This is a genomic window from Bradyrhizobium sp. Ken64, assembly GCF_055807555.1.
In genome coordinates, this window is sequence record NZ_JBVVPA010000023.1 from 51492 (window position 1) to 92348 (window position 40857).

26 protein-coding genes and 1 tRNA gene are annotated in these 40857 nt (G+C 64.6%); 21 read left to right on the forward strand and 6 right to left on the reverse strand.

Annotation, left to right across the window (positions count from 1 at the left end; all coding sequences use genetic code 11):
- Window positions 1-204 precede the first annotated feature (204 nt).
- The gene (locus AC0L2F_RS29510; protein ID WP_473250796.1) at window positions 205-423 is read left to right on the forward strand and encodes a hypothetical protein; all 219 of its coding nucleotides are present in this window, start codon (window positions 205-207) and stop codon (window positions 421-423) included.
- Between the two features lie 126 nt (window positions 424-549).
- On the opposite strand, the gene AC0L2F_RS29515 is transcribed toward AC0L2F_RS29510, so the two are convergent.
- Window positions 550-768 (reverse strand): DUF2171 domain-containing protein, encoded by a 219-nt coding sequence (locus AC0L2F_RS29515; protein ID WP_473250797.1) that lies wholly within the window; start codon window positions 766-768, stop codon window positions 550-552.
- A gap of 140 nt (window positions 769-908) precedes the next feature.
- On the opposite strand from AC0L2F_RS29515, the gene AC0L2F_RS29520 reads away from it, so the two are divergent.
- Window positions 909-2192, forward strand: a complete 1284-nt coding sequence (locus AC0L2F_RS29520; RefSeq protein WP_473250798.1) for a hypothetical protein — start codon at window positions 909-911, stop codon at window positions 2190-2192.
- A 63-nt stretch (window positions 2193-2255) separates the two neighbouring features.
- Window positions 2256-2573: a hypothetical protein gene (locus AC0L2F_RS29525; protein ID WP_231170941.1), complete on the forward strand. Its 318-nt coding sequence runs from the start codon at window positions 2256-2258 to the stop codon at window positions 2571-2573.
- A gap of 63 nt (window positions 2574-2636) precedes the next feature.
- On the opposite strand, the gene AC0L2F_RS29530 is transcribed toward AC0L2F_RS29525, so the two are convergent.
- Together AC0L2F_RS29530 and AC0L2F_RS29535 are read right to left on the reverse strand one after the other, a co-directional pair.
- Entirely contained in the window at window positions 2637-2879 is a 243-nt protein-coding gene (locus AC0L2F_RS29530) for a hypothetical protein (RefSeq protein WP_473250799.1), read from the reverse strand.
- A 158-nt stretch (window positions 2880-3037) separates the two neighbouring features.
- A tRNA-Arg gene (locus tag AC0L2F_RS29535) sits at window positions 3038-3114 on the reverse strand.
- A 403-nt stretch (window positions 3115-3517) separates the two neighbouring features.
- Here AC0L2F_RS29535 and AC0L2F_RS29540 point away from each other — a divergent pair.
- The 6 genes from AC0L2F_RS29540 to AC0L2F_RS29565 all read left to right on the forward strand — a co-directional run bounded on the left by AC0L2F_RS29540 (window position 3518) and on the right by AC0L2F_RS29565 (window position 14738).
- Complete coding sequence (locus tag AC0L2F_RS29540) at window positions 3518-8722, forward strand: alpha-2-macroglobulin family protein (protein ID WP_473250800.1); 5205 nt, start codon at window positions 3518-3520, stop codon at window positions 8720-8722.
- A gap of 122 nt (window positions 8723-8844) precedes the next feature.
- Window positions 8845-10953 (forward strand): penicillin-binding protein 1C, encoded by a 2109-nt coding sequence (gene pbpC, locus AC0L2F_RS29545; RefSeq protein WP_473250801.1) that lies wholly within the window; start codon window positions 8845-8847, stop codon window positions 10951-10953.
- 50 nt (window positions 10954-11003) lie between these two features.
- Window positions 11004-12746: an ArnT family glycosyltransferase gene (locus AC0L2F_RS29550; RefSeq protein ID WP_473250802.1), complete on the forward strand. Its 1743-nt coding sequence runs from the start codon at window positions 11004-11006 to the stop codon at window positions 12744-12746.
- A 1-nt stretch (window position 12747) separates the two neighbouring features.
- Window positions 12748-13593, forward strand: a complete 846-nt coding sequence (locus AC0L2F_RS29555; protein WP_473250803.1) for a phosphatase PAP2 family protein — start codon at window positions 12748-12750, stop codon at window positions 13591-13593.
- Window positions 13594-13656: 63 nt separating this feature from the next.
- Window positions 13657-14403: a glycosyltransferase family 2 protein gene (locus tag AC0L2F_RS29560; protein ID WP_473250804.1), complete on the forward strand. Its 747-nt coding sequence runs from the start codon at window positions 13657-13659 to the stop codon at window positions 14401-14403.
- Window positions 14400-14738, forward strand: coding sequence for a lipid-A-disaccharide synthase N-terminal domain-containing protein (locus AC0L2F_RS29565; protein ID WP_007591223.1), 339 nt, complete (start codon window positions 14400-14402; stop codon window positions 14736-14738). The genes AC0L2F_RS29560 and AC0L2F_RS29565 overlap by 4 nt, the downstream gene beginning before the upstream one ends.
- 10 nt (window positions 14739-14748) lie before the next feature.
- On the opposite strand, the gene AC0L2F_RS29570 is transcribed toward AC0L2F_RS29565, so the two are convergent.
- Both AC0L2F_RS29570 and metC read right to left on the reverse strand, forming a co-directional pair.
- On the reverse strand, window positions 14749-16440 hold the full coding sequence (locus AC0L2F_RS29570) for a Na/Pi cotransporter family protein (protein ID WP_473250805.1): 1692 nt from the start codon (window positions 16438-16440) through the stop codon (window positions 14749-14751).
- Window positions 16441-16595: 155 nt separating this feature from the next.
- Entirely contained in the window at window positions 16596-17780 is a 1185-nt protein-coding gene (metC, locus tag AC0L2F_RS29575; RefSeq protein WP_473250806.1) for a cystathionine beta-lyase, read from the reverse strand.
- A gap of 394 nt (window positions 17781-18174) precedes the next feature.
- Between metC and AC0L2F_RS29580 the strand changes: the two genes are divergently transcribed.
- The 8 genes from AC0L2F_RS29580 (at window position 18175) to AC0L2F_RS29615 (ending at window position 30419) form a co-directional block, all read left to right on the forward strand.
- Window positions 18175-19191, forward strand: a complete 1017-nt coding sequence (locus tag AC0L2F_RS29580; protein ID WP_473250807.1) for an amino acid ABC transporter substrate-binding protein — start codon at window positions 18175-18177, stop codon at window positions 19189-19191.
- 25 nt (window positions 19192-19216) lie between these two features.
- The gene (locus AC0L2F_RS29585) at window positions 19217-20422 is read left to right on the forward strand and encodes an amino acid ABC transporter permease (protein ID WP_007610213.1); all 1206 of its coding nucleotides are present in this window, start codon (window positions 19217-19219) and stop codon (window positions 20420-20422) included.
- Window positions 20419-21939 carry an amino acid ABC transporter permease gene (locus AC0L2F_RS29590; RefSeq protein ID WP_473250808.1) on the forward strand — a complete coding sequence of 507 codons (1521 nt, stop codon included), beginning with the start codon at window positions 20419-20421 and terminating at the stop codon, window positions 21937-21939. Before AC0L2F_RS29585 ends, AC0L2F_RS29590 begins: the two co-directional genes overlap by 4 nt.
- Before the next feature lie 11 nt (window positions 21940-21950).
- Window positions 21951-22688, forward strand: coding sequence for an amino acid ABC transporter ATP-binding protein (locus AC0L2F_RS29595; RefSeq protein WP_007610215.1), 738 nt, complete (start codon window positions 21951-21953; stop codon window positions 22686-22688).
- Between the two features lie 100 nt (window positions 22689-22788).
- Entirely contained in the window at window positions 22789-25029 is a 2241-nt protein-coding gene (locus AC0L2F_RS29600; RefSeq protein WP_473250809.1) for a tetratricopeptide repeat protein, read from the forward strand.
- 124 nt (window positions 25030-25153) lie between these two features.
- A complete protein-coding gene (locus tag AC0L2F_RS29605) occupies window positions 25154-27397 on the forward strand; it encodes an O-linked N-acetylglucosamine transferase, SPINDLY family protein (RefSeq protein WP_473250810.1) in 2244 nt (747 codons plus the stop codon).
- Window positions 27398-27509: 112 nt separating this feature from the next.
- Window positions 27510-29750, forward strand: coding sequence for a tetratricopeptide repeat protein (locus AC0L2F_RS29610; RefSeq protein ID WP_473250811.1), 2241 nt, complete (start codon window positions 27510-27512; stop codon window positions 29748-29750).
- 135 nt (window positions 29751-29885) lie between these two features.
- Entirely contained in the window at window positions 29886-30419 is a 534-nt protein-coding gene (locus AC0L2F_RS29615) for a DUF805 domain-containing protein (RefSeq protein ID WP_473250812.1), read from the forward strand.
- On the opposite strand, the gene AC0L2F_RS29620 is transcribed toward AC0L2F_RS29615, so the two are convergent.
- A complete protein-coding gene (locus AC0L2F_RS29620; protein WP_473250813.1) occupies window positions 30416-31450 on the reverse strand; it encodes a cysteine synthase A in 1035 nt (344 codons plus the stop codon). The genes AC0L2F_RS29615 and AC0L2F_RS29620 overlap by 4 nt on opposite strands.
- Window positions 31451-32173: 723 nt before the next feature.
- On the opposite strand from AC0L2F_RS29620, the gene AC0L2F_RS29625 reads away from it, so the two are divergent.
- The 4 genes from AC0L2F_RS29625 to AC0L2F_RS29640 all read left to right on the forward strand — a co-directional run.
- Entirely contained in the window at window positions 32174-33658 is a 1485-nt protein-coding gene (locus tag AC0L2F_RS29625; protein ID WP_156527190.1) for an efflux transporter outer membrane subunit, read from the forward strand.
- Window positions 33648-35045 (forward strand): efflux RND transporter periplasmic adaptor subunit, encoded by a 1398-nt coding sequence (locus AC0L2F_RS29630; RefSeq protein ID WP_473250814.1) that lies wholly within the window; start codon window positions 33648-33650, stop codon window positions 35043-35045. The genes AC0L2F_RS29625 and AC0L2F_RS29630 overlap by 11 nt, the downstream gene beginning before the upstream one ends.
- A gap of 36 nt (window positions 35046-35081) precedes the next feature.
- Complete coding sequence (locus AC0L2F_RS29635; protein ID WP_473250815.1) at window positions 35082-38231, forward strand: efflux RND transporter permease subunit; 3150 nt, start codon at window positions 35082-35084, stop codon at window positions 38229-38231.
- Window positions 38231-40857: efflux RND transporter permease subunit (locus tag AC0L2F_RS29640; RefSeq protein ID WP_473250816.1), on the forward strand; the 2627-nt coding region annotated here is incomplete at its 3' end. The genes AC0L2F_RS29635 and AC0L2F_RS29640, both read left to right, overlap by 1 nt.

Below are 40857 nucleotides of genomic sequence, written 5' to 3' on the forward strand. Positions count from 1 at the left end.
AGAAAAACCCCGTGCTCGGGGGACGAGCACGGGGTTCTCGAGAGCCGATCGGGGCTGGCAAATCGGCACCACTTGACAGCGAACGCGCTGATCGCAGGCTCGTTCCGCACTCCTCAATTCTTTTCGCGCAAGCTCAATGAAGGGCGGTCAGGCGAGGGCCGTCGTGCTGATGGAACGTCGGTTCCCCGCCGGCGTTGAGCTGCTATGACCGATCCCGAGTTGCGCGCAGAGTCCTTCGAGATTGCCTGGAAATATCTCGACCAATCCGGCCAGCTTACCGGCGAGCGCAGGGACGCGGCGCGATTCATCCTGAACAGGATCGACCGCATGATGCGGGGTGGCGAAAGGCGACAATTGCTGCTGTCCAACGCTGCAATCGACGCCTACCGGTTGAGGCCCGTGCTCGTGACGCTCGACGCCTGACGCGAGCCGCCGAAATGCTACGTTAAGACTCGTTCGGACGACGATCTTCCGATCGCGATTCGTTTCGGGGAACGAAGCGGAGCAGGACCGTGAACAAACAAAAAGTCCCCGAGGCGACTTGCTGGCTCAGGCTGCTTCCGACCTCGGCACCGCGTCGGCATTGACCGAAAGCTTCACGACGTCGCCTTCGACGGCACCCACATATTTCGTATCAATGTAATGATGATGGTCCTTGTGACCTTCCGGGCTGTCCTTCCGCGTCAGCTTGATGCGGTTGCGGTCGACAGTGCCGACAGGTGCGCCGTCCTTGCCGATGATCTTCATGTGCTCTCTGATCTCGCTCATGATGTTCTCCCTGTGAAGTGTCAACGGCGAGGACCGGTCTTCGTTGCAAGGATGAGCGCGGCCGATTGTTTGGAGCCAATGCGTTCGCCGAACGTTGAAGGGCAGTCGCAATTGCCAAGACCATCCTCATCAAGATTCGCATGGAGACCTCCGAGGCCTATCTCGAACGAAAGCACAGGGAAATCGGGCTGCTGAACGATTGCCTGAGGAGCCCGCTGCATTTGGCTCGGCCGCAATCGGTCGACGAGGTTGTAGACTGCAAATTTCAGCTCGCCGCCGCGCTACGTGCTGAGCATGCGCTGCAGGACTGGAAGGCGACGGAAACGGCCTGGTCGCACGCGGCGTCTCCCACCAGCGGTCCCTTCGCGTTCAGCTACGATTATCAGCGCGCGGACCTCAAGGTGCGCGGTCCCTCGTTCTATGAACTCGAGCCCAGCTGCAGGAGCGAGGCGATCTATACCGCCTCCGGCATGGCCGCGATCTCCGCGCTGCTGCTCGCGTCCGCACGGATCATCGGCAAGGCAGACGTCGTGGTGCTGCCGGGCACCTACGGCGAGACACTGGAGCTGATCGAGAGCCTCGTTGCCGATTTGCGGCTTGTCACCGCCGCTCTACAGCTGGACGAAGCGTTTGCTGAGGCAGCCTCGCCACGGCTTCTCCTGCTGGATTCATGCGCTCCTGCCGGGGCGTTCGAGGCGGCTTTGCGTTGCGACGGTTCGGGGCTCGACCTGTTGATTTTCGACACGACATGTTTCGCCGGCAGATCGGGGCGCATCCGGCGCGTCCTGAGATGGGCCGCGCAATGGGACATTCCCGTCGTGTTGGTGCGAAGCCACAACAAGCTGGATTCGCTCGGGGTGGAATACGGCCGGCTCGGCTCTGCCGTGTTCGTGCATTGGGGCCGGAAGGATCTCAAGGCAGGCCAGTTGCTGTCCGAAAGCCTGGCGGGGGAAACCCGCAATGCCGTCCGGCTTCTGGGTGGCGCGGCGTTGCCGGCGCACTTCCCGCCATTCGTGGGCTCAGAGGTCTATTGGGCCCTGACGAAAAGGCGCGTCGCGGCGATCCTGCGCAACGGTCGCCACACGGCGCGATATTTTGCCTCCGAACTCGCTTCGCTCTCGGCCGAGCTGCATTTCACCCACGGCCTCTATGTCACGCTTCGCGGCAGGCGCGCCCTCGATGAGGCGACCGCGCGGCAGGCCGCCGAAGACATGAGCCGCGACCTGAACGCCAAAGGCTTCCCCATTCGCCACGCCGGCAGTTTTGGTTTCGATTTCGCGGCGACCGAGTGGTTTCACGACGCGACTACTGATCGGTACAGCGTCCGGGTGGCGGTGCCGGATCTGCCGACCGAGTCGTGGAAGGATCTCGCGGCGGCGATTGCCGGGTGGTGGGCGCGACATCAGGGCGACACTGAAGGGTGAGTACGGTGCAAGGCCATGACAGAGCGACCGAAAGCGTTTCCTTACAGGGAATGCACGTGGCATGTGTCAGACGAACAGTCCCAGCAATGGCTTGCGGTGCTTGAAAAGACGGGTGCAGCCAACGTCCGAGCGCGCCTAGCCCAGACCGACGCGGCATCCGCAGGAGCGATTGCGATCGGAACCGCGCCCGTCATGACGATCGGGTTCGCCCAGGAATGGCTGAACTGGAAAGATAATCAAAAATCCGAGGCGGATATCGAACGGCACGAGCGGCAGATCTGGTGGACTCGGACCGCGGCAATCGCCGCATCGGTCGCCGCATTGAGCGCACTGTTCGGCTGGATTTGGACGATCTTCATCCGGGGGAATAATGGCCTGTAACAAACATGATTGCTACGTTGCGCACACATCCGCGAGACGAGAGCGGCGACAAACTGCGCTGGTTCAATCGATCGCCAGGCATTCTTCCAGGGCCGGCTTCTGGTGGCCGCGACGCGTCCATGCCTGAACGGCGAAGGCGAGTTGATGCTGGCTGGCCGCCGCCTCCGCGATGGAAGCCCGCGCCGTCGCGATGGGCTTAGCGATGACGCCGGAGTTCACGATTCCCGCGTCAACTGCCAGGAACGATATTGCCACAATCGCCACCGCAGATGCGATAGCCATTCTCGTCAAGTCGGATAGTGGCATCGAAGTCCTTATCGGGCGCACGTCGCTCGGCGGATAGATAGGGCTCGCTTGCCCGGATCAAAGCCCGGACCGAGGCGACCCACGCGTTCGTGAAGGACGGTGGATTCTGCAGGCGCGCATCGTAGACTGGACCCACGATCAACGCTTTAGACTGAAAATGGCGATCCCGGCAGGAATCGAACCTGCAACCCTCAGAGTAGAAATCTGATGCTCTATCCAGTTGAGCTACGGGACCGTCTTGAGCCGCCTTGGTTGGGGGCCGGCTGTTCATCTACCATGCCATTATGAAAAATATCGTCTTTCGCCAAGCCTGAACCGAACCGTTTTCCCCGGAGCCGCGACAAAGCGGAACGGTGGGGTGTCAGGGTGCCGGGTTGAGCGGCAGCGGACTGGACGATGGATCACATCGCCGGGAACGCTGGAAAGCTTCCGGGACACGGCCGCCGGACGACTGGTCGGGTATTGCTGCGCCATCAGGACGGCGTGCGCGGCAATAGCTTGATCGGTCTCCTCTGGGCCTGCCTTGTCATGGCGAATGCGACGATTTGCACCTTTGGTTCCATCGCCTTGAGTCCGTCACCTTTCCGCGCATTTCATGCGAGAAGCGGCGTTCGTCCGCGATTTCCGGGAGTCCATCCATGATCGGTCTTGTTCGCGCCGTCGCACTCTGCGCCACGCTGGCGTTCGGCCTTAGCGTAGCGCAGGCCGCCGACAAAGCCTTCAAGCGCGACGATCTCGCCGATTCCGCGATCAAGCTGGAGGCGCAGATCAAGGGCGAGGCGGGGCCGGTCGCCAAGACCGGCGCGAGCTTGCGCACCGATGCTGACGCCGCCTTCCGGCGCAACGACTATCGCACCGGCCTGTCGGTGCTCGGCCAGATCGCGGCGACCGCACCGGAGGACGCCGGCAACTGGCTGCGCTTGGCGAAAGTCATCTTCCAGATATCGCCGAAGAGCTCGAGCGAGCAGACGTTCCTGCTGGAGCGCGCCTCGACCGCCGCCTACATCGCCTACCAGCGCGCCGGCAACGCGGGCGAGGAGGCCGACGCGCTCGCGGTGCTCGGCAAATCGCTGTCCGAACGCAAGCTGTGGCGGCCGGCGCTGGATGCGCTGCGGCTGTCCCTCGACATGCGCGAGGTCGCCGATGTCCGCGGCCAATATGAGAAGATGCGCGACGAGCACGGTTTTCGACTGCTCGACTACACCGTGGACTCGGACTCCGCCAGTCCACGCGCCTGCTTCCAGTTCTCGGAGGAGCTGGCAAAACGCACCGATTTCGCGCCGTACCTCGCGCTGGCGGGCCAGGACAAGCCGGCTTTGTCGGCCGAGGGCAAGCAGCTCTGCGTCGATGGGCTGAAGCACGGCGAGCGCTACAACATCAATCTGCGCGCCGGCCTGCCGTCCACCGTGAAGGAAGGCCTGCCGAAATCGGCCGAGTTCAACGTCTATGTGCGCGACCGCAAGCCATTCGTGCGCTTCACCAGTCGCGCCTATGTGCTGCCGAGGACGGGCCAGCGCGGCATTCCCGTCGTCAGCGTCAACACGCCAGCCGTCAACATCAACGTCTTCCGGATCGGCGACCGCAATCTGATCAACACGGTGGTCGACAGCGATTTCCAGAAGACGCTGTCGAAATACCAGCTCAGCGATCTCGGCGGCGAGCGCGGCGTCAAAGTTTGGACCGGCGAGCTTGCGACCGCGATGACGTTGAACCAGGACGTCACCACGGCGTTCCCGGTCGACCAGGCGCTGGGCGAGCTCCAGCCCGGCGTCTATGTCATGACGGCCGCGGCCAAGGGGCCGGGCTCGGACGACGACTACCAGCTTGCCACCCAATGGTTCATCGTCTCCGATCTCGGCGTCACGGCCTATTCCGGCAATGACGGCATCCATGTCTTCGTGAATTCGCTGGCCTCGACCGATCCGGTCGGCAAGGCCGAGGTGCGGCTGGTCGCGCGCAACAACGAGATTTTGGCCACCCGCAAGACCGATGAGAGCGGCCACTTGCTGTTCGAGGCGGGGCTTGCGCGCGGCGAGGGCGGCCTGTCGCCGGCGATGCTCACCGTGACCGGCGAGAAGGCCGACTATGCCTTCCTCAGCCTCAAATCCTCCGCCTTCGACCTGTCGGACCGTGGCGTTTCGGGCAGGGCCGTGCCTGCGGGCGCCGATGCCTTCGTCTATGCCGAGCGCGGCGTCTACCGCTCCAGCGAGACCGTCTATCTGACCGCGCTGTTGCGCGACGGGCAGGGCAATGCCGTCACCGGCGGGCCGATGACGCTGGTGATCGAGCGCCCCGATGGCGTCGAATACCGCCGCGCCGTGCTGGCCGACCAGGGCGCCGGCGGGCGCACCTTGTCCGTGCCGCTCAACTCGGCCGTCCCGACCGGGACCTGGCGGGTGCGCGCCTTCACCGATCCGAAGGGCTCTTCGGTCGGCGAGACCACCTTCATGGTCGAGGACTACGTCCCTGATCGGATCGAATTCGACTTGTCCGCCAAGGACAAGCTGATCAAAGCTAACGCTCCAGTGGAGCTTAAGGCGGACGGCCATTTCCTCTATGGCGCGCCGGCCTCGGGGCTGGCGCTCGAAGGCGACATGCTGGTCGCGCCCGCGTCCGAGCGACCGGGTTTCGCCGGTTACCAGTTCGGCGTCGCCGACGAGGAGACCACCTCAAACGAGCGCACGCCGCTGGAAAACCTGCCGGAAGCTGACGCCAATGGCGTTGCGACCTTCCCGGTCACGCTCGACAAGCAGCCGGCCTCGACGCGGCCGCAGGAGGCGCAAATCTTCGTCCGCATGGTCGAGACTGGCGGCCGCGCCGTGGAGCGTAAGATCGTGCTGCCGGTCGCGCCTGCTGCCGCCATGATCGGTATCAAGCCGCTGTTCGGCGACAAGAACGTCGCCGAGGGTGACAAGGCCGAGTTCGATGTCGTGTTCGTCTCGCCCGAGGGTGAGAGGCTTCGCCGCGACGGCCTGCGCTACGAGCTCCTGAAGATGGAGTCGCGCTACCAATGGTATCGCCAGAGCAATTACTGGGAGTACGAGCCGGTCAAATCGACCTCGCGCGTCTCTGACGGCGACGTGACCGTCGCCGCGGACAAGCCGTCGCGGATTTCGTTGACCCCAAAGCCCGGCCGCTACCGGTTGGACGTGAAGTCGAACGACGCCGACGGACCCGTGACCTCGGTACAGTTCGACGTCGGCTGGTATTCCGACGGCAGCGCCGACACGCCGGACCTTCTGGAGACATCGATCGACAAGCCGCAATACGCCTCGGGCGACACCATGACCGTGTCGGTCAACGTCCGCAGCGCCGGCAAGCTGACCGTCAACGTGCTCGGCGATCGCCTGCTGACGACGCAGACCATCGACGTCAAGGAAGGCACCGCGCAGGTGAAGTTCCCGGTCGGCAAGGACTGGGGCACCGGCGCCTATGTGGTGGCGACGCTGCGCCGGCCGCTCGATGCGACCGCGCAACGCATGCCGGGCCGGGCCATCGGACTCAAATGGTTCGGTATCGACAAGCAGACCCGCACGCTCCAGGTGAAGCTGACGCCGCCGGCACTGATCCGGCCGAATGCAATGTTGAAGATCCCGGTCAAGCTCGACGGGCTCAATCCGGGCGAAGACGCCAAGATCGTGATCGCCGCGGTCGACGTCGGCATCCTCAACCTCACCAATTATAAGCCGCCGGCACCGGACGACTATTATCTCGGCCAGCGCCGCCTGAGCGCGGAGATCCGCGATCTCTATGGGCAACTCATCGACGGCATGTCGGGCACGCGCGGGCAGATCAAGTCCGGCGGCGACGCCGGTGCCGCCGAGCTCCAGGGCTCGCCGCCCGCGCAAAAGCCGCTCGCGCTCTATTCGGGCATCGTCACCGTTGCCGCCGACGGCACAGCGGAAGTGAGCTTCGACATTCCGGAGTTCGCCGGCACCGCGCGCGTCATGGCGGTGGCGTGGACCGCGACCAAGCTCGGCCGCGCCAACACCGACGTCGTGATCCGCGATCCCGTGGTCCTGACCACAACCCTGCCGCGCTTCCTGCTCAATGGGGACCACGGCACGGTCAATCTCGAGATCGACAATGTCGAGGGCCAGGCCGGCGATTACGTCATCAATGTGAAGACGGGCGGGCCGGTGAAGATGTCCGGCAATCCCGCGACCACGGTCAAGCTCGCCGCCAAGCAGCGCAATTCGTTCACGCTCGCCATCGACGCGACGGCGGCGGGGCAGGCGACGCTCGACGTCGACATCAGGGGGCCGAACGGCCTGGCGCTGGCGCGCCATTATGCGCTCGACGTCAAGGCGGCGACGCAAGTCCTGGCGCGACGCTCGATCCGGACGCTCGCGAAGGGTGAGAGCCTGACGTTGACCTCGGATATGTTCGCCGATCTCGTGCCGGGCACCGGTAGCGTCTCGGTCTCGGCCAGCCTGTCGACTGCGCTCGATGCGGCGACGATCCTCAAAGCGCTCGACCGCTATCCCTATGGCTGCTCGGAGCAGATCACCAGCCGCGCCATGCCGCTGCTCTATGTCAACGATCTCGCGGCCGGCGCGCATCTGGCCATGGACACCGAGGTCGACCAGCGCATCCGCGACGCCATCGAGCGGCTCTTGGCGCGCCAGGGCTCGAACGGCTCGTTCGGCCTGTGGTCGGCAGGCGGTGACGACGCCTGGCTCGACGCGTATGTGACGGACTTCCTGACCCGCGCCCGCGAAAAGGGATTTGTGGTGCCGGATGTGCTGTTCAAGACCGCGCTGGATCGTATCCGCAACTCCGTCGTCAACGGCAACGAGCCGGAGAAGGACGGCGGCCGCGATCTTGCTTACGGCCTCTACGTGCTCGCGCGGAACGGCGCGGCGCCGATCGGCGACCTCCGCTATCTCGCCGACACCAAGCTCTCCAACCTCGCAACTCCCATCGCGAAGTCGCAGCTCGCGGCCGCGCTCGCGCTGGTCGGTGACCGCAACCGCGCGGAGCGGGTCTACGGCGCAGCGCTCGACAGCCTTGCGCCAAAACCCGTGCTGGAGTTCGGCCGCACCGACTACGGCTCGCAGCTCCGCGATGCCGCAGCGCTGGTATCGCTTGCCAGCGAAGGCAATGCGCCGAAGGCGACGCTGACGCAGGCGGTGTCGCGGGTCGAGACCGCGCGCGGGCTGACGCCCTACACCTCCACGCAGGAGAATGCCTGGCTGGTGCTGGCGGCGCGCGCGCTCGCCAAGGAGAACCTGTCGATGGAGGTCGACGGCCAGCCGGTCAAGACCGCGCTGTACCGCAGCTACAAGGCCGCGACCCTGGAGGGCAAGCCGTTGAAGATCACCAACACCGGCGATGCGCCGGTGCAGGCGGTGGTCTCGGTGTCGGGCTCGCCGGTGACGCCGGAGCCCGCGGCATCGAACGGCTTCAAGATCGAGCGCAATTTCTTCACGCTCGACGGCAAGCCCGCCGATATCAGCAAGGTCAAGCAGAACGACCGGTTCGCCGTGGTGCTGAAGATCACCGAGGCCAAGCCGGAGTACGGCCACATCATGGTGTCCGACTATCTGCCGGCCGGCCTGGAGATCGACAATCCAAAACTGGTGTCGTCGGGCGACAGCGGCACGCTGGGCTGGATCGAGGATGGCGAAGAGCCTGAAGATACCGAGTTCCGCGACGACCGCTTCACGGCGGCCGTCGACCGGGCCTCGGATTCCAAGGCGGTCTTCACGGTGGCCTATGTCGTGCGTGTGGTCTCGCCCGGCAAATACGTGCTGCCGCAGGCCTATGTCGAGGACATGTACAATCCCTCGCGCTACGGCCGCACGGGGACGGGCACGGTTGAGGTGCGGGCGGCGAAGTGAGTAGTGATGGGATGAGCGACAAGGAGCCACATGCTCCGCCGTCATGCCCGGGCAAAAGCGCGAAGCGCGTCTTCGCTCAGATGTCCCGGGCATCCACGGACTTTGGTGCGAGAGGCAAGAACGTGGATGGCCGGGACAAGCCGGGCCATGACGGAGCAAGGGGCGGGGGCCTGCATGTCCTCCGCGCGCTCGCACTCTCGCTCATCCTCGCTATCGTCGGCTTCGTCGGCTGGGTTTACTCCCTCGGTCCGTTGCCTTTCGACGAAGCCCGCCAGGTCTCCACCACCGTCGTCGATCGCAACGGCAAGCTGCTGCGCGCCTATGCGATGGCGGATGGACGCTGGCGGCTGCCGGTGGAGACAAAAGCGAACGTCGATCCGACCTATCTGAAGCTGCTGCTCGCCTATGAGGACCAGCGCTTTTACGCACACGACGGCATCGACCCGCTGGCGCTGGGGCGCGCTGCGTTTCAGCTTGGGACGCGGGGCCACATCGTCTCGGGCGGCTCGACCATCTCGATGCAGCTCGCGCGGCTGATGGAGCCGCGGCGGCAGCGCTCGCTCTATGCAAAGTTACGGCAGATGGTGCGTGCGATCGAGATCGAGCGCAGCTTGAGCAAGGAGCAGATCCTCGATCTCTATCTGGCGCTCGCGCCTTACGGAGGCAACCTCGAAGGCATTCGCGCCGCCTCGATCGCCTATCTCGGCAAGGAGCCGAAGCGGTTGTCGCTGGCTGAAGCCGCGTTGCTGGTCGCGCTGCCGCAATCCCCGGAGACCCGCAGGCTCGATCGCCATCCCGATGCGGCGCGCAAAGCGCGTGATCGCGTGCTCGACCGCATGGTCGAGGAGCAACAGATCAGCCTCGATGATGCCAAGCAGGCCAAAGCCGTTCCCGTGCCGAAACTGCGCAAGCCGATGCCGATCCTGGCGCCGCACGCCTCCGATGCGGCGCTTGCGACGGTCAAGGACGCGCCCGTCATCAAGCTGACGCTCGATGCCAACCTGCAGAAGGTGCTGGAGCCGCTGGCGCGCGACCGTGCCATTGCGCTGGGACCGAACATCTCGGTCGGCATCATCGTCGTCGACAATGAGAGCGGCGACGTGCTCGCGCGCGTCGGCTCGGCGGATTATTTCGACGAGCGCCGGGCAGGGCAGGTCGACATGACCCGCGCGGTCCGCTCGCCGGGCTCGACGCTGAAACCGTTCATCTACGGGCTCGCCTTCGAGGACGGCTTCGTTCACCCCGACAGTCTGATCGACGATCGGCCCGTGCGCTTCGGCTCCTACGCGCCGGAAAATTTCGACATGACGTTCCAGGGCACGGTGCCGGTGAAGAAGGCGCTGCAGCTGTCGCTGAACGTGCCCGCGATCGTCCTGCTCGACCGCGTCGGCGCGAGCCGGCTGGCCTCGCGGCTGCGCCAGGCTGGTGGCAATCTGGTGCTGCCCAAGGACGAGGCGCCCGGACTTGCCATGGGCCTTGGCGGCGTCGGCGTGACGCTGCAGGACCTCGCCCAGCTCTATGCGGGCTTCGCCCGGCTCGGCACCACCATGCCGTTGCGCGAGATCATGAGCGACAGGGACGACCGCGAGCCGCTGCGGCTGCTCGATCAGGTCGCGGCCTGGCAGGTCGGCAATGTGCTGCTCGGCACCCCGCCGCCGGAGAACGCGGCCCACAACCGCATCGCCTTCAAGACCGGCACCTCCTATGGCTACCGCGACGCCTGGTCGATGGGCTTTGACGGGCGCATGACTATCGGCGTCTGGGTCGGCCGGCCCGATGGCGCGCCGGTTCCGGGCCTGATCGGGCGTGTCGCCGCCGCGCCGATCCTGTTCGACGCCTTCGCCCGCACCGGCAAGACGCTCCTGCCGTTGCCGAAGCCGCCGAAAGGAACTCTCGTTGCCAGCAACGCCAAGCTGCCATTGCCCTTGAGGCGGTTCCGCCCGGTCGGGGATCTGGTGCGGACCGGGGGCGAGCAGGCTCTGCACATTCAGTTTCCGCTGAACGGCTCGCGGATCGACGTCGATCGCTCAGGTGGCGAAGGGGGCGCAGCCATGCCGGTCAAAGTCGCCGGCGGCGTCCTGCCCATGACGGTCATGGTTAACGGAACGGCGCAGGGTGAGATCGACGGACGACGCCAGCGGCTGATCGATCCGCCCGGTCCCGGCTTTGCGCGGCTGACCGTCATCGACGCCACGGGCGCCGCGGACACAGTTGTCATTCGAATTCAGTGACCCTGCCTCAAGCGGTTGTGGCGATGGCGGTTTCAGCGTAAGCGGAACCGATGGCCGAGACCTACCCAACACCCCGTTTTGGAGCTCCCCGCGAGCCGAAATCCCCGGTGAATCCGGGCAGCCGGCTCGTGTCCATGTTCGACATCGCCACGGCCAACGACGTCCGCGCGGTCGCCTTCCTGCTGCTGTGCGCGCTGCTGCTATTCCTGCCGGGCTTCTTCACGATTCCGCCGGTCGATCGCGACGAGGCGCGCTTTGCGCAGGCCACCAAGCAGATGGTCGAGAGCGGCGATTATGTCGACATCCGCTTCCAGGAAGACGTCCGCTACAAGAAGCCGGTCGGCATCTACTGGCTGCAATCGGCCGCGGTCGAGACGGCATCGGCGCTCGGTCTGCCGCGGACCGAACTGCGCATCTGGGTCTACCGGCTCCCGTCGCTGATCGGCGCGATCGGCGCAGTGCTCATGACCTATTGGACGGCGCTCGGCTTCGTCACGCGGCGCGCCGCGGTGCTTGCGGCACTTCTGTTGTGCGCCTCCGTGCTGCTCGGCGTCGAGGCGCGGCTTGCCAAGACCGACGCCATGCTGCTGTTCTGCGTGGTCGCCGCGATGGGCGCGATGGCGCGGGCTTATCTGTCCTGGCAGCGCGCCGAGGACGAGACGCATCCGCCCTGGAGCTGGCCCGCGATCTTCTGGACGGCTCTCGCTGTCGGCATCCTGATCAAGGGCCCGCTGATCCTGATGTTCGCAGGCCTGACCATCGTCGCGCTCGCGATCCAGGACCGCGATGCCTCCTGGCTATGGAAGCTGCGACCGCTCTGGGGCCTGATGTGGATGCTGGTGCTGGTGCTGCCCTGGTTCGTCGCGATCTTCTGGCGCGCGGGCGATGCGTTCTTCGCCGATTCCGTCGGCGGCGACATGCTGAGCAAGTTGGGCGCTCAGGAATCTCACGGCGCGCCGCCCGGACTGTACCTGGTGCTGTTCTGGATCACGTTCTGGCCCGGCGCGCCGCTCGCGGCGATGGCCGCGCCGGCGGTCTGGCGCGCGCGGCGCGAGCCCGGCGCGCAATTCCTGCTGGCGTGGCTGGTCCCATCCTGGATCGTGTTCGAGGTGGTGCTGACCAAGCTGCCGCATTACGTGCTGCCGCTGTACCCTGCGATCGCGATCCTCACCGCGGGCGCGCTCGAGCGGCGGGTGCTGTCCTGGTCTTGGCTGATGCGCGGCTCGGCTTGGTGGTTCGCGATCCCCGTTGGCGGCTCGATCATCGCGGTCGTCGGCGCGGTGATGCTGACGCGGCAGCCTGCTTTCGTGGCCTGGCCGTTCATTGCGGCCTCGCTGATTTTCGGCCTGTTCGCCTGGTGGCTTCACGACAACAATCACGCCGAGCGCTCGCTGCTCAACGCGCTGGTCGCAGCCCTGATGCTTGCGGTGACGGTCTACGGCATCCTGCTGCCGTCGCTGACGCCGCTGTTTCCGAGCATCGAGATCGCACGCGCGCTTCGCAACGTCACCTGCGTCGGCCCGAAGGCGGCCGCGGCCGGCTATCACGAGCCGAGCCTCGTCTTCCTGACGGGTACGCAGACAGTGCTCACCGACGGTTCGGGTGCCGCGGATTTCCTGCGGCAAGGGAGCTGCCGTTTCGCGCTGATCGAGCAGCGTTCGGAGCGTGGCTTCGTGCAGCGCGCCGAGGCGATCGGGCTGCGCTACAAGGTTGGTACCCGCATCGACGGCTACAATTTCTCGCAAGGGCGTGCGATCTCGATCTCGATCTTCCGCTCGGAAGGCACCGAGTAGGATGTCGGCACCATCCGACATCGCGCCGCGCGCGAGCTATCCCGCGCAATTGCTCACGTTGTCGGGGCGCGCCCTGGCACAGATCGTGCGCTCGCCCTCGCATTCGCGCCGCGCCGAGGCCGCGCGAAAGCTGGCGCGGCATTCGCTGTGGCTCAGTGCGGCAGGTGCAGCCCTGGTCATCGCGCTGATGGTCGTGTTCGACCTGACCGAGATCCAGCTGATGCCGGCGCGTGGCACGCCGGGCCTGTGGCCGATCCGCATCCTCACCGATTTCGGCAAGGACGAGTATGTGCTCTCGGTGCTCGGGGGCGTGCTGGTGGTGCTGGCGCTGGTTGCGGCGGGACTGCACGGCACAAGCCGCGCGTTGCTGCTCGGCCTCGGCACGCGGCTGCAGTTCATGTTTCTGTCTGTTGCCGTGCCCGTAATCGTCGCCGAGATCCTGAAATATCTCATCGGCCGAGGACGTCCGTTCGTCGGCGGCAAGGCCAATCCCTTCAACTTCATCCCGTTCGAGGGGACCGGGGCCTATGCCAGCCTGCCGTCGGGGCATGCGGTGACGGCGTTCGCGCTGGCGTTTGCGGTCTCGGCGCTGTGGCCGCGCCTGCGTGTGTTCATGTTCACTTACGCGATCGTGATCCTGCTGACGCGCCTGGTGCTGCTTGCGCACCACCCGAGTGACGTGGTGGCCGGCGCCCTGGTCGGCATGGTCGGAGCCATGGCGGTACGCTACTGGTTCGCGGCCCGCAGGCTCGGCTTTGCCATCCGTGCCGACGGCACCATTGTGCCTCTTGCGGGGGCGGTCTCGGGCCGCCTCAAAAGGGTTGCCCACGGGGCATCCGCCCCATAAAAGCGGCTGCCTGCCGGGACCGCCGGTTCCCGAGCCAAGCCCATTCCAACCACGAGCTTCGATTTGTCGTCCCAGCCTTCGGTTTTCCAGCCCTCGGTTTCCATCGTCGTTCCCGTGCGCAACGAAGCCGACAACATCGTGCCGCTGATCGAGGAGATCGGCGCGGCGCTCGACGGCCGCTGGGCCTATGAGATCATCTACGTCAATGACGGTTCGACGGACGCGACCGGCGAGCGGCTCGGCGCGGTCTTGAAGCAGCGGGACAATCTGCGCCAGCTGCGCCACGCCAAATCAGGCGGCCAATCCGCGGCCGTGCGCAGCGGCGTGCGTGCGGCACGCGGCGCGATCGTGGCGACGCTCGACGGCGACGGCCAGAACAATCCGGCTTTCCTGCCGGACTTGATTTCGGCCGTCGAGAACGGAAGCAAGGTCGGACTTGCGGCCGGACAACGCGTCGGCCGCAAGGATACCGGCTTCAAGAAATTCCAGTCGCGCGTGGCCAACGGCGTCCGCAACGCGATCCTGAAGGACGGTACGCGCGACACCGGCTGCGGTCTGAAGGCGTTCCGGCGCGAGGTATTCCTGATGATGCCCTATTTCGACGGGCTGCATCGCTTCCTGCCGGCACTGGTGCGCCGCGAGGGCTACGAGATCGCCTATGTCGACGTGATCGACCGGCCGCGCCGCTCCGGCGTCTCAAACTACGGCTTCTTCGACCGGCTGTGGATCGGCATCATGGATCTCGTCGGCGTGTGGTGGCTGATCCGCCGCAAGAAGCCGACGCCGGATGTGACTGAGGTGACGGCATGATCATCCAATACGGTCAGGCGCTGAGCAATTATTTCTACGACGTCTTCGTGGCCAAGTTCGACTTCTGGCTCGCGTTCGGCCTCGTCGCGCAGCTGTTCTTCACGGCGCGCTTCCTGGTGCAGTGGATCGCGAGCGAGCGCGCCGGCAACAGCGTGGTGCCGATGGCGTTCTGGTTCTGCTCGATGGGCGGCGGGCTGATGACGCTGGTCTACGGCGTCGTCAAGCGCGAGCCTGTCATCATCCTCGGCCAGGCGCTCGCGACCATCATCTATATCCGCAACATCATGCTGATCGTGAAGAACCGCGGCCGCGCGTCAAAGACGCTGGAGCGCTGATCCAAGGCGACTAGCGCGGCAGCGCTGACGCCGCGCCTGTTGCGGGCAGGGCGGCGGTCTCCGCTTCGTGCCTGCGATGGGGCTCGCCGACCGCGTCGAGCACGGGATAGGCGACGGAGCAGATATGCGAGTGGATGCGGCGCAGGTCCCGCAGCACGTCCAGATGCAGCGACGTGGTTTCGATGGTCTCGGGGCGGCCCTCGCGCAGGCGATCGAGGTGGCGCTCGACGGCGGCAAGCTCGGTGTTGCGCAGCGCCGTCTTCTCGACCAGCAGCTTGCGCGCCTCGTTGGCGTCGCCCGACATGAAGACACCGAAGGCGATGCGCAGCGAATCCATCGTGCGCTTGTGGAAGGCGGCGAGCTCCTCGGCACCCTCGGGCGAGAACTGAAAGCGGCGCTTGATCTTCTTGGTCGCCAGCTCGCTCAGACTCTTGTCGATGATGTCGCCGATATGTTCCAGATTGATGGCGAAGGAGATGATCTCCATGGCGCGCCGGCCCTCGCTTTCGTCGAGGCTGCCCCGCATGAGTTTGGTCACGTAGAGCTTGATGGCTTCGTCGAGGCCGTCGACGATGTTGTCCATCTTCGAGACCTGGTCGACCAGCGCACGGTCGCCGCTCATCATCGCCGCCATCACCTTGCGCAGCATGATCTCGACGAGATCGCCCATGCGCAGGGTTTCGCGGCCGGCATCGGCCAGCGCGAGCGACGGCGATTCCAGCGCGGTCTCGTCGAGATAGCGCGGCCGGGCCGGATCGGCCTCCTGAACACGATCGGGCAGGAGCCGGGTCAACAGGCGCGACATGGTGTCGAGCAGGCCGATGAAGATAATGGCCGTGCCGACGTTGAAGGCGATATGAAACGCCGCCGTCATCCTGGCCAGATCAGGCTGCCAGGCGTGCATGTGTTCGGCGATCGAGCCCAGGAAGGGCAGGACCAGGGCGATCCCGATCACGCGGTTGACGAGATTGCCCACCGGCAGGCGATAGCTGGCGGGATCGTCACGCTTGGCGCCTTCGAATACGGGATTGATGGCGCTGCCGAGATTGGCGCCAAGCACCAATGCGAGCGCCGCGTAAGGCGAGATGAACTGCGAATAGGCGAGCGACATGATCAGCAGCACGCTGGCAACGCTCGAATGCACCGCCCAGGTGACGAGCGCTGCGATCACGATGCACAGAATGGGATCGCCCGTGATGGAGGACATCATGACTCGGACGCCCGGTGCGTTCTCGGCCGGCGCCAGCGTGTCGAGCAGGATGTGCAGGGACAGCAGCATCAGTCCGAGGCCGATCAAGACGCGGCCGACATCCTTGATCCGCGAGCGCGGACCGGCGCGGAAGGCGACCAGTCCGAGCACGAACAGGACCGGCGCCACAGCGGCGATGTTGAACGACAGCAGCTGCACGATCAACGTCGTGCCGACATTGGCGCCGAGCATGATGGCGAGCGCGGTGACCAGGCTGAGCAGGCCCTCGGCTGCGAACGAGCTCGTGAGCAGCGCGGTCGCGGTGCTGCTCTGGAGCAGCGCCGTCAGCCCGAGACCGGCGGCGAACGCGTTGAAGCGGTTTCCAAGCGCCTTGCCGAGCAGCCGTCGCAGGTCCGGGCCAAAGGCACGCAGAATCCCGCTGTGGACCATGTGCAGGCCCCACAGCAACAGCGCCACGCCGCCCATCAGATCGAGCAGTACCAACGTTCCCATGCTCCGTGTCCGGATTGGAGTCGATTGGTGAGGCTAGCGCCAAATGCTTGAGGTTCAAACCATTTGTTGGCGCAGCCGCGTCAACGTTTGCAGCGGCCACGCGTTCCTGCGGCGCGCGTTGGCGCGTCCGCAGGCGCGGTGCCTTGCGAGTAGGCTCACATTGCTGCCTTGAGGGCAGCGAAGCCGCGATCGAGGTCGGCCTTGAGGTCGTCGACGCTTTCGAGCCCGATATGCAGACGCAGCGTCGGGCCGCCCGGCGCCCACTTGGTCGCGGTGCGATAGCCGTCGCAGTCGAAAGGAATCGCAAGGCTCTCGAAGCCACCCCAGGAGAAGCCCATGCCGAACAGTTTGAGCGTGTCGAGCATGGTGTCGACCGCCTTCTGCGGCGCCGGCTTCAAGACGATGCTGAACAGGCCCGACGCGCCCGTGAAGTCGCGCTTCCAGATCGCATGACCCGGATCGGTCTCGAGCCCCGGATGCAGCACGCGCGCGACCTCGGGCCGGCCGGCGAGCCAGAGCGCCATGTCGAGGCCAGAACGATGATGCTGCGCGAGGCGCACCGACAGCGTGCGCAGGCCGCGCAGCGCGAGGAAGACGTCATCGGGACCGGCGCAGACGCCGAGCAGGCGGATACCTTCGGCGATCTGCGGCCAGGCCTTGGCATTGGCCGAGATGGTGCCGAACATGATGTCGGAATGGCCGCCGATATATTTAGTAGCGGCCTGCATGCTGATGTCGACGCCCTGTTCGAGCGAGCGGTGATAGAGCGGCGTCGCCCAGGTGTTGTCGTCGATGACGAGCGCGCCGCGCGCATGCGCGACCTTGGCAATGGCGCGGATGTCGGGCATCTCGAACGACTGCGAGCCGGGCGCCTCGACCAGTACGGCGCTCGTGTTGGGCCTGAACAGCTTGTCGATGCCGGCGCCGATCATCGGATCGAAGTAGGTGGTCTCGACGCCGTAGCGGGTGAGCATGCCGTTGCAGAAATTGCGCGAGGGCCGATAGACGTTGTCGCAGACCAGGATGTGGTCGCCGGCCTTCAGCACCGAGAGCAGGGTGGTGGAGATCGCCGACAGCCCCGACGGTACGATCCCGACGCCGGCGCATTGCGGCCCCTCGAGCGCCATCAGGGTCTCCTGGAAGGCCTTGGTGGTGGGGGAACCGTGGCGGCCATAGGTGAACTCGCCGCGATGGGCGTGCAGGGCCTCGGCGGTCGGATAGAGCACGGTCGAGCCGTGGAAGACGGGCGGGTTGACGAACCCCTTCTGCGCCTTGGTGTCGCGGCCGGAGGTGACCAGCCGGGTCTCGGCGTGCTGCTCGGAGGGGTCTGAGGAATCCATGCGTCTGCTTTCAAAAGCGCGTTTCCATCAGGCGCGCTGCGCCCGCGGGCTGGCCGAAAGGCCGCTGTCGTTAATAACAGAACACAGAAGAGTCCCGTCAACCCCTTGACCCGGCACGCCAGTCGTTCTGTTATCGCAGGTGCTATTTAGTCGCCGCATGTTGAGGGGCCTGCCGCGACCTTCGATCCATCGCTTGACCGGACCATGCGCCACAGCCGTAACGGCGGGCGCTTTCGGCGGGGATTAAGGTAGGGCCTCCCGGGATCGGCGGGTGATCGGCAAGGTTTTCCAGCATGACTCTTGCAAGGCTGGCCTTGATACGGCTAGCCCCGGCAGAGACGATCGCAAAGACAACGTTCCTGACCTTGAGACGACTTTGAAAGGCCCAAAGCCCATGAAACGCATAACCCTGGCTCTCACTCTCGCTCTCGCCGCCGGCCTGACTGCCCAAGCCGCCGATGCGCAAACGCTCAAGACCGTTAAGGACCGGGGCATGCTGTCCTGCGGTGTCAGTCAGGGCCTGCCCGGCTTCTCCTCGCCCGACGACAAGGGCAACTGGACCGGACTTGACGTCGACGTCTGCCGCGCGATCGCCGGGGCGATCTTCAACGATCCGACCAAGGTCAAGTTCGTGCCGCTCTCCGCCAAGGACCGCTTCACGGCGCTGCAATCCGGCGAAGTCGACGTGCTGTCGCGCAACACCACCTGGACCATCTCACGCGACACCTCGCTCGGCGCCAACTTCACCGGCGTGACCTATTATGACGGGCAGGGCTTCATGGTGAAGAAGTCGCTCAAGGTGAACTCCGCGCTCGAGCTCAACAGCGCCTCGGTCTGCGTCCAGACCGGCACCACCACCGAGCAGAATCTCGCCGACTACTTCAAGGCCAACAACATGAAGTACGAGGTGATCGCGTTCGGCACCAACGACGAAACGGTCAAGGCCTACGAGGCCGGGCGCTGCGACGTCTTCACCACCGACCAGTCGGGCCTGTACGCCAACCGCCTGAAGCTTGCCAATCCCGGCGATCACATGGTGCTCCCGGAAATCATCTCGAAGGAGCCGCTCGGACCGATGGTGCGCCACGGCGACGACCAATGGTTCGACATCGTGAAATGGACGCTGTTTGCCCTGATCACCACCGAAGAGCTCGGCGTGACCGCGAAGAACGTCGACGAGAAGACGAAACAGGAAAATCCGGAGCTGAAGCGCGTCCTGGGTACCGACGGCAATTTCGGTGAACAGCTCGGCCTGAGCAAGGATTGGGTGGCGCGTATCGTGAAGGCCGTCGGCAATTACGGCGAAGTGTTCGACCGCAACGTCGGCGCGGGCTCGCCGCTCGGCATCAGTCGAGGTCTCAACAATCTCTGGAACAAGGGCGGTCTCCAATACGCGCCGCCGATCCGCTGACCCCGCCTGACCCGCGCTCGCGGCGATGAGCATCGAGGCCCGCAAACCCCCGCCCCAGATCGCGCTGAAGATCAGGCGCGTTCTGGGTGGCAAGACAGGCTGGAACGGCATCGCCGTCCAGTTTGCCTTCGCGGCGATCCTGGGCTGGATTGCCTATGAAATCGTCTCCAACGCCCGCGCCAACCTCGAGAACCAGCACATTGCCGCCGGCTTCGGCTTCCTCGCGAACAACGCCGGTTTTGACGTCAACCAGACGCTGATCTCTTATACCGGCTCGGACACGTTCCTGCGCGTGTTTCTGGTCGGGCTCCTCAACACGCTCGTGGTCTCGGTGGTGGGCATCGTCTTTGCCACGGTGATCGGCTTCATTGTCGCGCTGTGCCGGCTGTCACCCAACTGGCTGCTCGCGCGCATTGGCGAAATCTATGTCGAGATCATCCGCAACCTGCCGGTGCTGTTCCAGATCCTGTTCTGGTACTTGGCGGTGCTTGCGGCCTTACCCAATCCACGACAGAGCATTTCGCTGCTCGGCATCGCCTTCGTCAGCAATCGCGGTCTCGTCATTCCCCGCCCGATCGGCGAGAGCGGCTTCGAGGCGTTCCTTGCGGTGCTGGCGTTCGGCATCGTGGCTTCGGTCGCATTGCGCATCCATGCGCGCCGGGCGCTGTTCCAGCGGGGTCACATGATCCGGATCTGGCCCTATGTGCTGGGCCTGCTGTTCGGACTGCCCCTTATCACCATGCTGGTAGCGGGTCTGCCCTTCAGCTTCGAGCTGCCGCAGCTCAAGGGCTTCAATTTCGCCGGTGGGTCGCGGATAATCCCGGAGTTCGTGGCGCTCACGTTGGCCTTGTCGACCTATACGGCTGCCTTCATCGCCGAGATCGTGCGCGCGGGCATCCTCTCCGTCCATAGCGGGCAGATGGAGGCGGGGGCGTCACTGGGCCTGAGCCGCGGCACCACGCTCCGCCTGGTGGTCGTGCCGCAGGCGATGCGCGTCATCGTTCCGCCACTGACCAATCAGTACCTCAATCTCACCAAGAATTCGTCGCTGGCCGTGGCGATCGGCTATCCTGACCTCGTATCCGTGTTCGCCGGCACGTCGCTGAGCCAGACCGGGCAGGCCATCGAGATCATCGCCATGACGATGGGCGTTTATCTCCTGATCTCGCTGATCACCAGCGCCGTCATGAGCGTCTACGGTTGGCGCATCAGCCGGAGTCTCGGCGCATGAGCGATATCACCTCGTCCAGCTTCGTCCGCCAGGATCTTCTCGATGAGCGTCCCGCGCCGGTGAAGACCACGGGCTTCATCGGCCTGGTGCGGACGCGCCTGTTCAACTCGCCGACCAACATCCTGCTCACGATCGTTGGCGCCTTGCTGCTGTGGTTCACCATCATTCCTTCCGTCAGATTCCTGATGGTCGATGCAGTCTGGACCGGCAAGGATCGCACGGCCTGTCTCGCCGAGAACGCCGGCTTTGCGGTCGGCGCCTGCTGGCCCTACATCCAGGCCAAGCTGCCGCAGCTGATCTACGGCTTCTACCCGGAAGCCGAACGCTGGCGGGTCAACCTCACGCTCGTCCTGTCAGTGGTCCTGTTGGTGCCATTGCTGATTCCACGGCTGCCGTCGAAAGGCTTGAACGCAGGCCTGTTCTTCTTTGCGTTTCCAGTGGTTGCATTCTTCCTGCTGCATGGCGGCGGCATCAAGGGATTTGGCCTGAGCTGGACCGCTGACCTGCTGCAATTGTTCGACGACAGCATCATCGGCGCCGGGCAGGCTCTGCTAAGTCTCGGCAAGACGTCCGCTGCCGCACCGCTGTTGTGGGCCGTCGGCAATGTCATCGTGCTCGTGGGGACCGCGATTTACTGGCTGATCTTTCCGCTGACCTGGCTGCGTGACCAGCTGCAGGGGACGGGCCAGTCGGTCTGGGCCGATTTCGTCATCACCGCCGCGGTCGTCTCGCTGATCGCCTTCGTTCTCGGCGGCGGCCTCCGCACCGGCGGGCGGGCCCTGACGTCCAGCATCGCCACCTTCGTCGCCATCGCAATTGTGATCAAGCTGATGGGGCTCGATCACGGCGGACTGCCGATCGTGCAGACGAACCTTTGGGGCGGACTTCTGGTGACGCTGGTGGTCTCCGTTACCGGCATCGTCACCTCGCTGCCGATCGGCATTGCGCTGGCGCTTGGCCGCCGCTCGACCATTCCGCTGATCCGGATCTTCTCGATCGCCTTCATCGAGTTCTGGCGCGGCGTGCCGCTGATCACCGTGCTGTTCTTCGCCACCTACATGCTGCCGCTGTTTCTGCCGGGCAATTTCACGGTCGACGGGTTGGTGCGTGCGCTGATTGGAATCTCGTTGTTCACGGGCGCCTATCAGGCCGAGAACGTCCGCGGCGGGCTGGCTGCGATCCCGCGCGGGCAGGGCGAGGCGGCCGCGGCGTTGGGGTTGTCCTGGTGGAAGACGACCTCGCTGATCGTGCTGCCGCAGGCCCTGCGCCACGTCATTCCGAACCTCGTCAACAGCTTCATCTCGCTGTTCAAGGACACTTCGCTGGTCTCGATCGTGGCGCTGTTCGATCTGCTGGGCTCGCTGCGGGCGTCGTTCTCGGATCCGAAATGGTCGTCGCCGTCGACCGCGTTTACCGGGTTCGCGTTCGCCGGGATCATCTACTTCATGTTCTGCTTTGGAATGTCACGCTACTCGCTCTTCGTCGAGCACCGCCTCAACGCTCACCGCCGCAATTGATCGAGGTCACCATGTCCGACCCCATCGTCAAGATTTCCGGCCTGAACAAATGGTACGGCGAGTTTCACGTGCTGCGCGACATTGACCTTACGGTCGAGAAGGGCGAGCGCATCGTGATCTGCGGCCCCTCCGGGTCGGGCAAGTCGACGCTGATCCGCTGTATCAATGCGCTCGAGGAGTTTCAGGAAGGCGAGATCGTCGTTGACGGCATCGAGCTCGGGCCGAACCTGAAGCAGGTCGATGCGGTGCGGCGCGAAGTCGGCATGGTGTTCCAGAGCTTCAACCTGTTTCCGCATCTGTCGGTGCTGGACAATTGCACGCTGGCGCCGATCTGGGTGCGCAACATCCCCAAGAAGGACGCCGAGGCGGCGGCGATGAAGTTTCTGGAGCGGGTCAAGATTCCGCACCAGGCCAACAAGTTTCCGGGACAGATGTCCGGCGGTCAGCAGCAGCGCGTCGCGATCGCCCGCGCGCTGACGATGAACCCGAAGGTGATGCTGTTCGACGAGCCGACCTCGGCGCTCGACCCTGAAATGGTCAAGGAGGTGCTGGACACCATGGTCGACCTCGCCGAGGAGGGCATGACGATGCTGGTCGTCACCCACGAGATGGGCTTTGCCCGCGAGGTCGCCAACCGCGTGGTTTTCATGGACGCGGGCCAGATCATCGAAGCCAACACGCCCAACGAGTTCTTCGCGGCCCCGCAGCACGCCCGCACAAAACTATTCCTGAGCCAGATCCTGCGCTGAGCACCTGCAATCCTGTGGCGTCGCTGGTCTAACCGACCCGCCAGCTTGGCACCATGCGAATCGGCCAGTCTCTTTTCGGGCCATAGTCCGGAGAGAGACTTTGCAGAGCAGCGCCGGCGCGCGCGCATTCCAGAACGCGCGATTGCAAAAGAAATTGAAGAAGCAGGCGGACGCGCTCATGTCCGTCGCGGTTCAGGCACTCGGCCAGGGCAGATACGCGGAGGTCGAGACCCTCTGCCGCCGGATTCTGACGGAGGTTCCGGATCATTTCGACGCCGCGCACCTGCTCGGCTTGCGCGCGTATGATGGCGGGCGGCTCGAGGAGGCGCAACAATTGCTCGAGCGCGCGACCGCGCTCGATCCGCGTTCGCCCGATGCTCATGGTAATCTCGGGGCAGTGTATTTCAATCTCCAGAAGTTTCAGGACGCTCGCGCATGCCAGGAGAAGGCGATTGCGCTGAAGCCGAATTCTCCAATCGCCTTGACCAATCTCGGCAATACGCTGCTGCACATGGGCCTCGCCGAGCAGGCTATCGAACTGCACGAACGCGCTATCAGGCTGAAGCCGGACTATGCCGATGCATTTTGCAATCGCGGCATGGCGGAGCTGATCGAAGGCCAGTTCCAGCGCGCCAAGGAGAGTTTCGATCGCGCCCTCGCGTTTCAGCCGCGTCACGCGGAAGCGATCGCCGGCAAGGGCATGGTGTGCATCGAGCTCCGGCACTATGAAGAAGCGGCCGCAGCTATCGCGGCAGGGCTCTCGATCAAGCCGGATTCGCCGAAGATTATGGCGCAGCGCGGACGGCTCAATCTCGATCTGTCGCGGCTTGAGCAGGCGCTCGCGGACTTCGATGCGGCGCTGGCGCTTTCACCGAGGCTCGAAGTGGCCCTGCAGGGAAAGGCGCAAGTCAACATTCTCAAGGGCAACACGGCCGGGGCGATTGCGGCGGTCAAGACGTTGCTCGAGGAAAATCCGCGGTCCGACATCGGAGTTGCGCTTCTGGCTTCCTGCTATGCGAGCCAGGGAGACATTGCGACGGCGCTCGAACATCTCGATGCGGGGCTGGCAATTGCGCCTGACTATGCGGACTTGATCGGGCGCAAGATATTCTTCCTGGACTATCTCCCGGAGGCCGATTTCGCGGTTCAGCAGGCTGCGCGAAAACAATGGTGGGACGCGATCGGCGCCAAATTGCCGCAAAGGACGTTGTCGCCCAGCAAGCTTGATCCGGACAAGCGGATTTTGATTGGATATGTCGCGTCCGAATTCAGGAACCACTCGGCAGCGTTCGCTCTGTTGCCGGTGCTGCGCCATCATGATCACGCCAGGTTCGAGATCGTCTGCTATTCGTGTTCGCCGGTAAGAGATGAGATGACCGCCGCATTCAGGTCCTCGGCGGACGTCTGGGTCGACGCCTGGCAGATGTCGGATGACGAACTGGCCGATCGTATCCAAGCCGACAAGGTCGATATCCTGATCGACGTGTCCGGGCACACGACCGGCAACAGGCTCCATGTCTTCGCCCGCAAACCGGCCCCGATCCAGGTCTCCGGGTTTGGTCACGCCACGGGCACGGGCCTTCAGACCATGGACTACGTGCTCGCGGATCCCGTCTTCATTCCGCAATCGGCGCGCCATCTGCTGGCTGAAAAGGTCTACGACCTGCCGTGCCTGATCACGATCGATCCCATTTTGGATCTACCTGCATCGGAGCCGCCCATGCTCCGCAACGGCCATGTCACCTTCGGCGTGTTCAATCGCATCTACAAGATCTCGGACGAGGCCATCCGGGTCTGGTCGAAAGTGATGCGGGAGGTGACGGGTTCGAAGATCGTCATCAAGCATACCCTGCTTGACGATCCCATGCTGCGCGACAATTTGGTCGCGCGGTTCGTGGCAAATGGCGTTGCCGAGAAGAATGTCACCTGCCTGGGCTCGACGCCGCGCCACGAGCACCTGCTGGCGTTTGCGAACATCGACATATCGCTCGACACATTCCCGCAAAACGGCGGCGTCAGCACCTGGGAATCGCTCTATGCGGGCGTTCCGGTCGTGGCCAAGCTCGGCAACGGCGCCTCGTCGCGCGCCGGCGGTTCGATCGTGGCTGCTGTCGGTCTCGACGACTGGGTCGCCGAGGATGACGAGGGCTATGCCGCGATCGCCTGCAAATATGCCGCGCAGCCCGCGCATCTGGCGCAGTTGCGCGCGGAGTTGCCGGCCCGGATCGCAACGTCCCCCGCCGGCAATGTCGAGACTTACACGCGCGAGGTCGAGGCGGGTTATCGCCAGTTCTGGCGAGACTATTGCGCCGCGGCTGCCGAAGGCAGCGATGTTGCGTAGGGGACCTGCAGCGCCGGGCGGCCAAACCCCGGGAAATCCCGGGATATCACGGCGCCAGCTGACCGGACGGTTAGGCTGGCGAATCAGTTAGACTCTGCCCCGGGCCATCCTCCGGAGAGACACCTTGCAGAGCAGCGGCGGCGGCGCGCGCGCATTCCAGAACGCGCGATTGCAGAAGAAACTGACGAAACAGGCGGACGCCGTCCTCTCCGCCGCGGCTACCGCCTATGGCCGGGGCCGATATGCCGAGACCGAAGCACTCTGCCGGGATATCCTGAAAGCGCTGCCGGATCATGTCGACGCGATGCACCTGCTCGGCATGTGCGCGCATGACGGCCGGCGCCTGGAGGAGGCGCAACAGCTGCTCGAGCGCGTGATTGCGCTCGATCCGCGCCTGCACGATGCCCATAACAACCTTGCGACCGTGCATTTCGACCTCGGCCATTACGAGGAGGCGCGGCGATGCCAGGAGAGGGCCATCGCGCTGAAGCCGAATTTCGCGGTCGCGCTGACCAACCTCGGCAACACGCTGATGCATCTGGGGCGGTACGAACAGGCGCTCGAGCTGCATGAGCGCGCCATCAAGATCAAGCCGGATTATGCCGATGCATTCTGCAATCGCGGCATGGTCGAAATTGTGCTTGGACAGATCATGCGCGCCAAGGAAAGCTTCGACCGCGCCCTGCTGTTTCAGCCCCGTCACGCCGAAGCCATCGTCGGCAGCGGCATGGTCAGCATGGAGCTGCGGCACCACGACGAGGCGGCGGCCAAACTTGCCCTGGCGCTCGCGATCAAGCCCGGCTCGCCGAGGATCCTGGCCCAACGCGGGCGGCTCAGTTTCGAGTTGCAGCGCCTGGAGCCCGCGCTTGCGGATTTCGAGGCGGCGCTTGCGATCTCGCCCAAGCTCGAGCTGGCGCTGCGCGGCAAGGCCCAGACCTGCCTCGTCATGGGAAAGACCGCACAAGCGATGGCGGCCGCAGCGGCCCTGATCGAGCAAAATCCGCGCTCCGAGATGGGGCTGGCGCTGATGGGCTTCTCGTATTCGAACCAGGGGGACATGGACGCCGCGATCGAATATCTTGATCGCGCGCTGGCGCTCCGGCCGGATTATGGGGATGCGATCAGAGGAAAGATCTTCCTGGAGGACTATCGCGCCGAGGCCGATTTCGTGGTCCAGCAGGCGGTGCGAAAATCCTGGTGGGACCAGATCGGCTCCAAGCAGCCGCGAAGGGAGCTGCCGAAGCGGTCGCTGGATCCGGAAAAGCGGATCGTGGTCGGCTACGTCGCTGCCGAATTCCGACAGCACTCCGCGGGGCTCACTTTGCTGCCGGTGCTGCGCCATCACGATCACACCAAATTTGAAATCATCTGCTACTACTCCTGGCCGGGCGCGGACGAGTACACCGCCATGTTCAAATCATTGGCGGACGTCTGGGTCGATGCCTGGGGGCTTTCGGACGATGAACTCGCCGATCGTATCCAGGCTGACAATGTCGACATCCTCATCGACGTTTCGGGCCACACGACCGGTAACAGGCTGCAGTGTTTCGCGCGTAAGCCGGCCCCGATCCAGGCCACTGGCTTCGGACACGCGACGGGCACGGGCATGCTGACGATGGACTACGTGCTCGCGGATCCCATTTTCATTCCGCCGTCGGTGCGGCATTTGTTTGCCGAGAAAATCCACGATCTGCCGTGCCTGATCACGATTGAACCGGTCTCGGATCTGCAGCCTTCCGAGCTGCCGATGCTCCGCAACGGCTACGTCACTTTCGGTGTGTTCAACCGCATCTATAAAATATCGGATGATGCGATCCGTGTTTGGTCGCGCATCATGCGGGAGCTGCCGGGATCGAAGATCATCCTCAAGCATGGTCTGCTCGATGATCCGCTGCTGCGCGATAGCCTGATCGCGCGTTTCCTGGCGCAGGGCGTTGTCGAAGAGAGCATCACCTGCCTCGGCACCACCTCGCGCGACGACCATCTGGCGGCTTTCGCCCAAGTCGATATTTCCTTCGACACGTTCCCGCAAAATGGCGGCATCAGCACCTGGGAATCTCTCTACAAGGGCGTTCCCGTCGTGGCCAAGCTCGGCATCGGAGCCTCCTCGCGTGCCGGCGCCTCTATCGTGACTGCGGTGGGCCTCGGCGACTGGGTAGCCGAAGATGACGATGGCTATGTCGAGATCGCCCGCAGGTTTGCGTCACAGCCCGACTATCTTGCGAAATTGCGCGCGGAATTGCCGGCCCGGATCGCGGCTTCGCCCGCCGGCAATGTCGAGACCTACACGCGTGAGCTCGAGGCGGGTTACCGCAAGTTCTGGCGCGACTATTGCGCCGCGGCCTCTCATGACGTCGACGTTGCGTAGGCGAGGCCTGCGTTGGGCACCGGCATCTTCCGGAGATTGCCGGGCCGCCTAAACCGGCGGCTCTGGCCGCGAATCAGCTAGAATCGTCCCGGGCATCCTCCGGAGAGAATCCTTGCAGAGCAGCGGCGCCGGCGCGCGCGCGTTCCAGAACGCGCGATTGCAGAAGAAATTGAAGAAGCAGGCGGACGCGATCATTTCGACCGCGAATACGGCCTATGGCCAGGGCCGGTATGCGGAGACCGAGGCGCTCTGCCGCCAGATCCTGAATGAACTTCCGGAGCATTTCGGCGCCTTGCACCTGCTTGGCTTGGGCGCATTCGCGAGCCGACAGTTCGAGGTAGCGAAACAGGCACTCAAATATGCCGTAACGGTCGACCCACGCTCGGCACAGGCATTTTCCGATTTGGGAGCCACGCATTTCGCACTTGGGGAATATGAGGACGCGCGTAGGTCCCTGGAGCGGGCAATCGCGTTGAAGCCGAGCTTCCCGATGGCCTTGGCCAACCTCGGCAATACCTTTTTGCACCTGGAGCGCGTCGAGCAGGCTATCGAAATGTACGATCGCGCGATCGGGCTGAAGCCCGATCATGCCGATGCGCTCTGCAATCGCGGCCTGGCAGAGCTTGCGCTGCGCCAGCTTGATCGCGCTAAACAGAGCTTCGAGCGCGCACTGTTGTTTCAGCCGCGAAACGTGGAGGCGCTCGTCGGCAAAGGTTTGGTCAATATCGAGCTCAAGAACTTCGACGAGGCCAAAGGCGCGCTGGAAGCGGCGCTCGCGATCAGGCCAGGCTCGGCGAAAATCCTGGCGAACCGTGGACGGCTCAATCTTGAGACGTCGAGGTTGGAACAGGCGGCGGCGGATTTTGACGCCGCCCTTGCGCTTGCGCCCAAACTCGAGGTGGCTTTGCAGGGGAAGGCACAGGTCTCGCTCGCCATGGGAAATACGGCGCAAGCGATTCTGGCCTGCACCACGTTGCTGGAGGAATATCCACGCTCCGCGATTGCGATGGCGCTGCTGAGCGCTTGTTTTGCAAACCAGGGAGAGATCGCATCAGCGGTCGAGCTTCTCGATGCGGCGCTGGCCATTGTGCCGGATGCCGCGTTGATCGGACGGAAGATCTTCTTCCTCGATTATCTCTCCGACGCCGATTTCGCGGTTCAGCAGGCCGCACGAAAGCAGTGGTGGGATGCGATCGGCTCGAAGTTGCCGCGAAGGACTCTTGCCCCGCGGCAGCTCGATCCCGACAGGCGGATCGTGGTTGGCTATGTTGCTGCCGAGTTTTGGTACCACTCGGCAGCGTTCGCTCTGTTGCCGGTGCTGCGCCATCACGATCGCGCCAAATTCGAGATCATCTGCTATTCGTGCTCGCCGGTAAGAGATGAGATGACCGCCGCATTCAGGTCCTCGGCGGACGTCTGGGTCGACGCCTGGCAGATGTCGGATGACGAACTGGCCGATCGTATCCAAGCCGACAAGGTCGATATCCTGATCGACGTGTCCGGGCACACGACCGGCAACAGGCTCCATGTCTTCGCCCGCAAACCGGCCCCGATCCAGGTCTCCGGGTTTGGTCACGCCACGGGCACGGGCCTTCAGACCATGGACTACGTGCTCGCGGATCCCGTCTTCATTCCGCAATCGGCGCGCCATCTGCTGGCTGAAAAGGTCTACGACCTGCCGTGCCTGATCACGATCGATCCCATTTTGGATCTACCTGCATCGGAGCCGCCCATGCTCCGCAACGGCCATGTCACCTTCGGCGTGTTCAATCGCATCTACAAGATCTCGGACGAGGCCATCCGGGTCTGGTCGAAAGTGATGCGGGAGGTGACGGGTTCGAAGATCGTCATCAAGCATACCCTGCTTGACGATCCCATGCTGCGCGACAATTTGGTCGCGCGGTTCGTGGCAAATGGCGTTGCCGAGAAGAATGTCACCTGCCTGGGCTCGACGCCGCGCCACGAGCACCTGCTGGCGTTTGCGAACATCGACATATCGCTCGACACATTCCCGCAAAACGGCGGCGTCAGCACCTGGGAATCGCTCTATGCGGGTGTTCCGGTCGTGGCCAAGCTCGGCAACGGCGCCTCATCGCGCGCCGGTGGTTCGATCGTGGCTGCGGTCGGCCTCGACGACTGGGTCGCCGAGGACGACGAGGGCTATGCCGCGATCGCCTGCAAATATGCGGCGCAGCCGGAGCATCTGGCCAAGTTGCGCGCGGAGTTGCCGGCCCGGATCGCAACGTCCCCCGCCGGCGATGTGGAGACCTACACGCGCGAGGTCGAAGCGGCATACCGCCAGTTCTGGCGCGACTATTGTGCTGCGGCTGCCGAAGGCGGCGAGGGCGCCTGACCCTGCCGGGTGGGGCGAAGCCTCGAATTGCGCTGGCCAGCTTAGTCCTCCGGAAACCATGCGCCGACGCGCGACCGTGCCGGTTCATGGCTCCGAAAGCTATGTCTGGGCATATGCACCAAAAAGGGTGCGCCAATGCTCGGTTTCGTCTTCGGCTTGAACGCCCGGCTCGGGCGATTGCATTTCTTCCTCGCCACGGTCGCGCTTGCGATCGTGATGACGGCGATCTGCTTTGCAATCGCAATGGCCGTGCTGAACAACACCTCGCCCGGCGCGATCCGGCCCGAAGACCTCACCAAGGGCTGGGCGATGATCGCCGCGATCGTCTTCTTCGGAGTTGCGACCTTCACGCTGCAATCGATGCGCATCCGCGACATCGGCTGGGATCCGGTCTGCGTGGTGCCTGCCTGGTTCGCGCTCATGATCGTCGACCATGTCGTCGCGGGCCGGTTTCCGGCTTGGGCGATCGGGCAGGAGCACCAGGCAACGGCGGTCGGCGCGCTCGGCAACCTCGCGCTGATGCTCGCGCTCGTGTTCTGGCCGAGCGGCGACAGCGAAGGCTCCTACAGCGCTCCCCTCCCGCCGCGCACGCGCGCGAACAAGCCTTCGCTATCGAACGAGCGCCTCGCGCGGGTGTCGCAGGGATCGTCGCGGCCGACCTGGGGCTAGACGAACGGCAGCTTGATGTTGCTGCGCTTCTCCAGCCATTCCGGCACGGGAAGGCTCTTGGCGCGCATGAAGTCGGCGTTGAACAGCTTCGACTGGTAACGGCTGCCGGAATCGCAGAGCACGGTGACGATCGTCTTGCCGGGCCCGAGCTGTTTTGCGAGACGCATCGCGCCGGCGACGTTGATGCCGGTCGAGCCGCCGAGGCACAGGCCTTCGTGCTGGAGCAGTTCGTAGATCACCGTGACCGCTTCGGCATCGGGAACGAGATAGGCATCATCCACCTTCGCGGTCTCGACGATTGCGGTCGCCCGGTTGAGGCCGATGCCCTCGGTGATCGAGCCGCCCGGCGTCGCCTTGGCATCGCCCGTTCTGAAATATTCATACATGCCGGCGCCGTGCGGGTCGGCGCAGGCGATCCTGATGTCCTTGCGCTTCTCTTTCAGGAAGCGGCTGGTGCCGGCCAGCGTGCCGCCGCTGCCGACGGAGCAGACGAAACCGTCGATCTTGCCGCCGGTCTGCTCCCAGATCTCGGGACCTGTGGATTCGTAATGCGCCTTCGCATTATCGAGGTTGTTCCACTGGTCGGCGAACAGCACGCCGTTCGGCTCCGTCTTGCGCAGCTCGTCGGCAAGACGACGGCCGACATGCTGGTAATTGTTCGGATTGGAGTAGGGCAGGGCCGGTGATTCCAGCAGCTCGGCGCCGCACAGTTTCAGAAAATCCTTCTTCTCCTGGCTCTGCGTCTCCGGGATGACGATCAGCGTGCGGTAGCCGCGCGCGCTGGCCACGACAGCAAGGCCGATGCCGGTATTGCCGGCGGTCGATTCCACCACGAGACCGCCGGGCTTGAGCTCGCCGCGCTTCTCGGCCTCCAGGATCATCCATTTGCCGGCGCGATCCTTCACCGACTGACCGGGATTCATGAACTCGGCCTTGCCCAGGATGGTGCAGCCGGTCAGTTCGGAAGCGCGATTGAGCTTGATCAGCGGGGTGTTGCCGATGGCTTCGACAACGTCGTTTTTGATGGTCATGTCAGGGGAAATCACTGGCAAAGGGGTTGATCAGGTTGGCCAGAACCTAGTGCTTGGGCGGCCAAAGGGGAAGGCTTTTGCGCTGCGGCGAAACCGGTGAAAAAATGCCCGGAAACAGTGAAAATTTGGAAGGAGAGATCGCCGATGCTGCTGCTGCGCTACGCCGCGGGATATCGGTAGGAGGATGCGGCCGGCCTCCGCCAAAACATGGAAGATAAGGGTCGTTGCCCACACCCCTTCGCCATGTAGGGCGTCGCCATCGAAGAGTGCGGGTGATACGCGGAAGGCGGTCAACATATCGGCACGACCCGCCTATTCGTTTCCGACAATGGACGACCTCGCGAGAGTGGCCGGCCCGGTTTCAAGACCGGACTGAAGCCGCATCGCGAGCGGTGCAGGCGGATTGAAGGGACTGGCGTCGGTGTGGCGGCGATATCACATGAAATCTTGGTAAGCTTGAACGCACTCTGGAATGGCCCTGAAATTCAAGAAACGCCTGTGGGACAGCACCTTTTTGTATTTTCTCAGTTCTAAGATCGTCGTGCTTTGGCGGGCATCTCGCAACTGCGGGACTGTCCCGCAGTTCCGCGCCCGGCTATTATGGCCGCCAGGTTCCGCAGAAAGCATCACCTCCGTGAACGAGTTGTCCAAAGCCTCCCGACGGCCGCGCCGCGAATCGGTTACTCCGGCTGCGCGGTGGCGGCTCGATCTGCCCGGCGGGGGGTGTGTGTGACACAGGATGTTCCTGCGATCGCCGTGCGGCGGTCTCCAGGCGCCACGACCCGGACGCGACGTGCGGCGCGCTGGCTTGCGGTCGCTGGCCTAGCCGCCGGCTCGGGCGCTTGCGTGTTGACGCAGGATCTTCCTGATCCAGCTCTCGATGTTCCCACACAGTACAAGTACGCGGGCAAGGCGGATGCGCCGCCGTCCCTGGACTGGTGGCGCAGCTTCCGCTCCGCAGAGCTGACACAGCTGGTGGAAGAGGCGCACACCGTCAACCTCGACATTGCCGCCGCCGTCTCGCGCATTGTCCAGGCCGACGCCCAAGCGCGGCAGGCGGGTGCGGCGCTGCTGCCGAGCCTTTCCGGTACCGGGCAGGAGGCCTATTCACGCACCTCCGGCTCCTCGGCCTCGGGGCTCACCAATGGCGGCCGTGAGGTCGTCAACTACCAGGCTTCGCTGAGCGCGAGCTACCAGCTCGATTTCTGGGGCCAAAATCGCGACGCCTTGCAAACGGCGGAAGAAACGGCAAATGCCAATCGCTTCGATCGCGACGTCGTTGCGCTGACGACGCTTGCAGGCGTCGCTAACGCGTATTTCCAGGTACTGGCCTCACAGGATCGCATCCGGACCTCACAGCGCAACATCGCGAGCGCGCAGCGCATCCTCGATGCCGTCAGGGAACGGCGCAAGGCCGGCACCGGCACCGACCTCGACGTCGCCCAGCAGGAGAGCGTGCTCGCAAACCAGAAGGCCCTTGTGCCGCCGCTGCGCCAGACGCTCGACCAGAACGTCAATGCGCTTGCAGTCCTGGTGTCGCGGCCGCCGGAGAGCGTGCGCGTGCTCGGCGGCTCGCTGAACCGGATCGCGATTCCCCGCGTGACGCCGGGCCTGCCGTCGGAGCTCCTGACGCAGCGGCCCGACATTCGCCGGCAGGAGGCGCAACTTGCTTCTGCCACTGCGAACGTCGGCAATGCCCGCGCACAGTTCTTTCCGACGATCCAGCTGACCGGCAATGGCGGCTATCAGAGCTCAGCCCTGGTCTCGCTGTTCCAGCCGCACGCGGCCTTCTTCCAGCTCGTCGGCAGCGCAACGCAGCCGATCTTCGACGGCGGCAGGATCCTCGGCAATTTCGAATTCGCTAAGGCGCGACAGGACGAATTGCTGCAGACCTACCGCAAGACCATCATTCAGTCCTTTGCCGATGTCGACAATGCGCTGTTCTCGATCAAGCAGACCACGATCAGGCTGCAATTGCAGCGTGACGTTCTCAATGCCTCCCGCCGCGCATTCGATCTCTCCGAGCAGCAATTGCGCGCCGGGACCGCCGACATCGTCACCGTGCTCAATACGCAACTGACCCTGTTCCAGGCGGAAGACGCGCTGTTGCAGGCGCAACTTGCCCGCCTTCTTGCTATCGTCAGCCTGTATCAGGCGCTCGGCGGCGGCTGGGAGCCGAGGATGGAGAAACCGGTCAATGCTCTTTAAGCCGGATACCAAGCAAGGCGCGGATGAGGGGACGGCGAAGAAGTCGCGCGGGCGCGGCTTCGTCATGACCCTGATCACGTTGGCGATCCTCGGCGGGCTTGGCTACTACGGCTGGACCACCTGGCACCAGCAGCCGCAGCAGGCGAACGGCCGCAACCAGCGGCCCGATCTGCCGGTGCCGGTGCTGGCGGCGACGCCCCGCATCCAGGACGTTCCCGTTTATCTCGACGGCGTCGGCGCGATCCGCGCACTCAACACCGTGACCGTCCGCTCGCAGGTCGACGGAAAGCTGATCGCGGTCAATTTCACCGAAGGACAGGACGTCAAGAAAGGCGACGTGGTCGGCGAGATCGACCCGGCGCTCTACCAGGCGACGTACGATCAGGCCGTCGCCAAGAAGGCGCAGGACCAGGCCCAGCTCGCCAACCAGCGTATCGATCTCACGCGCTACGAGCAGCTCGCGGCGTCCAATGCCGGATCCAAGCAGCAGGCCGACACCCAGCGCGCGCTGGTCGCGCAGACCGAGGCCCTGGTGAAGGCCGACCAGGCCGCGATCGACAATGCGGCGGCGACGCTGAGCTACACCAAGATCGTGGCGCCGATCTCGGGCCGCGCCGGCCTGCGCCAGGTCGATCAGGGCAACATCATTCATGCCTCCGACACCACCGGCCTCGTGGTGATCACGCAATTGCAGCCGATCGCGGTGTGGTTCAGCCTGCCGCAGCAGCAGATCATGCGGGTCAATGCCGCCGCGTCGAAAGGCACGCTCGCCGTTGACGTGTTCGGCAATGACGGCCTCACCGTGATCGACACCGGCAAGCTCACCGGCATCGACAACCAGGTCGACCAGACCACCGGTACGCTGAGGCTCAAGGCCGAATTCCCCAACGCCAATTACCAGCTCTGGCCCGGCCAGTTCGTCAATGTCCGCCTCAAGGTCGAGACCTTGACGCAGGCACTGGTGGTGCCGACCTCGGCCGTGCAGCGCGGACCGATCGGCACCTTCAGCTATGTCATCGGCGAGGATAACGTGGTCGCGGCCAAGCCTGTGACCGTGACGCAGCAGAACGAGCATGACGCCGTCATCGCCAGCGGCCTGTCGGCGACCGACAAGGTCGTCACGACGGGCTTTGCCAATCTGTCCGATGGCTCCAAGGTGATCATCGGCCGCGACGACCAGACGCCGTCGGCCGATCTCGCGCCGCGCAAGCGCTCGCGCGGGCCGGATGGTCAGAAGAAGGATGGCGCAAAAGACGGCCAGAAGGACGGACAAGGCAAGGACGGCGAGTTCCGCGCCAAGCGGAAGAGCAGCGAGGGCGACCAGAAGGGCCAGACCGGACCGGCACCAGGGCCGGGTGCATCGGGAAGTGGAGCCAAGCAGCCATGATCCCGACAACAGCCGCCTGAGCGGCAGGCGCATCCCATGGGCGTCTCCGAACCCTTCATCCGACGGCCGATCGCGACCTCATTGCTGGGCATCGCGCTTCTGATCGGCGGACTGCTCGGCTACTTCGCGCTGCCGGTGTCTGCGCTGCCGCAGGTCGATTTCCCGACCGTGCAGGTGACGACGCAATTGCCCGGCGCGAGCCCCGACGTGATCGCTTCCCTGATCACTGCGCCCTTGGAGCGGCAACTCGGACAGATCCCGTCGCTATCGGCGATGAACTCGACGAGTTCGTTCGGCGTCAGCCAGATCTCGCTCCAGTTCGATCTCAACCGCGACATCGACGGCGCGACCCAGGACGTCCAGGCCGCGATCAACGCCGCGGCCGGCGTGCTGCCGAAGACGCTGCCTTATCCGCCGACCTACGCCAAGGTGAACCCGGCCGATGCGCCGGTGATGACGTTGGCCCTACGCTCCGACACGATCTCGCTGCGGGCGATGAGCGACATCGCCGACACGCTGCTGGCGCAGCGGCTCAGCCAGATTTCCGGCGTCGGACGCGTCTCTGTGCTCGGCGGACTGAAGCCGGCCGTCCGCATCCAGGCGGATCTGGCGCGCCTCGCAGCCTATGGCATCGCGATGGAGGATCTGCGCACCGCGATTGCCAATGCCAACGTCTCGGGGCCGAAAGGCTCGCTCGACGGCGCGCAGCAATCCTACATCATCGCCGCCAACGACCAGATCGCCGCCGCCGACGCCTACAAGCCTGTCATCATAGCCTACCGCAACGGCTCACCGGTCACGATCGCCGACGTCGCCCAGATCGTCGATGGCCTCGAGAACGACCGCACCGGCGGCTGGTACCAGGGCTCGCCCGCGGTCATCATCGACATCCAGCGTCAGCCCGGCGCCAATGTGATCGACGTCGTCAGCCAGATCCGGGCGGAAATCCCAAAGGTCCAGCGCGCTATTCCGGCCGGCGTGAACCTCACCATCGTCTCCGACCGCACCGTCACCATCCGTGCCTCGGTGCGCGACGTGCAGTTCACGCTGATCCTCAGCGTCGTCCTGGTGACGCTGGTGGTGCTGTTGTTCCTGCGTTCGCTACGCGCCACGCTGATCGCCGGGGTGGCGCTACCGCTGTCGCTGATCACCAGCTTCGGCATCATGTATTTCGCCGGCTTCAGCCTCGACAATCTATCGCTGATGGCGCTCACCATCGGCACCGGCTTCGTCGTCGACGACGCCATCGTGATGATCGAGAACATCGTCCGCCACATGGAAAACGGCGACAGCGCGATGGAGGCGTCGCTCAAGGGCGCCAGCGAGATCGGCTTCACCGTGATCTCCCTGACGGTGTCGCTGATTGCGGTGTTCATCCCGTTGTTGTTCATGTCAGGCCTCGTCGGCCGCATGTTCCGCGAATTCGCGCTGACGCTGACGATCGCGGTCGTGACCTCGGCCGTGGTGTCGCTGACGCTGACGCCGATGATGTGCTCGCGCCTGCTGAAGCATGCCCATGAAGAGCTGGCAGTGCCGGGTCTTGCCGCGGTCAGCCGCTTCATCGACCGCACCGTCGGGTTCTATCACCGCACGCTGCTCTGGGTGCTGGAGCGCCAGCGCGCGACGCTGGTCGTGACCTTCGCCACGCTGATTGCGACCCTGGCGCTCTATGTCGTCGCGCCAAAGGGCTTCCTGCCGCTGCAGGACACTGCCTCGATCACGGCGGTGACGGAAGCCGGTCCCGACGTGTCGTTCGCGGAGATGCAGAAGCGGCAGGCCGAGGCAGCCGATGCCATCAAGGCCGACCCTGACGTGACCGGCGTGGTCTCGGTGATCGGTGCAGGCTCGGTCAATCCGACCACCAATGTCGGCCGTCTTGTCATGACGCTGAAACCTCGCGGCGAGCGGCGCGATGATGTCAGCGTCGTCATCACCCGGTTGAAGGAGCGGGTCTCAGGCATCCCCGGCATGACCGTCTATTTCCAGCCGGTGCAGGACGTGCAGATCTCGACCCAGTCGAGCCGCTCGCAATACCAGTACACGCTGACCGGCACCGACGCCGTCCTGGTATCGGAATGGGCGCGCAAGCTGGTTGCCGAGATGCGGCGCGATCCGCTGTTCCGCGACGTCTCCTCGGAGGCGCAGGAAGGCGGTCTGAGGGCACAGCTCACGGTCGACCGCACCCGCGCCGGCCAGCTCGGCGTCAGCCTCCAGGGCATCACCGACACGCTCAACGACGCCTTCGCCCAGCGCCAGATCTCGACCATCTACGGCCAAGCCAACCAGTACCGCGTGGTGCTGGAAGCGCTGCCGATGTACCAGCGCGATCCCTCGATCCTGTCGAAGCTTTATCTGCCGGGCGGGGCGAGCGCGACCGCCGGCGCGCCCAACGCACAGGTGCCGCTCTCCGCCGTGGCCACGCTGACGCGCACCACCGCGCCGCTCGCGATTTCGCACCAGGCGCAATTCCCGTCGATTTCGCTCAGCTTCAACCTCGCGCCGGGCGCGGCGCTCGGCGATGCCGTCGAGGCCGTGAAGACCATCGAGACCCGGATCGAGATGCCCAACAGCATCGTCGGCGTCTATGCCGGCGACGCCGCCGAATTCGCCAAGGCACTCGCCGGCCAGCCCTGGCTGCTGCTGGCCGCGGTGATCACGATCTATATCGTGCTCGGCGTGCTCTACGAGAGCTACATCCATCCGATCACGATCCTCTCGACCCTGCCTTCGGCCGGCGTCGGCGCGATCCTGGCGCTGATGCTGTGCGGGCAGGACCTCTCGGTGATCGGGTTGATCGGCATCATCCTGTTGATGGGCATCGTCAAGAAGAACGCGATCATGATGATCGACTTCGCGCTCGAGGCCGAGCGCGGGCAGGGGATGTCGCCCAACGAGGCGATCGTGCAGGCTTGTCTGCTGCGCTTCCGTCCAATCATGATGACGACGCTGGCCGCCCTGTTCGGCGCGCTGCCGCTGGCGATCGAGAGCGGCACCGGCGCCGAGCTGCGCTTTCCGCTCGGCATCTCCATCATCGGCGGCCTGCTGCTCAGCCAATTGCTCACGCTCTACACCACGCCGGTGATCTACCTCGCGCTCGACCGCATCAACCGCCGCCTCGAGCAGGCGCTGCCGCCGGCCGAACCCGGCGGTCCGCCGGTCGCGGGCGCGACCGAGGGGATGCAGTGATGGCATCGATCTCGGAGCCCTTCATCCGCCGCCCGGTCGCGACCACGCTGCTGTCGATCGGGTTGTTCCTGCTGGGCATCGTAGCTTACGAGTTCCTCCCCGTCGCCTCGGTTCCGAACATCGATTTCCCCGCCATCTTCGTTTCCGCCAGCCGTCCCGGCGCCGATCCGTCCGTGATGGCCGCGACGGTTGCCTCGCCGCTGGAGCGGCGGCTAGGCGAGATTTCGGGTATCAACCAGATCACCTCGACGTCATCGCTCGGCGTCTCCAACATCCAGCTCCAGTTCGACATCGGCCGCAACATCGACAAGGCCGCGCGCGACGTGCAGGCCGCGATCAACGCCGCGCTGGTCGACCTGCCCAGCGATCTGCCGACGCTGCCCCGCTTCCGCAAGGCGAACACCGCAGGCGCCCCGGTCTTCGTGCTGGCGCTGACCTCGAAGACCCTTGCTGCGAGCGCGATCTACGACGTGGCCGACACCGTGCTGGCCCAGCGCATATCGCAGGTGCCGGGCGTCGGCAACGTGACGATCAGCGGCGCGGACCAGCCGGCGGTGCGCATTCAGCTCAATCCGGTAGCGCTGTCGAACGCGGGCATCGCCACGGACGATGTGCGGACCGCAATCATCAACGCCAACCCGCTTGGCCCGGTCGGCATTTTTAATGGCGAGCGCCAGAGCGAGACACTGGCGCTCAACAGGCAGATGCGGACGGCCAAAGAATTCCGCGATATCGTCATCAAGAGCGCGAACGGCAATTTTGTCCGGTTGTCGGACGTCGCCGACATCGAGGACTCCGTTCGCAACGCCCGCTCGATCGCCTGGTTCAACAAGCAGCCGGCGGTGCTGATCCAGATCACCAAGCAGGGCGACGCCAATGTCATCGACACCGTGGACAGGGTCAAGGCGCTGATCCCGGCGCTGAAGCAGTGGATTCCGGCCGGCGTGGACGTTTCCACCCTGGTCGACCGAACCAGCACGATCCGCGCCAGCGTGATTGACATGCAATGGACGCTGCTGGCGACAGCCGTACTGGTCATGGTCGTCGTGTTCGTATTCCTGCGGCGGATCACGCCGACGATCGCGGCCGGAATCTCCGTGCCGCTGGCCCTGGCCGGGACCTGCGCCGGCATGTGGGTCGCGGGCTTCTCGATCGACAATCTGTCGCTGATGGCGCTGGCGATCTCCGTCGGCTTCGTGGTCGACGACGCCATCGTCATGATCGAGAACATGTACCGCAATCTCGAGCACGGCATGCGGCCGCTCCAGGCGGCATTGGACGGTGCCCGGCAGATCGGCTTCACCGTCGTATCGATCAGCCTGTCGCTGATCGCGGCCTTCACGCCGCTGATCTTCATGGACGGCATCGTCGGCCGGTTGCTGCGCGAGTTCTCGCTGACGTTGACCTTCGCGATCCTGGTCTCGACCCTGGTGTCGCTCACGGTGACGCCGATGATCTGCGCCCACTATATCAGGCAGACCACGTCGGGATCCGCCACGCTGTTCGATCGTGTCATCGAGGGCTCGCTGACGCGCATCGTCGCCTTCTACACCCGCACCCTGCGCACGGTGCTGGAGTTTCCGCTGCTGACGCTTTTGGTGTTCTTTGCCACCATCGGCCTCACGGTGGTGCTCTACATCAAGGTCCCCAAGGGCTATTTCCCGACCGACGATTCCGGCTTCGTCATCGGGGCGACGCGCGCCTCGGCCGACATCTCGTTCCAGTCGATGCTGAGCCTCCAGCAGCGGCTCGCCGATATCGTGATGCAGGATCCGGCGGTGGCCGGCATTGGCTCCACCGTCGGCGGCGGAGGGGGGCCGGGCGGCGCGACCTCCAATCGCGGCACCATGTTCATCAGCCTGAAGCCGCCGGAGGAGCGCGATCACGTCTCGACCCAAGTGGTGATCGACCGTCTCAGGCGGGCGTTATACCCGGTGCCCGGCATCCGCCTGTTCATGTTCGCTGCCCAGGACGTGCGCGCCGGCGGACGGCAGAGCGATTCCGACTATCAATACACGCTGACCAGCACCGACCTCGGTTTGCTGCAGAAGTGGGCGCCGATCGTGGCCAAGCGCATGGAGAGCGTCGAAGGCATCACCGACATCTCCAGCGACCGCGATCCCGGCGGGCTTCAACTGACATTGTCGATCGACCGCCAGAAGGCCTCGGCGCTCGGCGTCAGAGTGCAGGACATCGACAACGCGCTCAACAACGCGTTCTCGCAGCGGCAGATCGGGATCATCTACACCCAGCGCAACCAGTACATGACCGTCCTGGAGATCGACCCGAAATTCCAGGTCGATCCGTCCAACCTCGATCGCATCTATGTCGCCGGCGCGGGCGACGCGCAGGTGCCGCTGTCGGCCGTGGTGCATGCGACGCGCGGGCTCGCCGCGCTCGCGGTCTATCATTCGCAGTCATTCCCATCGACCACGGTGTCGTTCAACCTGTTGCCGGACGTGCAGATCCAGGCCGCAACGCAGAACATCCAGCGAGCGGTCGAGGAATTGCACATGCCGGAAGGCATCCGCGGCAGCTTTGACGGCAACGCCGGCGATTTCGCCAAGACCAGCGGCCGCCAGCCGCTCCTGATCCTCGGCGCGCTGGTGGCGATGTATATCGTGCT

Coding starts and splice junctions, on each gene's coding strand:
- AC0L2F_RS29510 (WP_473250796.1), top strand. CDS start 205: ATGACCGATCCCGAGTTGCGCGCAGAGTCCTTCGAGATTGCCTGGAAA.
- AC0L2F_RS29515 (WP_473250797.1), bottom strand. CDS start 768: ATGAGCGAGATCAGAGAGCACATGAAGATCATCGGCAAGGACGGCGCA.
- AC0L2F_RS29520 (WP_473250798.1), top strand. CDS start 909: ATGGAGACCTCCGAGGCCTATCTCGAACGAAAGCACAGGGAAATCGGG.
- AC0L2F_RS29530 (WP_473250799.1), bottom strand. CDS start 2,879: ATGCCACTATCCGACTTGACGAGAATGGCTATCGCATCTGCGGTGGCG.
- AC0L2F_RS29540 (WP_473250800.1), top strand. CDS start 3,518: ATGATCGGTCTTGTTCGCGCCGTCGCACTCTGCGCCACGCTGGCGTTC.
- AC0L2F_RS29550 (WP_473250802.1), top strand. CDS start 11,004: ATGGCCGAGACCTACCCAACACCCCGTTTTGGAGCTCCCCGCGAGCCG.
- AC0L2F_RS29555 (WP_473250803.1), top strand. CDS start 12,748: ATGTCGGCACCATCCGACATCGCGCCGCGCGCGAGCTATCCCGCGCAA.
- AC0L2F_RS29565 (WP_007591223.1), top strand. CDS start 14,400: ATGATCATCCAATACGGTCAGGCGCTGAGCAATTATTTCTACGACGTC.
- AC0L2F_RS29570 (WP_473250805.1), bottom strand. CDS start 16,440: ATGGGAACGTTGGTACTGCTCGATCTGATGGGCGGCGTGGCGCTGTTG.
- metC (WP_473250806.1), bottom strand. CDS start 17,780: ATGGATTCCTCAGACCCCTCCGAGCAGCACGCCGAGACCCGGCTGGTC.
- AC0L2F_RS29580 (WP_473250807.1), top strand. CDS start 18,175: ATGAAACGCATAACCCTGGCTCTCACTCTCGCTCTCGCCGCCGGCCTG.
- AC0L2F_RS29585 (WP_007610213.1), top strand. CDS start 19,217: ATGAGCATCGAGGCCCGCAAACCCCCGCCCCAGATCGCGCTGAAGATC.
- AC0L2F_RS29590 (WP_473250808.1), top strand. CDS start 20,419: ATGAGCGATATCACCTCGTCCAGCTTCGTCCGCCAGGATCTTCTCGAT.
- AC0L2F_RS29595 (WP_007610215.1), top strand. CDS start 21,951: ATGTCCGACCCCATCGTCAAGATTTCCGGCCTGAACAAATGGTACGGC.
- AC0L2F_RS29615 (WP_473250812.1), top strand. CDS start 29,886: ATGCTCGGTTTCGTCTTCGGCTTGAACGCCCGGCTCGGGCGATTGCAT.
- AC0L2F_RS29620 (WP_473250813.1), bottom strand. CDS start 31,450: ATGACCATCAAAAACGACGTTGTCGAAGCCATCGGCAACACCCCGCTG.
- AC0L2F_RS29630 (WP_473250814.1), top strand. CDS start 33,648: ATGCTCTTTAAGCCGGATACCAAGCAAGGCGCGGATGAGGGGACGGCG.
- AC0L2F_RS29635 (WP_473250815.1), top strand. CDS start 35,082: ATGGGCGTCTCCGAACCCTTCATCCGACGGCCGATCGCGACCTCATTG.